General features: G+C 67.2%; 51 protein-coding genes (2 of these 51 running past the window's edge). 30 read left to right on the top strand and 21 right to left on the bottom strand.

Annotated features, from left to right (window positions below; all coding sequences use genetic code 11):
• Positions 1 to 521: the 3' portion of a 50S ribosomal protein L1 gene (rplA, locus tag ACT3SZ_RS00825; RefSeq protein ID WP_444615939.1), read on the top strand. It extends 193 nt beyond the left edge of the window; 521 of the gene's 714 nt are visible here — the last part of the coding sequence; the start codon falls outside the window, past its left edge; the stop codon is at positions 519 to 521.
• 92 nt (positions 522 to 613) lie between these two features.
• Here the strand turns inward: rplA and ACT3SZ_RS00820 are convergent, their stop codons facing one another.
• Positions 614 to 1,585 carry an esterase/lipase family protein gene (locus ACT3SZ_RS00820; protein WP_444615937.1) on the bottom strand — a complete coding sequence of 324 codons (972 nt, stop codon included), beginning with the start codon at positions 1,583 to 1,585 and terminating at the stop codon, positions 614 to 616.
• A gap of 370 nt (positions 1,586 to 1,955) precedes the next feature.
• Here ACT3SZ_RS00820 and rplJ point away from each other — a divergent pair, with 370 nt between their 5' ends.
• The 14 genes from rplJ to ACT3SZ_RS00750 all read left to right on the top strand — a co-directional run bounded on the left by rplJ (position 1,956) and on the right by ACT3SZ_RS00750 (position 21,988).
• Positions 1,956 to 2,474: a 50S ribosomal protein L10 gene (rplJ, locus tag ACT3SZ_RS00815; RefSeq protein WP_444615936.1), complete on the top strand. Its 519-nt coding sequence runs from the start codon at positions 1,956 to 1,958 to the stop codon at positions 2,472 to 2,474.
• A gap of 80 nt (positions 2,475 to 2,554) precedes the next feature.
• Positions 2,555 to 2,935, top strand: coding sequence for a 50S ribosomal protein L7/L12 (rplL, locus tag ACT3SZ_RS00810; protein ID WP_301443000.1), 381 nt, complete (start codon positions 2,555 to 2,557; stop codon positions 2,933 to 2,935).
• Between the two features lie 117 nt (positions 2,936 to 3,052).
• Entirely contained in the window at positions 3,053 to 4,042 is a 990-nt protein-coding gene (locus ACT3SZ_RS00805; RefSeq protein WP_444615934.1) for a DUF3068 domain-containing protein, read from the top strand.
• 423 nt (positions 4,043 to 4,465) lie between these two features.
• Positions 4,466 to 7,984 (top strand): DNA-directed RNA polymerase subunit beta, encoded by a 3,519-nt coding sequence (rpoB, locus tag ACT3SZ_RS00800; RefSeq protein ID WP_444615933.1) that lies wholly within the window; start codon positions 4,466 to 4,468, stop codon positions 7,982 to 7,984.
• 86 nt (positions 7,985 to 8,070) lie between these two features.
• Positions 8,071 to 12,042, top strand: coding sequence for a DNA-directed RNA polymerase subunit beta' (locus ACT3SZ_RS00795; RefSeq protein WP_444615931.1), 3,972 nt, complete (start codon positions 8,071 to 8,073; stop codon positions 12,040 to 12,042).
• A 528-nt stretch (positions 12,043 to 12,570) separates the two neighbouring features.
• Positions 12,571 to 12,942, top strand: a complete 372-nt coding sequence (gene rpsL, locus ACT3SZ_RS00790; protein WP_444614789.1) for a 30S ribosomal protein S12 — start codon at positions 12,571 to 12,573, stop codon at positions 12,940 to 12,942.
• A gap of 1 nt (position 12,943) precedes the next feature.
• Positions 12,944 to 13,414 (top strand): 30S ribosomal protein S7, encoded by a 471-nt coding sequence (rpsG, locus tag ACT3SZ_RS00785; RefSeq protein WP_444615930.1) that lies wholly within the window; start codon positions 12,944 to 12,946, stop codon positions 13,412 to 13,414.
• A gap of 114 nt (positions 13,415 to 13,528) precedes the next feature.
• The gene (fusA, locus tag ACT3SZ_RS00780) at positions 13,529 to 15,655 is read left to right on the top strand and encodes an elongation factor G (RefSeq protein ID WP_444615928.1); all 2,127 of its coding nucleotides are present in this window, start codon (positions 13,529 to 13,531) and stop codon (positions 15,653 to 15,655) included.
• A gap of 412 nt (positions 15,656 to 16,067) precedes the next feature.
• Positions 16,068 to 17,258: an elongation factor Tu gene (gene tuf, locus ACT3SZ_RS00775; RefSeq protein WP_444615926.1), complete on the top strand. Its 1,191-nt coding sequence runs from the start codon at positions 16,068 to 16,070 to the stop codon at positions 17,256 to 17,258.
• A gap of 568 nt (positions 17,259 to 17,826) precedes the next feature.
• Positions 17,827 to 18,495, top strand: coding sequence for an isochorismatase family protein (locus tag ACT3SZ_RS00770; protein ID WP_444615925.1), 669 nt, complete (start codon positions 17,827 to 17,829; stop codon positions 18,493 to 18,495).
• Positions 18,410 to 19,240 carry an SDR family oxidoreductase gene (locus tag ACT3SZ_RS00765; RefSeq protein WP_444615924.1) on the top strand — a complete coding sequence of 277 codons (831 nt, stop codon included), beginning with the start codon at positions 18,410 to 18,412 and terminating at the stop codon, positions 19,238 to 19,240. Before ACT3SZ_RS00770 ends, ACT3SZ_RS00765 begins: the two co-directional genes overlap by 86 nt.
• Positions 19,218 to 20,399 carry an isochorismate synthase gene (locus tag ACT3SZ_RS00760; RefSeq protein WP_444615922.1) on the top strand — a complete coding sequence of 394 codons (1,182 nt, stop codon included), beginning with the start codon at positions 19,218 to 19,220 and terminating at the stop codon, positions 20,397 to 20,399. Before ACT3SZ_RS00765 ends, ACT3SZ_RS00760 begins: the two co-directional genes overlap by 23 nt.
• 52 nt (positions 20,400 to 20,451) lie before the next feature.
• On the top strand, positions 20,452 to 21,498 hold the full coding sequence (locus tag ACT3SZ_RS00755) for an ABC transporter substrate-binding protein (protein WP_444615921.1): 1,047 nt from the start codon (positions 20,452 to 20,454) through the stop codon (positions 21,496 to 21,498).
• Positions 21,499 to 21,523: 25 nt separating this feature from the next.
• The gene (locus tag ACT3SZ_RS00750; RefSeq protein WP_444615920.1) at positions 21,524 to 21,988 is read left to right on the top strand and encodes a pyrimidine dimer DNA glycosylase/endonuclease V; all 465 of its coding nucleotides are present in this window, start codon (positions 21,524 to 21,526) and stop codon (positions 21,986 to 21,988) included.
• Here ACT3SZ_RS00750 and ACT3SZ_RS00745 read toward each other — a convergent pair.
• The 9 genes from ACT3SZ_RS00745 to ACT3SZ_RS00705 form a co-directional block, all read right to left on the bottom strand.
• Positions 21,969 to 22,835, bottom strand: a complete 867-nt coding sequence (locus ACT3SZ_RS00745) for an ABC transporter ATP-binding protein (RefSeq protein ID WP_444615918.1) — start codon at positions 22,833 to 22,835, stop codon at positions 21,969 to 21,971. The two genes, ACT3SZ_RS00750 and ACT3SZ_RS00745, sit on opposite strands and share 20 nt — an antisense overlap.
• Before the next feature lie 12 nt (positions 22,836 to 22,847).
• Complete coding sequence (locus ACT3SZ_RS00740; RefSeq protein ID WP_444615917.1) at positions 22,848 to 23,963, bottom strand: FecCD family ABC transporter permease; 1,116 nt, start codon at positions 23,961 to 23,963, stop codon at positions 22,848 to 22,850.
• Positions 23,960 to 25,054 carry a FecCD family ABC transporter permease gene (locus ACT3SZ_RS00735; RefSeq protein WP_444615916.1) on the bottom strand — a complete coding sequence of 365 codons (1,095 nt, stop codon included), beginning with the start codon at positions 25,052 to 25,054 and terminating at the stop codon, positions 23,960 to 23,962. Before ACT3SZ_RS00735 ends, ACT3SZ_RS00740 begins: the two co-directional genes overlap by 4 nt.
• Positions 25,055 to 25,240: 186 nt before the next feature.
• Positions 25,241 to 25,804: a hypothetical protein gene (locus ACT3SZ_RS00730; protein ID WP_444615914.1), complete on the bottom strand. Its 564-nt coding sequence runs from the start codon at positions 25,802 to 25,804 to the stop codon at positions 25,241 to 25,243.
• Positions 25,801 to 26,484, bottom strand: a complete 684-nt coding sequence (locus ACT3SZ_RS00725; RefSeq protein WP_444615912.1) for a hypothetical protein — start codon at positions 26,482 to 26,484, stop codon at positions 25,801 to 25,803. Before ACT3SZ_RS00725 ends, ACT3SZ_RS00730 begins: the two co-directional genes overlap by 4 nt.
• The gene (locus tag ACT3SZ_RS00720) at positions 26,481 to 27,602 is read right to left on the bottom strand and encodes an Asp23/Gls24 family envelope stress response protein (protein ID WP_444615911.1); all 1,122 of its coding nucleotides are present in this window, start codon (positions 27,600 to 27,602) and stop codon (positions 26,481 to 26,483) included. The genes ACT3SZ_RS00725 and ACT3SZ_RS00720 overlap by 4 nt, the downstream gene beginning before the upstream one ends.
• 6 nt (positions 27,603 to 27,608) lie before the next feature.
• A complete protein-coding gene (locus ACT3SZ_RS00715) occupies positions 27,609 to 27,797 on the bottom strand; it encodes a hypothetical protein (RefSeq protein ID WP_444615909.1) in 189 nt (62 codons plus the stop codon).
• A gap of 7 nt (positions 27,798 to 27,804) precedes the next feature.
• On the bottom strand, positions 27,805 to 28,269 hold the full coding sequence (locus tag ACT3SZ_RS00710; protein WP_444615907.1) for a hypothetical protein: 465 nt from the start codon (positions 28,267 to 28,269) through the stop codon (positions 27,805 to 27,807).
• A gap of 39 nt (positions 28,270 to 28,308) precedes the next feature.
• The gene (locus ACT3SZ_RS00705; RefSeq protein WP_444615906.1) at positions 28,309 to 28,794 is read right to left on the bottom strand and encodes an Asp23/Gls24 family envelope stress response protein; all 486 of its coding nucleotides are present in this window, start codon (positions 28,792 to 28,794) and stop codon (positions 28,309 to 28,311) included.
• Between the two features lie 739 nt (positions 28,795 to 29,533).
• Between ACT3SZ_RS00705 and rpsJ the strand changes: the two genes are divergently transcribed.
• The 11 genes from rpsJ to rpsQ are packed head-to-tail and all read left to right on the top strand — an operon-like array spanning position 29,534 to position 34,733.
• Positions 29,534 to 29,839 carry a 30S ribosomal protein S10 gene (gene rpsJ / locus ACT3SZ_RS00700; protein WP_010120790.1) on the top strand — a complete coding sequence of 102 codons (306 nt, stop codon included), beginning with the start codon at positions 29,534 to 29,536 and terminating at the stop codon, positions 29,837 to 29,839.
• A gap of 53 nt (positions 29,840 to 29,892) precedes the next feature.
• Positions 29,893 to 30,549 (top strand): 50S ribosomal protein L3, encoded by a 657-nt coding sequence (rplC, locus tag ACT3SZ_RS00695; protein ID WP_441583039.1) that lies wholly within the window; start codon positions 29,893 to 29,895, stop codon positions 30,547 to 30,549.
• Positions 30,546 to 31,211 (top strand): 50S ribosomal protein L4, encoded by a 666-nt coding sequence (rplD, locus tag ACT3SZ_RS00690; protein WP_441583040.1) that lies wholly within the window; start codon positions 30,546 to 30,548, stop codon positions 31,209 to 31,211. Before rplC ends, rplD begins: the two co-directional genes overlap by 4 nt.
• Positions 31,208 to 31,513, top strand: a complete 306-nt coding sequence (gene rplW, locus ACT3SZ_RS00685; protein ID WP_444614782.1) for a 50S ribosomal protein L23 — start codon at positions 31,208 to 31,210, stop codon at positions 31,511 to 31,513. Before rplD ends, rplW begins: the two co-directional genes overlap by 4 nt.
• 38 nt (positions 31,514 to 31,551) lie before the next feature.
• Complete coding sequence (gene rplB / locus ACT3SZ_RS00680) at positions 31,552 to 32,394, top strand: 50S ribosomal protein L2 (RefSeq protein WP_444614781.1); 843 nt, start codon at positions 31,552 to 31,554, stop codon at positions 32,392 to 32,394.
• Positions 32,395 to 32,409: 15 nt separating this feature from the next.
• Positions 32,410 to 32,688 carry a 30S ribosomal protein S19 gene (gene rpsS, locus ACT3SZ_RS00675; RefSeq protein WP_301520879.1) on the top strand — a complete coding sequence of 93 codons (279 nt, stop codon included), beginning with the start codon at positions 32,410 to 32,412 and terminating at the stop codon, positions 32,686 to 32,688.
• 2 nt (positions 32,689 to 32,690) lie between these two features.
• Positions 32,691 to 33,056: a 50S ribosomal protein L22 gene (rplV, locus tag ACT3SZ_RS00670; protein WP_038546287.1), complete on the top strand. Its 366-nt coding sequence runs from the start codon at positions 32,691 to 32,693 to the stop codon at positions 33,054 to 33,056.
• On the top strand, positions 33,056 to 33,799 hold the full coding sequence (gene rpsC, locus ACT3SZ_RS00665) for a 30S ribosomal protein S3 (RefSeq protein ID WP_038546290.1): 744 nt from the start codon (positions 33,056 to 33,058) through the stop codon (positions 33,797 to 33,799). Before rplV ends, rpsC begins: the two co-directional genes overlap by 1 nt.
• Before the next feature lie 3 nt (positions 33,800 to 33,802).
• Positions 33,803 to 34,219 carry a 50S ribosomal protein L16 gene (gene rplP / locus ACT3SZ_RS00660; RefSeq protein ID WP_441582748.1) on the top strand — a complete coding sequence of 139 codons (417 nt, stop codon included), beginning with the start codon at positions 33,803 to 33,805 and terminating at the stop codon, positions 34,217 to 34,219.
• Complete coding sequence (rpmC, locus tag ACT3SZ_RS00655; RefSeq protein ID WP_441582747.1) at positions 34,219 to 34,452, top strand: 50S ribosomal protein L29; 234 nt, start codon at positions 34,219 to 34,221, stop codon at positions 34,450 to 34,452. Before rplP ends, rpmC begins: the two co-directional genes overlap by 1 nt.
• Entirely contained in the window at positions 34,452 to 34,733 is a 282-nt protein-coding gene (rpsQ, locus tag ACT3SZ_RS00650) for a 30S ribosomal protein S17 (protein WP_444615904.1), read from the top strand. The genes rpmC and rpsQ overlap by 1 nt, the downstream gene beginning before the upstream one ends.
• A gap of 223 nt (positions 34,734 to 34,956) precedes the next feature.
• On the opposite strand, the gene ACT3SZ_RS00645 is transcribed toward rpsQ, so the two are convergent.
• Positions 34,957 to 36,570, bottom strand: coding sequence for a (2,3-dihydroxybenzoyl)adenylate synthase (locus ACT3SZ_RS00645; protein WP_444615903.1), 1,614 nt, complete (start codon positions 36,568 to 36,570; stop codon positions 34,957 to 34,959).
• Entirely contained in the window at positions 36,567 to 43,331 is a 6,765-nt protein-coding gene (locus ACT3SZ_RS00640; protein WP_444615902.1) for a condensation domain-containing protein, read from the bottom strand. The genes ACT3SZ_RS00645 and ACT3SZ_RS00640 overlap by 4 nt, the downstream gene beginning before the upstream one ends.
• A gap of 130 nt (positions 43,332 to 43,461) precedes the next feature.
• Between ACT3SZ_RS00640 and ACT3SZ_RS00635 the strand changes: the two genes are divergently transcribed.
• On the top strand, positions 43,462 to 43,728 hold the full coding sequence (locus tag ACT3SZ_RS00635; RefSeq protein ID WP_444615901.1) for a phosphopantetheine-binding protein: 267 nt from the start codon (positions 43,462 to 43,464) through the stop codon (positions 43,726 to 43,728).
• Positions 43,729 to 43,746: 18 nt separating this feature from the next.
• Here ACT3SZ_RS00635 and ACT3SZ_RS00630 read toward each other — a convergent pair whose 3' ends face one another.
• Positions 43,747 to 45,468, bottom strand: a complete 1,722-nt coding sequence (locus ACT3SZ_RS00630) for an amino acid adenylation domain-containing protein (protein ID WP_444615899.1) — start codon at positions 45,466 to 45,468, stop codon at positions 43,747 to 43,749.
• The gene (locus ACT3SZ_RS00625) at positions 45,465 to 46,829 is read right to left on the bottom strand and encodes a SidA/IucD/PvdA family monooxygenase (protein WP_444615898.1); all 1,365 of its coding nucleotides are present in this window, start codon (positions 46,827 to 46,829) and stop codon (positions 45,465 to 45,467) included. Before ACT3SZ_RS00625 ends, ACT3SZ_RS00630 begins: the two co-directional genes overlap by 4 nt.
• Positions 46,830 to 46,973: 144 nt before the next feature.
• On the opposite strand from ACT3SZ_RS00625, the gene ACT3SZ_RS00620 reads away from it, so the two are divergent.
• Together ACT3SZ_RS00620 and ACT3SZ_RS00615 are read left to right on the top strand one after the other, a co-directional pair.
• Positions 46,974 to 47,723: a GNAT family N-acetyltransferase gene (locus ACT3SZ_RS00620; protein ID WP_444615897.1), complete on the top strand. Its 750-nt coding sequence runs from the start codon at positions 46,974 to 46,976 to the stop codon at positions 47,721 to 47,723.
• Between the two features lie 135 nt (positions 47,724 to 47,858).
• The gene (locus ACT3SZ_RS00615; protein ID WP_444615895.1) at positions 47,859 to 48,575 is read left to right on the top strand and encodes a hypothetical protein; all 717 of its coding nucleotides are present in this window, start codon (positions 47,859 to 47,861) and stop codon (positions 48,573 to 48,575) included.
• 56 nt (positions 48,576 to 48,631) lie between these two features.
• Here ACT3SZ_RS00615 and ACT3SZ_RS00610 read toward each other — a convergent pair whose 3' ends face one another.
• Genes ACT3SZ_RS00610 through ACT3SZ_RS00595 form a run of 4 tightly spaced genes read right to left on the bottom strand, consistent with a single transcriptional unit; the run spans position 48,632 to position 52,704 of the window.
• Positions 48,632 to 49,942 carry a hypothetical protein gene (locus tag ACT3SZ_RS00610; RefSeq protein WP_444615894.1) on the bottom strand — a complete coding sequence of 437 codons (1,311 nt, stop codon included), beginning with the start codon at positions 49,940 to 49,942 and terminating at the stop codon, positions 48,632 to 48,634.
• 27 nt (positions 49,943 to 49,969) lie between these two features.
• Positions 49,970 to 51,052 (bottom strand): acyl-CoA dehydrogenase family protein, encoded by a 1,083-nt coding sequence (locus tag ACT3SZ_RS00605; protein WP_444615893.1) that lies wholly within the window; start codon positions 51,050 to 51,052, stop codon positions 49,970 to 49,972.
• A complete protein-coding gene (gene sfnG / locus ACT3SZ_RS00600) occupies positions 51,039 to 52,133 on the bottom strand; it encodes a dimethylsulfone monooxygenase SfnG (RefSeq protein ID WP_444615892.1) in 1,095 nt (364 codons plus the stop codon). Before sfnG ends, ACT3SZ_RS00605 begins: the two co-directional genes overlap by 14 nt.
• 37 nt (positions 52,134 to 52,170) lie before the next feature.
• Positions 52,171 to 52,704 carry a flavin reductase family protein gene (locus ACT3SZ_RS00595; protein WP_444615891.1) on the bottom strand — a complete coding sequence of 178 codons (534 nt, stop codon included), beginning with the start codon at positions 52,702 to 52,704 and terminating at the stop codon, positions 52,171 to 52,173.
• 132 nt (positions 52,705 to 52,836) lie between these two features.
• Here ACT3SZ_RS00595 and ACT3SZ_RS00590 point away from each other — a divergent pair, with 132 nt between their 5' ends.
• Complete coding sequence (locus ACT3SZ_RS00590; protein WP_444615889.1) at positions 52,837 to 54,285, top strand: ATP-binding protein; 1,449 nt, start codon at positions 52,837 to 52,839, stop codon at positions 54,283 to 54,285.
• Positions 54,286 to 54,461: 176 nt separating this feature from the next.
• Here the strand turns inward: ACT3SZ_RS00590 and ACT3SZ_RS00585 are convergent, their stop codons facing one another.
• The 3 genes in view from ACT3SZ_RS00585 to ACT3SZ_RS00575 are tightly spaced (each overlapping or abutting the next) and all read right to left on the bottom strand, a layout consistent with a single transcriptional unit that may run on beyond the window.
• Positions 54,462 to 55,706 carry an acyl-CoA dehydrogenase gene (locus ACT3SZ_RS00585; protein ID WP_444615887.1) on the bottom strand — a complete coding sequence of 415 codons (1,245 nt, stop codon included), beginning with the start codon at positions 55,704 to 55,706 and terminating at the stop codon, positions 54,462 to 54,464.
• Positions 55,703 to 57,160, bottom strand: coding sequence for an LLM class flavin-dependent oxidoreductase (locus ACT3SZ_RS00580; RefSeq protein ID WP_444615885.1), 1,458 nt, complete (start codon positions 57,158 to 57,160; stop codon positions 55,703 to 55,705). The genes ACT3SZ_RS00585 and ACT3SZ_RS00580 overlap by 4 nt, the downstream gene beginning before the upstream one ends.
• Positions 57,157 to 57,671: the end of a monooxygenase gene (locus tag ACT3SZ_RS00575; protein WP_444615883.1), read on the bottom strand. It continues 829 nt past the right edge of the window; 515 of the gene's 1,344 nt are visible here — the last part of the coding sequence; its start codon lies off the right edge, out of view; the stop codon is at positions 57,157 to 57,159. Before ACT3SZ_RS00575 ends, ACT3SZ_RS00580 begins: the two co-directional genes overlap by 4 nt.

Here is a 57,671-nt window from a genome sequence, read left to right as displayed (position 1 = left end):
TGCCCAACGGCACGGGTAAGAACGTCCGCGTCATCGTCTTCGCCGAGGGCCCCAACGCCACCGCCGCCGAAGAGGCCGGTGCCGAGGCCGTCGGAACCGCCGAGCTCATCGAGCGCATCCAGGGTGGTTGGACCGACTTCGACGCCGCGATCGCTACCCCGGACCAGATGGCCAAGGTCGGCCGCGTTGCTCGCGTCCTGGGCCCGCGTGGTCTGATGCCGAACCCGAAGACCGGCACCGTGACCACCGATGTGGCCAAGGCTGTTGCCGAGATCAAGGGCGGTAAGATCTCCTTCCGCGTCGACAAGGCCGCGAACCTGCACGCCATGATCGGCAAGGCCTCCTTCGACGAGAAGGCTCTCGCCGAGAACTACGGCGCGCTGGTCGAGGAGCTCCTCCGCGTGAAGCCGTCCGCCGCCAAGGGCCGCTACATCAAGAAGGCTTCCCTGGCGACCACGAACAGCCCGGGCATCCAGGTTGATCCGACCGTCGTGAAGAACTTCACCGGCGAAGAGGTCTAGTTTCCTCTTTCGTCCCGCGTCGGACGCCGCCCCGTCCTCCCCGTTCCCCGGGGAGGACGGGGCGTTTTCGTGCGTCTACGCAGTGCGACCGCTCAGTACCCTCGCTGGCGCAACTGCCCGAGGACGGGCAGGACGCGGGCGACGACGTGCGGGTGGGCGCGGCGGTAGGCGCCGTCCTCCCCGCCGTCGCTGTCCGACAGACGCTCGAGAACGAGGTCGAAAGTGCGCGGTGAGTAGCAGATGGAGAGGTGGTCGCTCCAGTCGCCGGAGTTGCCGTCGGACTGGACACAATGGTTGCGCACGCTTGCGCCCTCGCCGGGTGTGAGGAACTGGGTACGCCACGGGGTCACGACCTCGTCGTAGCGGGTCCCGATCATCGTGTAGTCGATTCCGGGGACGGTGTGGCCGTCGCGGTTGATGTGGTTGATGACATCGGAGTCCACGATCTGGTCCTCGGCACATCCGCCGAGGATGCTGCGCACGATCCGGGAGACATCGATCCGGCCGCGCAGGGCCTCGCGGAGCTTTACGGTGAGCGTGGCGAGGCCCATCATCGTGGTGCCGTTGCCGGCGCCGGCGAGTCCAATGATGTTGCGGATCTTGGGTTCTCCACCGGCGAACCGGCCCTCGTGCTCGGTTGCGAGCATCCGAGCCTGTGCGGAGCCCTGTGAATGTCCGATCACGTCCACCTTCTCGGCACCGGTGGCGTCCAGGACCCGGTCGATGAAGGCCCCGATGTCCTCGGTGGCGTTGAGCAGGGGACCGCTGGCGAAACAGCAGGCTCGGCGGCCCAGGAGGCTCTCGTGGTCGTTGCCGTAGTTGAGCGCGAAGACGCGATAGCCGCGCGCGATGAGTTTCGGGGCGATATACGACCAGGTGCCGTAGGAGTTCATCCACGTGCCGTGGAGTAGGACGATCGGTATCGGGTGTTCCTCGGGCATCGGTGTCTCCCAATCGTTCACCCCGCCGGGGAGGGGTTCGGGTTGCCCCCACGACCGGAGAAAGGCGGAGAGGAAGAACCGGTGGTCGGGGACGCCGGCAGGAGCGGAGGCAAGGGAAGTCATGTTCACGAAACTACCTCCCGCGGCGGCTCAGGGCGGGGATTTTGCGGTTCATGTGTGTCGGTCTATAGTGATGCGAGAAGTTTGATCGCGGGTACGCCCGCGAACGTTCAAGTTTCACCGGAGACCGTCGGTCGACGTCTCACCCGGGCAGCACCGGGAGAGTCGGACGAAGGACCATCACCGTCAAGGCGATGGCGACCCACGCAGGGAAACACGGAACACGCCGAGCATCGGCGGGCCCATCGGGTTCGCGAGAATCGCTCCAAGCGCCCCGTGCCCTGTGGCACGGGGCGTCACTGTTTGTCACGGAGGGTCGTTCAGGACACCGTCTGGTCGCACCACCGACAGACATCAGGAAGGAGGCGAGAGTATGGCAAACGCAAAGAACACCGCATCGGTCGCGGAGCTCACCGCACGTTTCGAGAACGCCAGTGCCACCGTGCTTACCGAGTACCGTGGCCTGACCGTCGCTCAGACGACGGAGCTGCGCAAGGCCCTGGGTTCCGAGGTCACCTACTCCGTCGCCAAGAACACCATGATCAAGCTGGCTGCTAAGCAGGCCGGCGTCGAGATCGCTGATGAACTGCTCACCGGACCTACTGCCGTCGCCTTCATCCAGGGCGAGGCAGTTGACGCCGCCAAGGCGTTCAAGAAGTTCGGTGCGGATCACAGCGCCCTCGTGATCAAGGGCGGCAACATGGACGGCAATCCGCTGTCCGCTGCCCAGGTTGAGGCAATCGCCGAGCTGGACAACCGCGAGACCACCCTGGCCAAGCTGGCCGGCGCCCTGCAGGGCTCCCTCAGCAAGGCTGCTGGGCTGTTCAACGCCCCGGCTTCCCAGGTTGCACGGCTCACCGCCGCGCTCCAGGAGAAGAAGGAAGCTGCCTGATCTTTCAGGCTGCTTAACCCCCATACGTAACAAAACCTGTTCCCGGCCGCGTCCGGTCGGGACAAAGAAAGGAAGCCGACATGGCTAAGTTCACCAACGACGAACTGCTCGAGGCCTTCAAGGAGATGACTCTGATCGAGCTCTCTGAGTTCGTCAAGCTCTTCGAGGACACCTTCGACGTCACCGCTGCCGCCCCGGTCGCCGCTGCTGCCGCTCCGGCCGCTGCTGCTGCCGAGGAGGAGGAGAAGGACGAGTTCGACGTCGTTCTCGAGGATGCCGGCGCCAAGAAGATCGGCGTGATCAAGGTTGTCCGCGAGCTCGTCTCCGGCCTGGGCCTGAAGGAGGCCAAGGAGCTCGTCGAGGGCGCACCGAAGGCTCTGCTCGAGGGTGCATCCAAGGATGACGCCGAGGCTGCCAAGACCAAGCTCGAAGAGGCCGGCGCCAAGGTTTCCCTCAAGTAGGAGAAACTCGGCTTACGCCGCTTTCGCACCACCCCCGTCAGGGACGTCCACGCGACGTTCCCGGCGGGGGTTGTGTCGTATGTACTCCCGGACACGTCGACCACTACGATGGTCCGCATGCTTCCGAGATCTCGTGTCACCGCAGTCCTCGTCCTGGGACTGGGGTGTCTCCTCCTTGTCCTCGGCATCGCGCTGCCGGTTCTCGTACCGCCGGAGCGTCCCGTGCCCCTGGAACTCAGCGAGTCGCAGCTGACGCTGCACGACGACGAAGCGCGCGTCGGTACGTCCTACCTGGGTAACGGTGACGAGGCGGTCACCGCGCCGGTGACCAAGACCTACGCGGTGTCATTGGGGGAGCCGGCGGACGACGACGCGGCGGCGGCGACCGTCGGTGTGACCGCCGTGCGCGACGATATGGAGGGCGGCGACGCCCTGTTGGACGCCGAGGTCTGGAGCTACCGCGTCGACCGCATGACCGGTGCGTCGCTGGGGGACGCGAAGGTCGCGGACACGCCGGGGACGCCCGCGGTGGCGAGCGAGGTCACCGGCCAATGGCTGGCTTTCCCGCGTAATACCGAGCAGGAGGAGTACCCGGTCTTCGACAATCTGCTGCGCCGCGAGGTGCCCGCGCAGTTCGTCCAGACCGAGGACGTCGACGGCTCGGAGGTCTACGTCTTCCGGCAGGACTTCGACGCCGAGCCGGTGCGTCAGGCGAATCCGGGCTACTACCGGTCGACGTCGACCACGGCGGACGGGGCGTCCTCCTCGCTGTACCGCAACGGCTACAAGGAGTACCGCGTGGAGCCAGGGAGCGGCATGATCGTCTCCGTCACCGAGGACATCCAGGACGTCTACGTGCCGGACGCACCGACGCAGGACGGCGAGGACGCGACTCCTGAGCTGCTGAGTTCCTTCAATGGCGCGACGCCGGACGCCGAGCGCGACGACCTGCTGCGACAGGCGGCGGAGTTGGGGGAGGACCGTCCCACGCGCGGTTGGGGTATTGTGCTGACCGTCACGGGTGCTATCGTGGCACTCGGTTCGGCGGTGGTGGCCTTGCGGCCACAGCGTGCCCAGCGGTCTGGGACGTCAAAGTCGTCGGAGTAGCCGGGTCGTCGTCGAGGATGGCCGAGAGGTTGCACGGTTCACGGGTGGGTGAACCGGGTGTGTCGCAGGGGTGGACATACGCCTACGGGTGATATACGATCGATCGTTGCGCTGGATTGACGTCTGGTGATGTTGCGACAATAGCAGTACACGACCTTGATGAGTGAAGGCATGGAGGGGATCGACATGGTCACGGCACGGCGGAACGCCAGGGTGCCAGACCGCGCCGGTCCGGTCCGGACCGGTGACTTGACAAGGTCCATCAACTGTTTCCGGACCAAGGTTCGCAACTGACCCGGTCACCGCCAATCCCCACAGAACCCCACAGATTTCCACAGACCACCGCAGACCGTACGCTCATAGCAACCGTGTCGGCCACCGCCCCAGGATCCGTCCCCTCGGAACCAGGCGACCGGCAGGCACGTGAGGTGCTGGAAGGACCCCATCTTGGCAGTCTCCCGCCTGACCAGTTCCACCCCGGGAATTCCCGGAGCTTCGCAACGTCACTCGTTCGCGAAGATCGACGCCCCGATCGAGGTTCCCGGTCTTCTCGACATCCAGAGGGACTCTTTCGCCTGGCTCGTCGGCACGCCGCAGTGGCGCGCCCGTAAGCAGGCTGAGGCCGGGGAGGGCGTTCGCATCACCTCCGGTCTCGAGGACATCCTCGAAGAGCTGTCCCCTGTCGAGGACTACTCCGAGAACATGTCCCTGGTCCTGTCCGAGCCGCGCTTCGACGACGTGAAGAACACCGTCGACGAGTGCAAGGACAAGGACATCAACTACTCGGCTCCGCTGTACGTCACCGCGGAGTTCACCAACGCGACCTCTGGTGAGATCAAGAGCCAGACCGTCTTCATCGGCGATTTCCCGATGATGACGGACAAGGGCACCTTCATCATCAACGGCACCGAGCGTGTCGTGGTCTCGCAGCTCGTCCGTTCCCCGGGCGTGTACTTCGACGAGTCCATCGACCCCGGTACCGAGCGTCCGCTGCACTCCGTGAAGGTCATCCCTTCGCGCGGCGCATGGCTGGAGTTCGACGTCGACAAGCGCGACACCATCGGTGTGCGCATCGACCGTAAGCGTCGCCAGCCGGTCACCGTGCTGCTGAAGGCCCTGGGTCTCAGCGCCGAGGAGATCACGGAGCGCTTCGGCTTCTCCGAGATCATGATGTCCACCCTCGAGAAGGATGGCGTCGCCAACACCGACGAGGCTCTGCTGGAGATCTACCGCAAGCAGCGTCCCGGCGAGTCGCCCACGCGCGACTCCGCTCAGGCTCTGCTGGAGAACAGCTTCTTCAACTCCCGTCGCTACGACCTGGCGAAGGTGGGCCGGTACAAGGTCAACCGCAAGCTGGGTCTGGGCACCGGTGGCGAGGGCCCCATGACCCTCACCGAGCAGGACATCCTGACCACCATCGAGTACCTGGTGCGTCTGCACTCCGGCGAGCGCGACATGACGTCCCCGGACTCCATGGAGATCCCGCTGGGCACCGACGACATCGACCACTTCGGTAACCGTCGTGTGCGTACCGTCGGCGAGCTGATCCAGAACCAGATCCGCGTGGGCCTGTCGCGCATGGAGCGTGTCGTGCGCGAGCGCATGACCACGCAGGACGCGGAGTCGATCACCCCGACCTCGCTGATCAACGTGCGTCCGGTCTCTGCCGCGATCCGTGAGTTCTTCGGCACCTCCCAGATGTCGCAGTTCATGGACCAGAACAACTCCCTGTCGGGTCTGACGAATAAGCGTCGTCTCTCCGCACTGGGCCCCGGTGGTCTGTCGCGTGAGCGCGCCGGCCTCGAGGTGCGAGACGTGCACCCGTCCCACTACGGTCGTATGTGCCCGATTGAGACCCCTGAGGGTCCGAACATCGGTCTGATCGGTTCGCTGGCGTCCTACGCCCGGGTGAACCCGTTCGGCTTCATCGAGACTCCTTACCGTCGTGTGGAGAACGGTCAGATCACCGACGTGGTCGACTACCTCACCGCCGATGAGGAAGACCGCCACATCATCGCCCAGGCGAACACGTCCTACAACGCGGACAAGCAGTTCGTCGAGGAGCAGATCGAGGTTCGTCTGCGTGGCGGCGACGTGGAGGTCGTCCCGGCCAACAAGGTCGACTACATGGACGTCTCGCCGCGTCAGATGGTCTCCGTGGCGACCGCCATGATTCCGTTCCTGGAGCACGACGACGCCAACCGTGCCCTGATGGGTGCGAACATGCAGCGTCAGGCCGTGCCGCTCCTGCGCGCCGAGGCCCCCTTCGTGGGCACCGGTATGGAGCAGCGCGCCGCCTACGATGCCGGCGACGTCATCGTCTCCCCGAAGGCCGGAGCCGTGGAGTTCGTCTCCGCCGACTACGTCACCATCATGGATGACGACGGCGTGCGCGACACCTACATGCTGCGCAAGTTCGAGCGCACCAACCAGGGCACCTGCTACAACCAGAAGCCGCTCGTCAGCCAGGGCGACCGCGTCGAGGCCGGCCAGGCCATCGCCGACGGCCCCGGTACCGACAACGGTGAGATGGCGCTGGGCCGCAACCTGCTCGTGGCCATCATGCCGTGGGAGGGCCACAACTACGAGGACGCCATCATCCTCAACCAGCGCATGGTTGAGCAGGACATCCTCACCTCGATCCACATCGAGGAGCACGAGATCGATGCCCGCGACACCAAGCTCGGGCCGGAGGAGATCACCCGCGACATCCCCAACGTGGGTGACGACGTGCTCGCCGACCTGGACGAGCGCGGCATCGTGCGCATCGGTGCGGACGTCCGCGACGGCGACATCCTCGTCGGTAAGGTCACGCCCAAGGGCGAGACCGAGCTGACCCCGGAGGAGCGCCTGCTGCGCGCCATCTTCGGTGAGAAGGCCCGCGAGGTTCGCGACACCTCCATGAAGGTGCCCCACGGCGAGACCGGCAAGGTCATCGGCGTGCGCGTGTTCTCCCGCGAGGACGACGACGACCTGTCGCCCGGCGTCAACGAGATGGTTCGCGTGTACGTCGCCCAGAAGCGCAAGATCCAGGACGGCGACAAGCTCGCCGGCCGCCACGGCAACAAGGGTGTCGTCGGTAAGATCCTGCCCGCCGAGGACATGCCGTTCCTGCCGGACGGCACCCCGGTCGACATCATGCTGAACACCCACGGTGTTCCCCGTCGTATGAACATCGGTCAGGTTCTGGAGACCCACCTTGGCTGGCTGGCGAAGAACGGCTGGGCCGTGGACGTCGACTCCGAGGACGAGACGATCAAGGCCATGATGGAGACCCTCCCTGAGGATCTCTACGACGTGCCCGCCGACTCGCTCACCGCCACCCCGGTGTTCGACGGTGCGTCCAACGAGGAGCTCTCCGGCCTGATGAAGTCGGTGCGTCCGAACCGTGACGGCATCCGCCTGACGGACGGCGACGGCAAGGCCGAGCTCATCGACGGACGCTCCGGCGAGCCGTTCCCGTACCCGGTCTCCGTGGGCTACATGTACATGCTCAAGCTGCACCACCTCGTGGACGAGAAGATCCACGCGCGTTCCACCGGTCCGTACTCCATGATCACCCAGCAGCCGCTCGGTGGTAAGGCGCAGTTCGGTGGCCAGCGCTTCGGTGAGATGGAGGTGTGGGCCATGCAGGCATACGGCGCGGCCTACACCCTGCAGGAACTGCTGACCATCAAGTCGGATGACGTCGTGGGCCGTGTGAAGGTGTACGAGGCCATCGTCAAGGGCGAGAACATCCCGGACCCGGGCATCCCGGAGTCCTTCAAGGTTCTGCTCAAGGAGCTGCAGTCGCTGTGCCTCAACGTCGAGGTGCTCGCGGCCGATGGTTCCCCGATGGAGCTCAGCTCCACGGACGACGATGAGCTGGATCACGCCAACGCCGCCCTGGGCATTAACCTGTCCCGCGATGAGCGTCCGGACGCCGACAGCGACGTGGGCTAGCCCCCACCACCAGACAACGACCTTTTTTCACTGCACCACCCGTACTACCGCCCTCCGTATGAAGACGGAGGGGAAAGGGAGTCCACGTGCTGGACGTCAACTTTTTTGACGAACTGCGTATCGGTCTCGCGACCGCCGACGACATTCGTCGTTGGTCCCACGGCGAGGTCAAGAAGCCGGAGACCATCAACTACCGCACCCTGAAGCCCGAGAAGGACGGTCTGTTCTGCGAGCGGATCTTCGGGCCGACCCGTGACTGGGAGTGTGCCTGCGGCAAGTACAAGCGAGTCCGTTACAAGGGCATCATCTGTGAGCGCTGTGGCGTTGAGGTGACGAAGTCCAAGGTGCGCCGTGAGCGCATGGGCCACGTCGAGCTTGCCGCCCCGGTTACCCACATCTGGTACTTCAAGGGCGTGCCCTCTCGTCTGGGCTACCTGCTGGACCTGGCGCCGAAGGATCTCGAGAAGATCATCTACTTCGCCGCGAACATCATCACCTCGGTGGATGCCGAAGGTCGTCACAACGACCAGACCACCCTCGAGGCTGAGATGCTGGTGGAGAAGAAGGAGGTCGAGAACGAGCGCGACTCCGACCTCGCCGAGCGTTCCGAGAAGCTCGAGGCCGACCTGGCCGAGCTCGAGGCTGCCGGCGCTAAGGCCGACGCCAAGCGCAAGGTTCAGACCTCCGCCGAGCGCGAGATGCGCCACATCCGTGAGCGCGCCGAGCGCGAGGTCGAGCGTCTCGACGAGATCTGGAACACCTTCGTCAAGCTCGCCCCGAAGCAGATGATCGTGGACGAGGGCATCTACACCGAGCTCGTTGACCGCTACGAGGACTACTTCACCGGCGGCATGGGCGCGGAGTCCATCCAGAGCCTCATCCGCTCCTTCGACCTCGAGGCTGAGGCCGACAAGCTGCGCGAGATCATTCGCGACGGCAAGGGCCAGAAGAAGCTGCGCGCCCTCAAGCGCCTGAAGGTCGTCGCCGCGTTCCTGCGTTCCGGCAACGATCCGGCCGGCATGGTTCTGGACGCTGTCCCGGTGATCCCGCCGGAGCTGCGCCCGATGGTGCAGCTCGACGGTGGCCGCTTCGCGACCTCCGACCTCAACGACCTCTACCGTCGTGTGATCAACCGCAACAACCGCCTCAAGCGCATGCTCGACCTCGGCGCCCCCGAGATCATCGTGAACAACGAGAAGCGCATGCTGCAGGAGTCCGTTGACGCGCTCTTCGACAACGGTCGTCGTGGCCGCCCGGTCACGGGCCCCGGCAACCGTCCGCTGAAGTCGCTCTCCGATCTGCTCAAGGGCAAGCAGGGCCGCTTCCGTCAGAACCTGCTCGGTAAGCGTGTCGACTACTCCGGTCGTTCGGTGATTATCGTCGGTCCGCAGCTGAAGCTGCACCAGTGTGGTCTGCCCAAGCAGATGGCCCTGGAGCTCTTCAAGCCCTTCGTGATGAAGCGCCTGGTCGAGAAGTCTTACGCGCAGAACATCAAGTCCGCCAAGCGGATGGTGGAGCGCCAGCGCCCCGAGGTGTGGGACGTGCTCGAGGACGCCATCGCCGAGCACCCGGTGATGCTGAACCGTGCGCCTACCCTGCACCGCCTGGGTATCCAGGCCTTCGAGCCGGTGCTCGTCGAGGGTAAGGCCATCCAGCTGCACCCGCTGGCCTGTGAGGCCTTCAACGCCGACTTCGATGGTGACCAGATGGCTGTGCACCTGCCGCTGTCGGACGAGGCCCAGGCCGAGGCCCGCATCCTGATGCTCGCCTCGAACAACATCCTGTCCCCGGCGTCCGGTAAGCCCCTGGCTATGCCGCGTCTGGACATGGTCACCGGTCTGTACTTCCTGACGCTGCAGAAGTCCGTGGACGAGATCGGCGGCCAGGGTGCCTACACCCCGGCCGACGAGAACGGTCCCGAGCGCGGCGTGTACTCCACCCTCGCCGAGGCCATCATGGCCCGCGACCGTGGTGTGCTGGGTCTGCAGGCTCCGATCAAGGTCCGTATCGACCACCTGCGTCCGCCGGCGGACGTCGAGGCCGAGCGGTTCCCCGACGGCTGGCAGAAGGGGGAGGTGTGGCTCGCCCACACCACCCTCGGCCGCGTGCTCTTCAACGACTTGCTGCCGTGGAACTACCCCTTCGTCGACGATGTCATGGCTAAGAAGCCGCAGGCCGCGGTCATTAACGACCTCGCCGCGAAGTACCCGATGATCACGGTCGCGCAGACCGTGGACAAGCTCAAGGACGCCGGTTTCTACTGGGCGACCCGTTCCGGTGTGACCATCACCATGCACGACGTGCTGGTCCTGCCGAACAAGAAGGAGATCCTCGACCGTTACGAGGAGCGTGCCCGCGTCATCGAGAAGAAGATGGCACGCGGCAAGATCAACGGAACGGAGCGGTACAACTCCCTGGTCGACCTGTGGAAGGAAGCCACCGACTTCGTCGGTGAGTCCGTCGAGCAGCTCTACCCGGACGACAACCCGATCCCGATGATCGTGAAGTCCGGCGCGGCCGGCAATATGCGTCAGATCTGGACGCTGGCCGGTATGAAGGGCATGGTCACGAACTCGCGTGGTGACTACATCACGCGTCCGATCAAGACCTCCTTCCGTGAAGGCCTGTCGGTGCTGGAGTACTTCAACAACTCCCACGGTTCGCGTAAGGGCCTGGCCGATACCGCGCTGCGTACCGCCGACTCGGGTTACCTGACCCGTCGTCTGGTGGATGTCGCGCAGGACGTCATCGTCCGCGAGGATGACTGCACCACGACCAAGGGTGTCACCATCCCGCTGGCCGAAGCTGTGCCGGACGCCGAGGGCAACCCGACCGGGAAGTTCCGTCGTGCGGAGTTCGTCGAGACCGCGGCCACCGGCCGTTTCCTCGCCGCCGACGCCGTGGACCCCGAGGGCAACGTCGTCATCCCGGCCGGCCAGGACCTCGGCGACCCCGAGATCCAGCAGCTCGTTGACGCCGGCGTCGCCACGCTGAAGGTCCGCTCCGTGATGACCTGTGACACCGCCACCGGTGTCTGCGCGACCTGCTACGGCCGGTCCATGGCGACCGGTAAGAAGGTCGACATCGGCGAGGCCGTCGGCATTGTCGCCGCCCAGTCGATTGGTGAGCCGGGTACCCAGCTGACCATGCGTACGTTCCACCAGGGTGGTGTCGGTGGAGACATCACCGGCGGTCTGCCCCGTGTGCAGGAGCTCTTCGAGGCTCGTGTGCCGAAGGCCAAGGCGCCCATCGCGTCCGTCGACGGCAAGGTGCGTATCGAGGACGACGACAACTTCTACACGCTGACCATCATCCCGGCCGATGGCTCGGACGAGGTCGTGTACGAGAAGCTGTCCAAGCGTCAGGGGCTCGCGGTCATCAAGGTTGGTGACTTCGAGCGTCAGATCAAGCAGGGCGACACCGTGTCCCGTGGCCAGCAGCTGCTCAAGGGTTCTGCTGACCCGCACGAGGTGCTCCGCGTGATGGGTCGCCGTGGCGTCCAGCAGCACCTGATCAACGAGGTCCAGAAGGTCTACCGCGATCAGGGTGTGGCCATCCACGACAAGCACATCGAGATCATCGTGCGCCAGATGCTGCGCCGCGTGACGGTCATCGACTCCGGTTCGACCGAGTACCTGCCCGGTTCCCTCGTCGACCACGCCGATGCCGTGTCTGCCTCGAAGGCTGCGGTTCAGACCGGTGGACGTCCGGTCGAGGTGCGTGCCGAGATCATGGGTATCACCAAGGCCTCGCTCGCCACCGACTCCTGGCTGTCGGCCGCCTCCTTCCAGGAGACGACCCGTGTGCTGACGGACGCTGCGATCAACAAGCGCTCCGACAAGCTCATCGGCCTCAAGGAGAACGTGATCATCGGTAAGCTGATCCCGGCCGGTACCGGTATCTCCAAGTACCGCAACATCGCGGTCGAGCCGACCGAGGAAGCCCGCGCTGCCGCCTACCAGCTGCCGTCCACCTTCGGTGACGGTTTCTACGGTGACGACTCGTACGGTGAGTTCACCGGCGCTGCCGTCCCGCTGGACGACATCGACCTGAACTGACGGTTCTCGCCGCCGGACATCCGGCGGCACTGACCGTGTAGCAGTCACAAGCCCGGCCCCGACTGGGGGCCGGGCTTGAGTCGTGTCTGGGGGAGGGGGTGGGGTGCGGTTTGGTCGCTATACGGGTGTATTACTACGACGGCCAAGCGCGGTGAACTGAAAGGGCAGTTCGGCCCCTTGGGCCCGTGCCCGGGGACGATATCTGGTACCTCCGTATCATTGCGGCCTCGTGGGACCCCGGAGTCGGCGGGGGTTGGAATTTGGTGGTATGCGGCGTCTCGGGTAGTGTCAGGCCACAGTCCCAGTTATCAGGACGCGTCTGCCGGTTCTTCCGGTTGGATATGAACTTCTACCCCGTAGGCCAGCGAGAGCGGCTGAGGGGTTTCGGCACGTTCAAAACAAAGACGCGACTGACACAGCAGGGAAATGATCTCGAAGAAGGTCTCGTCCGACCACGAGGGTCCACCGGCATCAGTACCGGGAGAGCCCGGGGTTCCGGCAGGACACGAACAAGCAGAAAGTCGGTTTATGCCTACTATCCAGCAGCTGGTCCGTAAGGGCCGCCACGACAAGTCTGTCAAGACTGCCACGGCTGCGCTGAAGGGCTCGCCCCAGCGTCGTGGCGTGTGCACCCGCGTGTACACCACCACCCCGAAGAAGCCGAACTCGGCTCTTCGTAAGGTCGCCCGTGTGCGACTGACCTCCGGCATCGAGGTCTCCGCCTACATCCCCGGTGAGGGCCACAACCTCCAGGAGCACTCCATGGTGCTCGTTCGTGGTGGTCGTGTGAAGGACCTCCCGGGTGTCCGTTACAAGATCGTCCGCGGCTCCCTCGATACCCAGGGTGTCAAGGACCGCAAGCAGGCCCGTTCCCGCTACGGCGCCAAGAAGGAGAAGTAGAATGCCGCGTAAAGGTCCCGCACCCGCACGTCCCGTCGTCGAAGATCCGGTATACGACGACGTCATCGTCTCCCAGCTCGTGAACAAGGTTCTGCTGGACGGCAAGAAGTCCACCGCCGAGCGCATCGTCTACGGTGCCCTCGAGGCCTGCCGCGACAAGACCGGTACCGACCCGGTCCTGACGCTGAAGAAGGCCCTCGACAACGTGAAGCCGGCCCTCGAGGTCCGCTCCCGTCGTGTCGGTGGCGCCACCTACCAGGTCCCGGTCGAGGTCCGTCCCGGTCGCTCCACCACCCTGGCCCTGCGTTGGCTGGTCACCTTCACCCGTCAGCGTCGTGAGAACACCATGACCGAGCGTCTCGCGAACGAGATCCTGGACGCCTCCAACGGTCTCGGTGCCTCCGTCAAGCGTCGCGAGGACACCCACAAGATGGCCGAGGCCAACCGCGCCTTCGCCCACTACCGCTGGTGATCTGAGAGGGGCCACCCCCAGGGTGGTCCCTCCCGGCCGGCGTGGAACCTGCGTGGTCGCCCGGTCGATGGCACAATCATCTACGACATTCCAACAACACCGAGGGAATAGACTGTGGCACAAGAAGTGCAGAAGGACCTGAAGAAGGTCCGCAACATCGGCATCATGGCGCACATCGATGCTGGTAAGACCACGACGACCGAGCGCATCCTCTACTACACCGGCATCAACCGCAAGGTTGGAGAGACCCACGACGGTGCATCCACCACCGACTGGATGGAGCAGGAGAAGGAGCGTGGCATCACGATCACCTCCGCCGCCGTCACCTGTTTCTGGGATGAGAACCAGGTCAACATCATCGATACGCCCGGCCACGTCGACTTCACCGTCGAGGTCGAGCGCTCCCTGCGCGTCCTCGACGGCGCCGTTGCCGTCTTCGACGGCAAGGAGGGCGTTGAGCCCCAGTCGGAGCAGGTCTGGCGTCAGGCCGACAAGTACGACGTCCCCCGCATCTGCTTCGTCAACAAGATGGACAAGCTGGGCGCGGACTTCTACTTCACCGTTCAGACCATCATCGACCGTCTCGGTGCCAAGCCGTTGGTCATGCAGCTCCCGATCGGCGCCGAGGACGACTTCGACGGCGTCATCGACCTGCTGACCATGAAGGCCATCACCTGGCGCGGCCGCGTCGAGGTTGGCGCTGAGCCGACCTACGAGGAGATCCCCGCCGAGCTCGCCGACAAGGCTGCCGAGTACCGCGAGAAGCTCCTTGAGTCCGTCGCTGAGTCCGACGAAGCCCTCATGGAGAAGTACTTCGCGGGCGAGGAGCTCTCCCTCGAGGAGATCAAGGCTGCCATCCGCAAGCTGACGATCAACTCCGAGATCTACCCCGTGCTCTGTGGTACCGCGTACCACAACAAGGGCATCCAGCCGGTGCTGGACGCGGTCATCGACTACCTCCCGTCCCCGCTGGACGTCGAGAACATCCAGGGCCACAAGCCGGGCCACGATGACGTCGAGATGTCTCGCAAGCCCAATGACGACGAGCCCTTCTCCGCTCTCGCCTTCAAGATCGCCGCTCACCCGTTCTTCGGCAAGCTCACCTTCGTGCGCGTCTACTCGGGCAACGTCGAGCCGGGCCAGCAGGTCCTGAACGCCGTCACCGGTAAGAAGGAGCGCGTTGGCAAGCTCTTCCAGATGCACGCCAACAAGGAGAACCCGGTCGACAAGGCTCACGCCGGTAACATCTACGCGATGATCGGTCTCAAGGAGACCACCACCGGTGATACCCTCTGCGACCTCAATGATCCGATCCTCCTGGAGTCCATGGACTTCCCGGACCCGGTCATCAAGGTCTCCATCGAGCCGAAGACCAAGTCGGACCAGGAGAAGCTGGGTGTCGCCATCCAGCGCCTGACCGAAGAGGACCCGACCTTCACGGTTAACCTCGACGACGAGACCGGCCAGACCATCATCGGTGGTATGGGCGAGCTGCACCTCGACGTCTTCGTTGACCGCATGAAGCGCGAGTTCAAGGTCGAGGCCAACGTGGGTGCCCCGCAGGTCGCGTACCGCGAGACCATCCGCAAGCCCGTCGAGAAGATCGAGTTCACCCACAAGAAGCAGACCGGTGGTTCCGGTCAGTTCGCTAAGGTGATCATCGCTCTCGAGCCGTACAACCCGGATCCCGAGGAGCTGGAGGAGGGCGAGGACGCGAACTACAAGTTCGTCAACGCCGTCACCGGTGGCCGCATCCCCCGTGAGTACATCCCCTCGGTGGACGCCGGCATCCAGGACGCCATGCAGTACGGCTTCCTGGCGGGCTTCCCGCTGGTCGACATCAAGGCCACCCTGATCGACGGTCAGTACCACGACGTCGACTCCTCGGAGATGGCGTTCAAGATCGCCGGTTCCCAGGCCCTGAAGGAAGGCGTCGCCAAGGCGAAGCCGGTCCTGCTCGAGCCGCTGATGGCTGTCGAGGTCACCACCCCTGAGGAGTTCATGGGTGAGGTCATCGGCGACATCAACTCCCGTCGTGGCCAGGTCTCGGCCATGGAGGATCGCTCCGGCGCCAAGGTCGTCAAGGGCAAGGTCCCGCTGTCCGAGATGTTCGGCTACGTCGGCGACCTGCGGTCCAAGACCCAGGGTCGTGCGAACTACACCATGATCTTCGACTCCTACGGTGAGGTTCCCTCCTCCGTGGCGACCGAGATCATCGCGGAGCGCACGGGCAACGCCTAGTTTTCCGCAGCAGTCTTCGGCCTCGGCCGAAGATTGCGACCTCGTCCTCCCCGAGGAGTCCAACGCCGGCTATGTGCTGGTCACGCCGGACGTCCACGGGGGAGGGTAGGGGTCAGCACCCGGTATCCTCGTAACCTGCCGTCACCACGCGGTTTTCGCTGCGGCGCAGGTTGCAGTAGGATGCAGAGTGCTGGCCGTTACCCAGCACCTGCGTGTAGGCAGGAAGCCCTTTCAGTCCCGCCGTTCCGGTGCGGGGATGTTACGGCCGCCAACGCGCTGTACGATGCTGTAATCGGCACAATGAAAGACCCGGTGTTCCGGCTGCTGCACCAGCAGTGGACCCGGTACCGGAGTACATAATCCCCGTGGCTGCGAAAGTCGTAGTCACCGAAGAGTCCAGGAGGACACCACAGTGGCGAAGGCTAAGTTCGAGCGTACTAAGCCGCACGTTAACATCGGCACCATCGGTCACGTCGACCACGGCAAGACCACGACGACTGCCGCTATCACGAAGGTTCTGGCTGACACCTACCCGGAGCTCAACCAGGCCTTCGCATTCGACGCCATCGACAAGGCGCCGGAGGAGCGTGAGCGTGGCATCACGATCAACATCTCCCACGTGGAGTACCAGACCGAGAAGCGCCACTACGCACACGTGGATGCGCCGGGTCACGCCGACTACATCAAGAACATGATCACCGGTGCTGCTCAGATGGACGGTGCGATTCTCGTCGTCGCCGCCACTGACGGCCCGATGCCGCAGACCCGCGAGCACGTTCTGCTGGCTCGCCAGGTTGGCGTTCCCTACATCCTCGTTGCGCTGAACAAGTGCGACATGGTTGACGATGAGGACCTCATCGAGCTCGTCGAGATGGAGGTCCGTGAGCTCCTGGGCGAGCAGGACTACGACGAAGAGGCCCCGATCGTCCAGATCTCCGCTCTGAAGGCGCTTGAGGGCGACCCGAAGTGGACCCAGGCTATCGTCGACCTCATGCAGGCTTGCGACGATTCCATCCCGGATCCGGAGCGCGAGACCGACAAGCCGTTCCTGATGCCCGTCGAGGACATCTTCACGATCACCGGCCGCGGCACCGTGGTTACCGGTCGTGTCGAGCGTGGCGAGCTGAAGCTCAACGACGAGATCGAGATCATCGGCATCCGCGAGAAGTCCACCAAGACCACGGTGACTTCCATCGAGATGTTCAACAAGCTGCTGGATTCGGCTGAGGCCGGCGACAACGCCGCTCTGCTGCTCCGCGGTCTGAAGCGCGAGGACGTCGAGCGCGGCCAGGTTATCGCCAAGCCCGGCGCATACACCCCGCACACCGAGTTCGAGGGCTCCGTCTACATCCTGTCCAAGGATGAGGGCGGCCGCCACACCCCGTTCTTCGACAACTACCGCCCGCAGTTCTACTTCCGCACCACCGACGTCACCGGCGTCGTGAAGCTGCCGGAGGGCACCGAGATGGTCATGCCCGGCGACAACGTCGACATGAACGTCACGCTGATCCAGCCGGTCGCCATGGACGAGGGCCTGCGGTTCGCCATCCGTGAGGGTGGCCGCACCGTCGGCGCCGGCCGTGTCACCAAGATCACCAAGTAGTCTGATCTGATCTGACAGGGTCCGTCCCCGCGCTTCGGCGCGATGGACGATTCTAAGGACTGCCTCCTCCCGTGTCCGCACGGTTGGGGGCAGTCCTTTTTGCATGCCCGGGCGTCCTCCGTGGTCCTCCCCTCGGCCGTAGGGGAGGGGCCATGCAGCGCGATCACCCCTCCAGGTAGGCAAATGGGCCGAAAGGCTGCTTGGAAGGGTGGTTAATTCACTGGGCGCCCCAGCCATGTAGCGCGATCACCCCTCCAGGTAGGCAAATAGGCCGAAAGGCTGCCTGGGAGGGTGATTATTCCACGCGAGACTAGGCCCGCCGCTGCGCCCCACCCACCTGCCAATATCCTGGCAACGCGCGACCGCCACCTCCAAGGGTGAACGCCATTGTCCCGAGTTGCGCTGCAAAGATGCTACTCAGGTGTCCGGTAGGGGACAGTAGGGGCCATTCTTCGCGCTTGTGACAAATGACATAGATAGGTCTGCCATGCGTGAAGCAAGGGTAGGGTACGCTGTTGCCGCCATTGCTTATAGCGGTATACCCTCACACACCCACTAGGAGGACATCGTGCTTCCCGCGATTGCACCTTACCCGCTGCCCGCCGCCGATTCCCTGCCACGCAACCGTGCAGACTGGCAGCTGGATGCCCCTCACGCAGCTCTGCTCATCCATGACATGCAGGAGTATTTCATCGACGCCTTTGGCTCGGATTCGCCGATGGTCGCCACGGTCATCGAGAATATCCGCGCACTCCGGGAGGCTGCGGATGCCGCGGGCGTCCCGGTGTTCTACACCGCGCAGCCGCCGAACCAGGATCCGTCTGACCGCGGGCTGCTCGGTGACTTCTGGGGCCCCGGCCTCACCAACGACGGACGCCAGGCGATTGTCAACGACCTCGCCCCTCGCGACGGCGACACGGTGCTCACCAAGTGGCGCTATGATGCCTTCTCCCGCTCGGACTTCGAGGAGATCCTCGCCGGTGACGGCCGCGACCAGCTCATCATCGTCGGTGTGTACGCGCACATCGGTTGCCTGACCACGGCAACGTCGGCGTTTATGCGAGACGTCAAGCCCTTCCTCATCGCCGACGCGATGGCGGACTTTACCCCGGAGGATCACTCGCACACCCTGGACTTCGCTGCCTCGAGGTGTGGTCTTGTCACGGATACCGCCTCGGCCGTCGGCCAATTGGCACAGTTCGCACGTCCCGCCGCACCGGTCGGGGCGCGTGGTTAATGTGTCCCATGTTTTTGTCACGGGCGCGGCGGGCGGCATCGGCAGCGCCGTCGTGACCCAACTTCTAGAGGCCGGTCACACGGTCTCTGCGGCGGACGTCTCCCATGACCCCGGTATCACCGAGGTCGACATGGCGCTGCCGGGCAATCTCCATCACGTGGGGTTGGACGTCACCGACTCCCACCAGGTCGCAAAGATTGTCGAGGACGTGTGGTCCTCCGTTGGCCCGGTCGATGCCCTCGTCAATGGTGCCGGTGTGATCGCCGGGGGGCCGGGCGCGGATGCCAGCGACGAGGACTGGGATCGCCAGTTCGCCGTCAACGCCTTCGGTGTCTTCGCCCTGTGCCGCGCAGTCGGCCCGCGGATGGCAGAGCGCGGTGGCGGTTCGATCGTCACGATCGGTTCGAACGCCGGCTCCGTGCCGCGTTCCAGGATGGCCGCCTATGCCGCGTCCAAGGCTGCCGCCAGTAGTGTGACCAGGTCCTTTGGGCTGGAGCTGGGGCCCCGAAATGTGCGGTGTAACGTTGTCTGCCCAGGCACCACCCGCACGTCGATGATCGACGGTCTTGGCTCGGAAGAGTCGTTGGTCGCCGGTCAGCCGGAGATCTTCAAGTCGGGTATCCCGCTGGGGCGTATAGCGGATCCGTCCGATATCGCCTCAGTCGTCGTCTTTCTCACCGGTGACGGTTCCCGTCACATGACTCTCCAGGAGGTGGTCGTTGATGGTGGTGCCAGCCAGCGTTGACCCGCGTACCGATGACATGTTGTTCGAGTTCTCCACGCCGGAGTACCGGTTGTCTGCCCGTGGCGTGAAGCAGGTCGTTGACCCCGGCCTCTGGAACGGCGATAGCGTCGCCGATGCCGTCGAGTCCCTGCTCGTGCATCTGGGCAACGAGGGCCCCGTGGTTGGCTGCATCCCCTTCGACACCGGACGCCCCGCCGTCCTCTACGTGCCGGAGGAAGTCACCTGGCGGGAGGGGTCCGTGGGTGGTGTGGCGCAGGACGCACCGACGCAGGACGCTGCGACGTCCTCAAGCGTCGCCGCGGCGCCGCTGTCGCTGCCGGATTCGCCCGGCTATCGCCGCGCGGTCGCCAGCGCCGTGGAACGGATCGAGGCCGACGAGCTCAAGAAGGTCGTGCTCGCCAGGACAGCATCATTGGAGGCGGAGCAGGACTTCGACCTCGACCGCCTGGTCGCCGATCTCGGTGCGTCGAACCCGCATGCCTATATCTACCGCGCCGCCCTCGGGGAGGCGCAGGGATCGCTGGTGGGGGCGAGCCCTGAGCTCGTCCTGCGTAGTCGGCGCGGTGCGGTCACGAGTTTCCCGTTGGCTGGTTCGGTGCCGCGGGATCGTCAGCACCCCGAGCGCGATCGGGACCTGACCCGCAACCTCCTGACCTCGCCGAAGGACCGTGCCGAGCACGGTCATGTGGTCCACCAGGTGGGGGAGGTATTCCACCGTCATGCGAACAACGTGGTGGTGCCGGAGGCGCCGAGCGTGGTGTCCACCCCGGTGATCCTGCATCTGGGCAGTCGGATCACCGGCCGGTTGCCGGGGGTTGGTTCTCCGGCGGCGGTGATGAAGATGCTGTACGACCTGCACCCCACGCCTGCGGTGTGCGGCTGGCCCACGGCCACCGCCCGAGAGGTCATCGGAGAGCTGGAGGACTTTGACCGCGGTATGTACTCCGGTCTGGTGGGTTGGGTGGACGCCAATGGCAACGCCGAGTGGGCGTTGTCCTTGCGCGGCGGGGTGGTGGACGGACCGAGGGCCCAGCTCTTCGCCGGGGCCGGCATCGTCGCCGGTTCCGTGCCGGAGGAAGAGCATGAGGAGACGGCGACGAAGTTCGCCACCTTCGCCCGCGTCCTGCAGAACCAGCAGCGCCGCGCCGTCAGTGTCTAGGTAAAAGTAGGAAAGCCTGGCCTAAAGTGTGCGACTGTGTCATGATCCCCTCATGACGTTGTTCTCGCACCCCTCAGCCATCACTTCCACTAGCCACGCCCGCCGCCGCGCGGCGTCCGGCGTCCTCGCCGCAGCCCTGCTTCTCGCGGTGCCCGCATGCAGTTCCGGCGGGGAGGACGGCTCCGGCTCTAACTCCGGCTCAGCCACGGACGTGGCAGACGGGGAATTCCGCACGGTGACGGATTCCGAGGGCAATGAGGTGGAGGTCCCGGCGAACCCGCAGACCATCGTCACCCTGCACTTCGCCGCCGTGCAGGCACTCCTCGACCTGGGGACGGAACCCGCCGGCCAGAACGGCGAGGCCACGAGGTCCCTGCTCACCGAGGAGCAGTTCGAGCGCATGAAGGACGTCACGGACATCGGCCGGGATGGTCAGGCGGACCTCGAGGCCATCGCGGCGCTGGAACCCGACCTGATCCTCGTGCCGAATATGGTGGACGAGGAGATGGTGGAGAAACTACGGGAGCTCGCTCCGTCCTACATCTACACCCACTCCGGACCCGACCGGGCGAACTGGTCCGGCCGGGTGGCGCAGATCGCGGACGCGATCAATCGCACCGACCGCTACGAGGAGCTCGAAGAGGAACTGCGCGCCCGTCAGGAGGACGTCGCCGACACCTATGGTGATGAGCTGGCCGACCGGCGGGTGGCTTTCTTCGCCTCCTACAACGACCAGGAGATCACCGCGATGGGCTCCGGCAGCATGGCCGGCGAGATCATCACGCCGGCGGGTGCCCGCTTCGCTGACGGCATCGACGACGCCACCCGCGACGCCGACGGCTGGGAGCAGGCGATGTCTGCGGAGAATCTCAGTTCGGTGCTCGGCGATGCGGACGTGGTCTTCTACGGGACAGGATTCGACGGAGCGACGACCGACTCCCTGGACACCCTGATGGAGTCGACCGCCTTCCGTGACCTCGAGGCCTCGCGACAGGGGGAGGTCTACCCGCTGGGCAAGGGGACCATCGCGGGATTCACCGATGCCTTTGACGTGCTCGACAATCTCGAGGCCGCGGTCGAGGACGCCTCCGCCAACTGACCTGTGAGGCGTATGCTGGCCGGTCATGCGACTGTGGAGCCTTCACCCCTCGACCCTCGACCGTGCTGCACTCGTCGCCTGCTGGCGTGAGGCGTTGCTGGCCCAGAAGGTGCTGGAAGGCGGGACGAAGGGCTACACCGCCCACCCGCAGCTCCGTCGGTTTCGTGCGCAGGACGCTCCGACGGAGGCGATCGCCGCCTACCTGTGGGCGGTGCGCGAGGAGGCCACGGCCCGGGGATATAGCTTCGACGGCACCCGAATCCACGGAACGGCGACGCCGGACGACCTCCCACCGATCACCGTCACTACCGGGCAGCTCGCCTACGAACTGGAGCACCTGCGTCGCAAGGTGACCGAGCGTGCGCCAGAGTGGCTGGACAACCTGCCGGACGCGAGCCTCCCGGACGACAAGATCCCCGCCCACCCGCTGCTGCAGGTTGTGGCGGGGGATGTCGAGGACTGGGAGGTGGTCAGCGACCCCCGGCGGTAGCGTTCTCGTGCTCCGGGTTCACCGCGGAGACTACGTTCTTCTCCGCCCGCGGATCCAGGGGCACGATATTCGGCGTGCCCGTCACCGGGTCGGGGACCACCAGGGCGCGCAGTCCGAAGACCTCCTCGACGAGCTCCGGGGTCATCACGTCCTGCGGGGCGCCGGTCGTGATGATCTTCCCGTCGCGCATCACGATGAGGTGCCCGGCGTAGCGGCAGGCTTGGTTGAGGTCGTGGAGCACGGTGACCACAGTCTTGCCCTCGTCGTGGAAGGTACGCAGCAGTTCCATCAGCTCGTACTGGTGGGCGATATCCAGGAACGTCGTCGGCTCGTCGAGCAGCATGATCGGCGTTTGCTGAGCCAGCAACATCGCTACCCACACGCGCTGACGCTGCCCGCCGGACAACTCGGAGACGAGACGGCCGGACAGCACATCGGTGCGGGTGGCCTCCAGGGCCTCCTTCACCGCCTTCTCGTCCTCACGCGACCACTGGTGGAACAGCGACTGGTAGGGGGCGCGACCGCGGGCGACGAGGTCGGCGACGCGGATGCCCTCCGGTGCCAGCGAGGTCTGCGGGAGCAGGCCGAGCTGCCGGGCGACGTCCTTCGCACCGTAGGACGAGATCTTCTTGTCGTCGAGCAGCACCTCACCCTTCGTGGGGGAGAGCACGCGGGCGAGTGCGCGGAGCAGGGTCGACTTTCCGCAACCGTTGGGACCGATGATGGCGGTGAACGACTCATGCGGGATGTCCACCGAAAGGTCGGTGGAGATGATTCGCTGGTCGTAGCCGATGGTGGTGTCGACGGCCTTGAGGCGGGTCGAGGGGCCGTGCTGTGAGTCAGTCATTCGAAGTTCCCGTTAGTTGGTCTGTTTCGGTGCGCCGTACTGTTTACGGGCTTCGCGGACGAGCAGCCCGATCATGTACACGCCACCCACGCTCACGGTCAGCAGACCGACGGGGATGGAGCGGTAGAACTGGGCGATCACCAGCGAGAGGAAGTGCGCGAAGGTGAGTAGTGCGGCGCCCACCGCGGCGGCACCGAGCACGGTGACGCCTGGGGTGCCGGCGATGCGTCGGGCGAGCTGCGGGGCGACCAGGGCGATGAAGCCGATCGGCCCGGCTGCCGCGGTGACCAGAGCGGTCGTGGCGACACCGGTGACCATCAGGGCCAGTCGGGTGCGCTCCACGTTCACGCCCTGAGTGGTGGCGGCGTCGTCCCCGAGCTCCATCTGCTTGAGCGCCGGGGCCAGCAAGGCGATCAGGACAATGACCAGGATGCCGATCGCCAGGACGGGCAGCAGGGACTGCCAGGTGACGCGGTTGATCGAGCCGGCGGACCAGAAGCCGACCATCATGGCGTCCTCCACATCGGCGCGGGTGATCAGGTAGGCGTTCAGCGAGCCGAGGGTGGCGGAGACGCCGATGCCCACGATGATCAGCCGGAAGCTCTGTACCGTCTTGTTCCTCCTGGCCAGCAGGAAGACCACGAAGGCGGTAAGCACGCCGCCGATGATCGCGGCGATAGCAATGTTCCAGTAGGCGGTGGAGCCAATGACCAACATGGTCAGCGTCACGGCGGTATAGGAGCCCGCGTCGAAGCCGATGATGTCCGGTGAACCCAGCGGGTTGCGGGTCATCGACTGGAAGACCGCGCCTCCGATGCCGAGTAGCGCGCCGAAGAACACCGCGGAAATGGCCACTGGCATACGCCACTCCACCACCACGATGCGGTGGAAGCGCTCACCGTTGCCGATGATGGCGTTGAACACCTCCATCGGGTTGAGCGGGTACTGGCCGATACCGATGGACACCAGGGCGAGCAGTGCGGCCGAGCCAATGAACAGGCAGGCCACGACGCCCGAGCGGATGTGGAAGCGGTGGTCGGTGAACGGGGTCCGTACGGTGCGGGTGGCGTAGCCGAAGTCGATGGTGCTGTCGGCATCTTTCGGCGCGTTCTTAAGGGGAGTCTTCACAGTCCGCTCGCATTCTTCCGTCGGACCAGGGCGATGAGCACCGGAGCACCGATGACGGCGGTGAGAATGCCGACCTCGATCTCACCGGGGCGGGCGATGACGCGGCCCAGGGTGTCGGCCAGCATCACCATGATTGGCCCGCCGAGCAGACAGTAGAAGAAGATCCAGCGTTGGTCCGGCCCCACGATCCAGCGCACCACGTGGGGCACCATCAGCCCGACGAAGCCGATGCCACCGGTCAGTGCGGTGGCCCCGCCGGCGAGCACGGTGACGGCGAGGATGGTGACGACTCGGGCCCGGACGACCTTCGTGCCCAGGGAGGCGGCGAGGTCATCGCCCAGGGCGATGGAGTTCAGGTCGGTGGATACCAGCACAGCCAGGACGAACCCGAGCAGCAGGAAGGGGATCACGGCCTGTGCGTCGCCAAGGGAGGTGCGTGCCACGGAGCCGAGGTTCCAGTTACGGATGGCCTCGAAGGTGTCGGGGTCAATGAGCTGCAGGAAGCTGGTCACACCGCCGAACACGGCGGCCAGGGCCACACCCGCCAGAACGAGGGTCGCGGGGTTCGCCCCACGCGAGCCCCCGGCCACGCCGATGACGTAGACGAGCACGGTGGTGGCCGCGGCGCCGAGGAAGGCGAACCAGATGTACTGGGTGATACCGGCGATGCCGAAGATGCCGACACCGACGGTGACGGCCAGGCCCGCGCCGGCGTTCACGCCGAGGATGCCGGCGTCCGCCAGCGGGTTTCGGGTGAGCGCCTGGATGAGTGCGCCGGACAGGGCGAAGGCGGCTCCGGTGAGGATGCCGATGATGGTCCGGGGGAAGCGTTGGTCCCACACGATGTAGGACGCCTCGTTCTCTCCGCGGTTCCAGATCGCCTCCCACACATCGGCGTAGGGGATCGGGTTGGCGCCGTGGGCGAGGCTGGCGATGAAGGCCAGGAACAGGATGACGAGCAGGACGACCAGCCCGATGGCCCGTTTCGCGTACAACCCGGTGGTCGCGGAGGACGCTACGGCCTTGTCCTTCCCGTTCTCGTCGGCATCATCGGGGGGCGGGGCCTGCGAGGTGTCCAGGGTGTGTGTCATTAGTGCGTGAGCGGTCCCGGGACAGCCGGGAACCCCGTTCTTCCTTCTCGTAGTCGGCGTGGAGCGGACCACGTATAAGGGTTCGCTTGCCCCGGGGACACTATCAGTAGGCTAACCTCACTGTCAAGAGACGGAAAATCCCCTGACCTGCGGTCTAGCGTGTCTGTGAGCAGGTCCTTTGGACTCCTACCGGGGTCGGGCAGGTTGCTCTACCTGCAGCAGGAATCGGGGGAGGATCTCCTGGCCGGGCAGGGCAGCCGTGATCTCCTGGGCCGCACGGGTGCAGTCGGCACCGAGATCGGCGACGTCTGCCTCGGCGGGGATCCGTAGCCGGATCTCGATGATGTCGGTGCTGCGGTCGGTGGTGGCCCGGTAGGACGCCGAGCGCACGTCGTCGCGCTTCTCGAAGGATTGGGCGACGGCGGAGGCGATGTCTCCCGGGGACGTGCGGATCGTGCCGGTGGGTGCGGACGTCGGCGAGGCGCTCCGGCTGAGCCGGCGCCGCTGGATGTTCACGCCGATAAGGAACAGGCCCACCAGGCCGGTGACCACGGCGGCGATGACCAGGATGGCGGTGTAGTTGTCCTGCTCGGTCAGCCCGGACCAGAAATTACGGTCCACGACGTCGCCGATGGCCTCGGCGGGGCCGAACTCGAATTGCAGTCCGATTGCCCAGAAGGCGAGCCCGCCGAAGAGAAGGAACAGCAGGAAGGTCACGAGCCGGTCGAAGGTTGCTCTGCCACGGTTCACTTGTGCTCACCTCCAGCCGAGACGCTCACGTCGACTGTCGGGTTCGACACCAGGTGCTCGGCAAGTTCGGTGACCTGGGTGGCCACGCTGTCCCGAATGGCTCCGGCGGAGTCCGGGGTCACCGCGGTTTCCACGGTCACGGAGATCTTCTTTCGGGTCGCCACGCTCCGGGCCGTGAGTACCCCAGGTACCCGACGTGCGGCGGCGGTGGACAACCGAGCCACGTCCACGGGTCGGGCGAACAATGCCGTGTCGTCGGCGAAGGAGAGGTGTGTCCGACTGCGGGGTCGCAGCGTGACGATGAGGAAGATGAGAGCGACGATGGCGCAGCCGATGCCGGCCCAGAACATCCAGGGCTCGTGGTGGACCTCGGCGAACCAGTCGAACACCGGTGGCAGGAGCTGCCTCCCACCGACGGTGTCGGTGACGATGAGGATGTCACGGACAATGACAGCGGTGGCACCGATCAGGACGAGCCCGAGCAGGACGGTCCAGCCGCGCGCGTGCGGCGCGGCCTTGGGTTCCGGCGTCGCAGGCGGCGCAGGACGCGACGCGTCCTTCCCCTTCTTCTCGTCGTTCCGGGAGCTCTCATCCAGCGTGGCGAGGTCGACGGCGAACCGGCCGGAGGGCTCCGGACGGTAGTGCTCGGGATGCTGTGGTGCGTTGTGCGTGGTCGTCACCGCGGGCTCCTCTCGTCAAATGTGGACGTGTCTTCCGCGGACGTTCTCCGCCAGCGGCGGGAGGTGTCGACGGTGACAGGGATGGTGCGACGGCGCCGCACGGTGGGGAAGACGGTCACCGGCAGTCCTTGGGGTGTCGGCACTGCCCGGGTGGCTAGCCCGCGGGGGGTGGGAATGTCGCGCAGGCGCGGTCCCGCCGGCGTGGGGACGTCCCGCAGGAGGGGAAGTCCCTTGGCTGGCGGGGGCACGACGACGTCGGCGTGGTCGACAAGTACCGGTTCCATCGGACGCGGACGGGCCGCGTCGTACGGCGCACGCGGGTGACGCACCGGTTCGGTGGGCGGGGTGACCGGGTGGGCGACCTCCGGCGGCGCGGGGAGGTGGACCGGGGTGAGCTGTACGGGGGTCGGCGTGGTGGGCCGACGCACCGGGCTACGGGTCGGGGCGGAGACGTGCCGTGGTGCTGGTGGCAGGTTCAGGATGACCTGGGTGATGTTCACCGACTCCGGCGCCGTCGGATGCTCGACCTCTACCTCCTCCAAAGCGGTGGGGGAGAGAACGTCGGTCACCGATCGCTCGACGGTGGGAGAGGTGACGTCCAGCCGGTCCGTGGTCACACGGGTGAGTTCGGGGGTTCGAGGTGCGCGCACCAGCTCGTCGAGGGTGACCCCGGAGCTGTCGCTGGATTCTTCTTCGCCGGAGCCTGGCACGACCGCGGCGACATCCACATTGACTGCCAGTACGGGTACCCCGGTGCTGTGCTCGATCCATTCACCGACGGTCTCGCGGGTCACCTGGGCCACGGCCACGGTGGGCGCGGGCCAGGCGGTGGCGATCTGGACGTCGGCGACAGCCGCGCGTCCGCCAGGATCCATCTGCACCGAAACCCGGGGCAGTCGCCGACCGGTGAACTGGCCGATCCCGGAGGAGTGGCGCAGCACACCGGGCACGGACAGTGCTGCCCGCGTGGCGATCTTCTCCAGGACCTTCAACTCAATGGATGTATGCGTGCGCTGCTCGCGGTAGGCCTCGCTGCGCGGGAGGTCGCCGGCGGTCGCCGCGTCCGGCACCTCACCCTCGAGGGATGTGGTGCCCGACTGTGTGGTCTGGGTAGACACGGGGGATCAGCCCCGTCCCCGGCCATTGGTGTTGAAGGCGCGGCGGAGGTCGATCAGGCCCTCCAGGTGGGCGCCGACGAGGCCGCCGACCCCGCACAGGACGAGTACCACCAGGAAACCGACCACGCCGTGCCACAGGGCACCGACGGCCAGCAGGAATCCCAGCAGCACCCCGATGATTGTCGCGTACTTCATGATGTCCTCATTCTCTGTCTGACTTGTCGTCTGAGCCGGTCTCGGTGAACCTCCGGGAACCGGGGAAACTGGAGGGCAGCCGGGACCGGACGGTCCGATCGGCGTCCCTGACGAACTTCCCGGCGGCACGCATCACGCGTCGGGTCTTCGGGGAGTGGGCGATGACGGAGCCGCGGGCGCGCAGATCCTCGGTGCGCCGCAGTACTTCGTCGGACGTCCGCTCGGCGAAGTCGGTCGCCTGGCGCGCGACGTCGTCGGGAATGAAACCGGGGAGCTTGACGCTCTCGACGCTCCGGCGCAGCGAGGTGCGTCGTTCCCACTGGGCGTCGAGATCGCGCAGTGCGGCGATGAGTTGGTCATCGGTGCCACCGCGGTCCGGGTGGTGCTCGCGGATGACCTGGCGACGCAGCCGCACGTACTCCGGATCCTTCCGGAAGTCCGGATAGGGTCCGGATGCTCCGGGACTAGTCATGATTGCTCCAAGATCTCCGGTATCGGTGGACGATGGGGGTTACTGGACGCGCGGGGCCTGCTCGGGCTCGGCGTCCTCTTCCTCATTGTCCTCGGGAAGGTGGACATCGTGGACGACGACATTGACCTCGGTGACCTGCAGCCCGGTCATCTCCTCGACGGAGAGGATGATGTTGCGCCGGATCGCCTCAGCCAGTTCGTGGATGGCAACGCCGTACTCGGCGACAATGGCGATGTCGACGGCGGCCTGGCGGTCGCCGACTTCCACGGAGATGCCCTGCTGGACGTTGACGCGACCGCCCGGGATGCGCTCGCGGATGGCGCCGATCGTGCGCGAGGCACCGCCGCCCAGGCCGTGGACACCGGAAACCTCACGGGCTGCCATGCCCGCGATCTTCGACACGACGACGTCGGCGACGGACGTCCGGCCGTGGTCGGTGAACAGATCCGAGTCGGTGTTCTCGCCGTCCTGCACCGCCGGGACCGAGCTGCTTCCGGAGTTCTTCTGGGAGTCGTTGTCACTCATGGGGTGGCCTCACTGTTCTTGAAGAGTCTGAAATGGTGTCTCTCACGGGGCGTGCCGACGTCGGTGTCGGTACTGGCGCCCAGAATACTCATTTTTGCGGGGTGTGACGGCCGGGCAACAGCTCGTCGTGTAGCGCCCCCTCCCGGAGGCCCCCGGCGAGCACCGGGGCCTGCGGGAAGGCGGGATTTGAAGGAAGTGCTCCGGCATGGTTAAATAGCGGACGTTGCTTTGACATTGCGTCTGAGCGTCTTCGCTTTATACCTCGTCATCAGGCCGGATCGGAACCGGTGGTGGGGAAGCCTGAGACGTGAGACGGCGCAGATGGTGAAGTGAGCATGAACCATCATCGACGGATCACCTTCGCCTGGGCACTGCCCGGACGGGGTCGGACTGTCGTGCGGTAACCCAGGTGGACCGGGCCGACACGCCCGACCGCGGGGGCCGGAGGTGGGGCATGGCAAATAAACAGCGGCAGTAAGTGAAGATCCCGGCCACCACGTTGGAGGGGCTCTTCCTCACATAGATTTCGGCGGCCACCAGGGTGCACACCCTCGTGGCTGACCGGACGGTCACCGTGTTTGCCATCGTCTTTCCACGACGGCACCCAGGGAAACCGTGAGACCAACCGAAATCATGACTGGCGTCTGTGCCAGGCCCACGGCCGGACAGCGTTGACATTGAAAAGAAGTTCCCTCGGACCCGGGCTCCGGGCGAGGGGGACACGAGGAAGAGGACTAGCGTGGCGGGACAGAAGATCCGCATCAGGCTCAAGGCCTACGATCACGAGGCAATCGACGCTTCTGCCAAGAAGATTGTCGAGACGGTCACCCGTACCGGTGCTCGTGTGGTCGGCCCTGTGCCTCTGCCCACTGAGAAGAACGTGTACTGCGTCATCCGCTCGCCGCACAAGTACAAGGACTCGCGCGAGCACTTCGAGATGCGCACCCACAAGCGCCTGATCGACATTCTCGACCCGACGCCGAAGACCGTTGACGCCCTGATGCGCATCGATCTGCCGGCGAGCGTCGACGTCAACATCCAGTGATCTCGTCAGAGAACCTGGACTTGAGTCTGAACTGAGGCAGCGGAGACTGAATTATGAGTGAAAACGAGATCAAGGGCATCCTGGGCAAGAAGCTCGGCATGACTCAGATCTTCGACGAGGACAACCGGGTCGTTCCGGTCACCGTCGTCGAGGCTGGGCCGTGCGTCGTCACCCAGGTGCGCACTAAGGACATCGACGGCTACGACGCCGTCCAGATCGCTTACGGCGACATTGACCCGCGTAAGGTCAACAAGCCGCAGGCTGGTCACTTCAAGAAGGCCGGTGTGACCCCGCGCCGCCACTCCACGGAGATCCGCGTCGACGACGCGTCCTCCTACGAGGTCGGCCAGGACATCACCGCAGAACTGTTCGGCGACGTCACCTTCGTTGACGTCACCGGCACCTCCAAGGGCAAGGGCTACGCCGGCGCTATGAAGCGTCACGGCTTCGCCGGTCAGGGCGCCTCCCACGGTAACCAGGCCGCTCACCGCCGCGTCGGTGGCATCGGCGCCTGCGCCACCCCGGGTCGTGTCTTCAAGGGCACCCGGATGGCAGGCCGTATGGGCAACGAGCGCGTCACCCTGCAGAACCTGAAGGTTGCAAAGCTGGACGTCGAGTCCAACCTGCTCCTCATCAAGGGTGCCATCCCCGGAGTTAACGGCGGCATCGTGACCGTCAAGACCGCAGTGAAGGGCGGTGCACACGCATGAGCAATCTGACTCTTAACGTCCAGACCGCCGACGGTGCCACCAATGGCTCGGTCGAGCTGCCCGCGTCCATCTTCGACGTGGAGCCGTCCGTTCCGCTGATGCACCAGGTCGTCGTGGCCCAGCTGGCCGCGAAGCGCCAGGGCACCCACGCCACCAAGACCCGCGGCGAGGTTCGCGGCGGTGGCCGTAAGCCCTTCCGCCAGAAGGGAACCGGTCGCGCCCGTCAGGGTTCGATCCGCGCCCCGCACTACACCGGTGGTGGCACGGTCCACGGCCCGCAGCCGCGTGACTACGACCAGCGGACCCCCAAGAAGATGAAGGCTGCCGCCCTGCGCGGTGCCCTCACCGACCGCGTCCGCAACGAGCGCATCCACCTGGTGGACGAGCTCGTCGCTGGCCAGACCCCGTCGACCAAGGCCGCGCGGACGTTCATCGAGCGTCTCACCGACCGGAAGTCCGTCCTGGTCGTTCTCGGCCGCGAGGACGTCACGGCGTGGAAGTCGGCCAACAACCTGCCGAACGTCCACACCCTGGCCTTCGATCAGCTCAACACCTACGACGTGCTGAACGCAGACGACATCGTGTTCTCCGTCGAGGCGCTCAACGGCTTCATCGCCGTGGCTGACACCGCCAAGGCCGCCGCCAAGGAGGAGGCAAAGTGAGCACCATCGCCGACCCCCGGGACATCATCGTCGCACCCGTCGTCTCCGAGAAGTCCTACGGACTCATGGAGCAGAACGTCTACACGTTCCTGGTGAACCCGGACTCCAACAAGACCCAGATCAAGATTGCCGTCGAGCAGATCTTCGGTGTGAAGGTCGCCAGCGTCAACACCCTGAACCGCGCGGGCAAGCGGAAGCGCTCCCGCACCGGTTACGGTCAGCGCAAGGCCACCAAGCGCGCCATGGTGACCCTGGTCGCCGGCAGCGATCCCATCGACATCTTCGGTGGTGCGACCGCGTAGCGGCCGTGCACACCGACAGGTAAAGAGAGAGCAGAAGTATGGCTATTCGCAAGTACAAGCCGACTACGCCGGGTCGCCGCCAGAGCTCCGTTTCCGAATTCGACGAGATCACTCGTTCGACCCCGGAGAAGTCTCTGCTGCGCCCGCTGTCGAAGACCGGCGGCCGCAACGTCCACGGCCACATCACCACCCGTCACAAGGGTGGCGGCCACAAGCGTCGCTACCGTGTCATCGACTTCCGTCGTAATGACAAGGACGGCATCACCGCCAAGGTCGCGCACATCGAGTACGACCCGAACCGCACCGCAAACATCGCGCTGCTGAACTACGCCGACGGCGAGAAGCGGTACATCATCGCTCCCCGTGGTCTGACGCAGGGCACCGTGATCGAGTCCGGTTCGACGGCCGACATCAAGGCCGGCAACAACCTGCCCCTGCGCAACATCCCCACCGGTACGACCATCCACGCTGTGGAGCTCAAGCCCGGTGGCGGTGCCAAGATGGCCCGCTCCGCCGGTGCCTCGGTGCAGCTGCTGGGTAAGGAAGGCAAGTACGCCATCCTGCGTATGCCGTCCTCCGAGATCCGTCGCGTCGACATCCGTTGCCGCGCCACCGTCGGTCAGGTCGGCAACGTCGACCAGATCAACATCCGGTGGGGCAAGGCCGGCCGTATGCGCTGGAAGGGCGTCCGCCCGACCGTCCGTGGTGTCGTGATGAACCCGGTCGACCACCCGCACGGTGGTGGTGAGGGTAAGACCTCCGGTGGTCGCCACCCGGTCTCCCCGTGGGGCCAGCCTGAGGGCCGTACCCGCAAGCCCAATCGTCCGAGCGACAAGCTGATCGTCCGCCGTCGCCGCAGCAACAAGAACAAGAAGCGCTAAAGGAGGTAGTTGAGAATGCCACGCAGCCTCAAGAAGGGCCCGTTCGTCGACGAACACCTCCTCGCGAAGGTGGACGTTCAGAACGACGCCGGTACCAAGAAGGTCATCAAGACCTGGTCCCGTCGGTCGACCATCCTTCCCGATTTCATCGGTCACACTTTCGCCGTCCACGACGGTCGGAAGCACGTCCCGGTGTTCGTCGATGATTCGATGGTTGGTCACAAGCTGGGCGAGTTCGCCCCGACCAAGACCTTCAAGGGTCACATCAAGGATGACAAGAAGGGTCGGCGATAGATATGTCTGACACCGCTGTCAACAACGCACGCGCAACCGCCAAGTTCGTTCGGGTCACCCCGATGAAGGCACGCCGCGTCATCGACACCATCCGCGGCAAGTCCGTGGAAGACGCCCTGGCACTGCTGCGCTTCGCGCCGCAGTCGGCTTCCGAGCCGATCGCCAAGGTTGTTGCTTCCGCCGCGGCCAACGCCGAGAACAACTTCGGCCTGGATCCCCGTACGCTCGTCGTCTCCGAGGCTTTCGCCGACGAGGGTCCGACGCTCAAGCGGTTCCAGCCGCGCGCTCAGGGTCGGGCCTTCCAGATCCGCAAGCGCACCAGCCACATCACCGTGGTTGTCGAGAGCCAGAAGGGAAGTGCTCAGTAGTGGGCCAGAAGATCCAACCCCACGGCCTCCGGCTGGGTATCACTTCCGAGTGGCGCTCCCGCTGGTACGCCGACAAGCAGTACGCTGACTACCTCGCCGAGGACATCAAGATCCGCGAGTTCCTGTCGAAGGGCCTCGACCGCGCCGGCATCGCCGACGTCGTCATCGAGCGCACCCGCGACCGGGTCCGTGTGGACATCCACACCGCTCGTCCGGGCATCGTCATCGGCCGCCGCGGCTCCGAGGCCGACCGCATCCGCGGTCAGCTGGAGAAGCTCACCGGCAAGCAGGTGCAGCTCAACATCCTCGAGGTCAAGAACATCGACGCGAACGCTCAGCTGGTGGCTCAGTCCATCGCCGAGCAGCTGAGCAACCGCGTGGCATTCCGCCGCGCGATGCGCAAGGCTATCCAGTCCGCGATGCGTCAGCCCGAGGTCAAGGGAATCAAGGTCGTGTGCTCGGGTCGTCTCGGCGGCGCCGAGATGGGCCGCACCGAGCGTTACCACGAAGGTCGCGTTCCGCTGCACACCCTGCGCGCCGAGATCGACTACGGCACCTACGAGGCCCACACCACCTTCGGACGCATCGGCGTCAAGGTGTGGATCTACAAGGGTGACGTCGTCGGCGGTCGCCGGGAGTCCCTGCAGAACGCACGCGACGAGCGTCCGCGCCGCAACAACCGCGAGCGTCCGCGCCGCGGTGGTGCCCGGCGCCAGCGCGCAGAGCAGAAGCAGGAGGGTTAACCCGTGCTTATCCCCAAGCGCACGAAGTACCGTCGCCAGCACCGTCCGCACCGTTCCGGTGTGTCCAAGGGCGGTAACCGGGTGACGTTCGGCGAATACGGCCTGCAGGCCCTGGAGCCGACCTACATCACCAACCGTCAGATCGAAGCTGCCCGTATCGCCATCAACCGCCACGTCAAGCGTGGTGGCAAGGTGTGGATCAACATCTTCCCGGACCGTCCCCTGACCCAGAAGCCGCTCGGCGTGCGTATGGGTTCCGGTAAGGGCCCCGTGGAGAAGTGGGTGGCAAACGTCAAGCCCGGCCGCATTCTCTTCGAGATGGATTACCCCAACGAGGAGATCGCCCTCGAGGCGCTCCGTCGTGCCGGCAACAAGCTGCCCTGCAAGGTGCGCATCGTGAAGAAGGAGGATCAGTTCTGATGGCTACCGGAACCCCGGCTCACGAATTCCGCGAGCTCAACAATGAAGAACTGACCACCCGTCTCACGGAGGCGAAGGAAGAGCTGTTCAACCTGCGCTTCCAGTCCGCCACCGGTCAGCTGTCCAACAACCGTCGACTGGGCACCGTGAAGCGCGACATCGCCCGGATCTACACCGTCCTGCGCGAGCGCGAGCTCGGCCTGTCCACCGTCCCCGGTGGTGAGGACGCATAATGAGCGAGGCTACTGTGAGCAACGAGAACACCAAGGGCGCACGTAAGGTCCGCACCGGATACGTCGTATCCGACAAGATGAGCAAGACCATCGTGGTCGAGCTCGAGGATCGTAAGAAGCACGCCCTTTACGGCAAGATCATGCGCGCGAACTCCAAGGTGAAGGCGCATGATGAGAACGAGAACGCCGGCATCGGCGACCTCGTCCGCATCGAGGAGACCCGGCCGCTGTCCAAGGACAAGCACTTCCGTCTCCTGGAGATCGTCGAGAAGGCCAAGTAGTCCCCTCCCAGGGATCACCCTCTTCTTGACGCGTTAAACCCCCGCACCCCGGATCACTCCGGGTGGCGGGGGTTTCGTGCGTGCGGGGGCTGGTGCGTTCGGTTTTCGCCCGACCCCGCGTCGCGTACAGGATCGGGGCTTCTCGTGCCGAGTGAGGAACGAATCGGGCACGCGGCGCGGGGTTCTGCTCCAGCGCGAAGGGTTCTACCGTGCCAGAAGATGCCTACCCAACCTGCTGGGCCTTCTTACTCACCTTGCCCACACCGGTGACGGGGAACTCGTCGACCACGTCGATGACATCCGGCACCGCGAAGCTCGCCAACCCTTGTTCCCGCACGTACCTCTTGAGTGCACCGGCCTTCAGCGGCTCCGTGGCGTCCGAGCGGGGGATCACCAGCGCCCGGATCTTCTCGCCGAGCACCTCGTCCGGCACTCCGACGACCGAGACGTCGTGCACACCGGGGTGGGTGAGCAGGACATTCTCGACGGCCTCCGGGGCAATTTTCTCGCCTCCGCGGTTGATCTGGTCCTTGGCGCGCCCGACCACGGTCAGTGTGCCATCGACGAAGACCACGATGTCGCCGGTGCGGTAGTAGCCCTCTTCGGTGAAGGAACGGGCGTTGACCTCGGGGGCACGGTGATACTGGCGGATCGTGTACGGCCCGCGGGTCAGCAGGTTGCCGGGCGTGCCGGCGGGCACCTCCCGGTCCTCGTCGTCGACGACGAGGATCTCGTCGTACGGACTCATCGGACGGCCCTGGGTCGCCACGATCTCTTCGATGTCGGCGTCCAGCGGGGTGTAGTTGACCAGCCCCTCGGCCATGCCGAAGACCTGCTGGAGGTTCCAGCCGAGCTCGGGGCGCACCCGCCGTGCGGCGGCCTCGGAGAGTTTCGCCCCGCCGACCCAGACGGTGCGCACACTAGTGATGTCGTGATTGGCGCGATCCGGGTAGTTGAGCAAGCTGATCAGTGCCGGGGGCACGAGCGCCAGGTGGGTCACGTGGTGACGTTCGATCAGGGGCAGCACTTCGGTGGGCAGGGGACCGTCGGCGAAGATGATGGTCGCGCCGACCTGTACGGCCCCGAGGATGCCGGGGGAACTCATGGTGAAGTTGTGCGATGCGGGCAGGGCGACGAGCAGGACGTCGCCGCCGCGCAGGTCGCAGACGTCGATGGACGCGCGCACGGAGTAGAGGTAGTCGTCGTGGGTGCGCGGGATCTGCTTGGGTACGCCGGTGGTCCCGCCGGAGAGCTGCAGGAACGCCAGGGCTTCCGGGGACGCCGGCGTCAGCGGGGCGGCGCTCGCAGCGTCCTCCGTAGCGTCCTCCGCAGCAATCCAAGGCTCCGCGGCGCGCTCGTCGACGAGCACGGTGACGACGGTGCGTCCGTCGTCGAGCGGTCGGGCCAGGTCGTCCTGCACGCGGGTGAGGTGCTTGTTGGGACGCGACGTGCCCACGTAGTGGTTGGCGGGGGCGTGGGTGGCGAAGTGGCGGACTTCGGAGGATCCGTGGGCCGGCAGGGCGAAGACGGGGACGGCGCCCAGGCGCCACAGCGCGAAGATGGTCTCCAGGTAGGCCACGCTATTGGGTAGCTGGACGACCACTCCATCGCCGTGGCCGACGCCGGCGGCGGCGAGCACGCTGGCGGCGCGGGCTACGCCGTCGTCCAGTTCGGACCAGGTCAGTGACCGTGTGGCGTCGACGGCGGCGATGGCGTCCGGTCGGGCCTCTACGGTGCGGCGGAAGAGGGCCCAGTGGGTGTCGCCGGTCCACGCACCGAGTGCGCGGTAGTGGGCTGCGGCCTCGGCGGTGAAGCCGTTGGCGAGGGTGTCGTTCATACCAGTGTCTCCTTTTCGACGGTCTGATCGGCAGTAAGCGCGGCAGCGATGGCGGGGGCGATGGCGTCCCATCCGTCGTCGGTGACGAGTCCGGCGTGGGTGGTGTCTAGGGGCAGGACGTCCGGCTCGTGGGCTAGCGCGTCGCGCCAGGCGGGCGCGGGGTCCCAGACGATGTCGGGCCGGCCCTCGGCCAGTAGTTCGTCGGCCCGCGTGGCGACGATGACCTGCGTCGTCCCGGTGAATTCGCCCAGGTCAACCGGGGCGGCCGTGCGCAGCAGCCGGTCGCAGTAGGTGAGGTTGGCCAGCAGGGTGGCGGTGTCGTCGGTCGCGAGGTTGCTCTCGATGCCGCTCCCCGTCAGCGCGCGCAGTTGGTCGTCGCTGTAGTTGGACGCTGCGGGGGCGTCGGGCAAGGCCGGTCCCGCGCCGGACGGGTAGGCGTCGAGCACACCGAGGTAGACGACCTCCTCGCCGCGGCGCAGCAGTTCGGCGACCATTGCCTGGGCGACGACCCCGCCGAAGGAGTAGCCCAGCACCCGGTACGGCCCGTGGGCCTGGACCGACTGCACCGTGTCGACGTAGCCGGCGGCGAGTGCGGCGATGTCCGCGACCTCGGGGTGCGGGTCGGGTAGGTGCAGCCCGGTCACCGGGACGTCGTGGCTGGCCAGCCTGGTGGCCAGACCGCGGAAGGGCAGCGCCGATCCGCCGGCGGGGTGCACGCAGAACAATGGGTCACCATTGCCAGTCGTCAGGGACAGGACGTTGGACGCTGCGGCGTCGTCTGAGTCGGACGTCCCGGCAAGCCGTGCGGCCAGCGCCGCCGGCGAGCCGGTTTCCACGATGTCCTGGATGGTCACCGTCGCCAGCGCGCCGGTGCCGTCGCGACGCAGACGCCCGAGCAGCCGCATGGCCAGCAGGGAGTGTCCGCCGATGTCGAAGAAGTTGTCGTGGACGTCCACGGTGTCCACTCCCAGCAGGTCGGCCATGAGCGTGGCCGCTGTCTCGGCGATGGCAGAGTCTGCAGCACCGGACGCACCGGACGCACCGGACGCGCTAGACACGCCGGACGCCTCGGCGTCGTGCTCGGTCTCGGCCGCGACGGACGGGCCGGTGGTACGCGCGACCCAGGCGGCGGGCAGGGCGTCGAGCACCTCGCCCACGGTGTGCTGCGCGCCGTCGGTCAGCATGCCCAACACCGTCCGAAGCGTCTGCGCTGCCTGCTCGACGAAGGCCTCGTCGACCAGATCCGCGCGGTGCGCGAGCACCACACGCGGGACGTCACCGGGCGGCACCACCAGCGACAACGGGAAATCCGTCATCCCGTCGGCGTGCACCGCGGCGACGGTCACCCGGTCCTGAGCGTCCGGCGCGCCCTGAGCGTCCGGCGCGTCCTGCAATGCCGGGAAGTTGTCGTAGACCACCAAGGTGTCGAACAACGAGCCCACGCCGGCGAGTTGTTCGATGTGTACCAGCGGGGTCGAGGCGTGGGCGGTCATCTCGGCCTGACCGCGGCCGAGGCTGGTGAGCAGCGCGCCGAGCCGGTCCGTCCGATGAAGCGCGACGCGTGCGGGCAGGGTGTTGATGAACAAGCCGACGGTGTGCTCGATACCGTCGAGTTCGGCCGGTCGGCCGGATACGGTCGTGCCGAAGACCACGTCGTCGCGTCCGGACAGCGCCGCCAAGGTGAGGGACCAGGCTGCCTGCAGCAGCGTATTGGGTGTCACGCCGGCCTGCCGGGCCGTGCCGGTGAAGTTCTCAGTGAATGCGTCGGACGCTCCGGCGATCTCCTGCACCTGCTCGCGCGGAGCCGCGGCGCTGGTCCCGGGCGCGGGGGCCAGCTCGCGCACGAGGGTGCCGCGGTCGAGGCCGTCGAGGTGGGCGCGCCAGGCGTCGTCGGCGTCGCGCGGGTCCTGACCGGCGAGCCAGTCGAGGTAGGTGGCGTAGGACGCGGCGCGTGGGAGTGGCTCGTCGTGGTAGATCGCCAGCAGGTCGCGCAGCATCACCGGGGTTGACCACCCGTCGGTGAGCAGGTGGTGGTTGCCCAGCACGAGGCGCGCGGTGGGGGAGCCGTCCGCGCCATCCGGCAGCAGGACCAGCGTCGCGGTCACCAGCGGCCCGCGGGCGGTGTCCACCCGGCGGTGCGCGGTGGTGGCCAGCAGGTCATCGGCGGCGCGCAGCGCGTCCTCGCGGGCGAACCCGCGCAGGTCAACGGTGCGCCAGGGCAGATCGACACCACGCGGGACGACCTGTACCGGGCTGTGGTGGGTGCTGGTGTCGAACCGGGCGCGCAGCTGGTCGTGACGGTGCAGTACGCCAGCGAAGGCGCGGTGCAGACGCTCGGGGTCGACCGTGCCGCGCAGGTCGACGCCGGCGGCGAGCACGTAGCCATCACCGCCGTTGACGGCGTGGTAGAGCAGCCCCTCCTGCAGCGTGGAAAGCGGCCGGACGTCCGACAGCGGGCCATGCTCCTGTTCCCACCCGTCGATCGTGTCCTGGCTGACCCCGCCATGCCTCGCGAGGGTGAGGTCGCTGGGGGACGCACCGCCGTCGGACGTGCGGGCGTGGATGGCCAGGTCGGTGAAGGCGCGGGACGCCCGGTCGGCCAGCTCGGCGTCTCCGGCGAGCACGGTGTCGGTGTCGCCGACGATCAGCAGCGGTGCATGCGCACTGTGTCCGACCGGAATCATGTGGGTGTCTCCGCAGGTCACGGTGATGGCGGCGGGAACTGTCGATGCTGTGTCGCCGCGGTGTTCTTTGGCATGCAGCAGCGCTGACCGTGGTGTTGCCTGCTCGTGGTCGGGCAGGGCAGGCAGGGCGGGGACGCGACGCACGGTGCTCAGCGCCCCGATCACCCCGGTGGTGTCGGACGTCTCATCGGACGCACGGCTCAGCACGTCGACGGGCCCACCGGTGGCCAGCAGCGCCGCGGCGACGGCCACGTCCAACGGCCGTGCCCGGTAAGACTCGGCGAGCCGGTCGAAGACGCCCGGGGCGTCCGACAGGGTGGTGCGGTGGCAGGTCACCGGGCTCACAGGAGTCACGGGACTCTTCAGGTCCGGGGCGACCGCTGCGGCGCGCCACGAGCTCGTCGGCGCGGCGAGCGCACGTCCGGATAGCGCGGCGGCGAGGTCGCCCAGTAGGACGCCGACAGATGCCTGGTCGATCACTGCAGCGTCGACGGCGATCCGCAGCGAAGTCCCGCCGCCGGCTGGTGGGGCGATCCGCCACACAACCCCGGAGGCTGGTGATACCGACTCGGCGAGTTGCTCACCGTCAAGGCCCGCCGGGGCGATGACTGCCTCGGCGGGCACCTGGGCCACGCGCGGCACGATGAAGCGCGGTGCCCCGGCGATGGACGTGTCGAGCACGGCGCGCAGCGCGCCGTGGGTGGTCATCATCGTGGCGACCGCAGTGCGCAGTCGGTCGGCGAGTTCGGTGGCCGGCAGGTGTGCGACGTCGAGGTGCCCGAATAGAACCGCTCGGGTTCCGGTGACTAGCCCGGTGGGTACGGCGCCGGTGTCATAGCGTAGGCCGGCTTCGGTCGTCGTGCTGTCGCTTCGAGACTCCTGCCGGACGCTTCGGCCCGAAAGTGCTCCGGCCGGCCCTGCAACGCGTCCAGCACCAGCTCCGATATCACCCAGTTCGACCCCGCCGAGCAGGTCCTTCGCCTGGACTACCAGGCCGCGTTGCCGCAGCTGTCCGGCGACGGTGAGCGCGCCGATGCTGTCGCCGCCGAGGCTGATGAAGTCCCGGTCGAGGTCGATGCTGGTATCGGGGACGTCGAGCGTCTCGGCAACGACCTCGACGAGGAGATGCTCGGCGTCGGTACAGGCAGGACGCCCCGGCGTCCCCGCGCCTTCAGCAGTATCGGCGCCGGCGGCGTCCTGAAGGGCGCGCCGGTCGACCTTGCCGCCGACGGTCAGCGGCAGCCGGTCGTGCACCAGCACCCGGGTGGGCACCAGGTGGCCGGGGACCGTGGCCGCCATGTCGGCACGCACCGACGCGGGCGTGGTCGAGCCCTCGGCGGTGATGTGGGCGATGAGTTTCAGCGCGCCGGGCTGCCCGAAGGTGCCGACGGCCGCGCCGGTGACCTGCGGCAGGGCCAACAGGGCGGCCTCGACCTCGCCGGGCTCTACGCGGTGGCCGCGGATCTCCAACTGGTTGTCGACGCGGCCGAGGAAGTGGTGTGCACCGCCGGCGTCCGGCACCCATCGCACCAGGTCACCGGTGCGGTAGCGTCGTTCGCCGTCCACCGTGTCGAAGGCGGCGGCGGACTGCTCCGGCAGGCCCCGGTAGCCCAGTGCGACCTGCGGGCCGGCGAGGAAGAGTTCGCCGGTCTCGTGGTCGGGGACGACTTCGCCGTCGGTGTCGAGGATCTGCGCGGTCATGCCGGGCACGGGGCGTCCGATGGTCACCGGGCCGTCGGTGACGCGGGCGGACAGCGCGTCCACGGTGGTCTCGGTGGGGCCGTAGACATTCCACGCCTGGAAATCGCGGGTGCGCGCCAGCGCGGCGAGCCGGTCCCACAGTGACTGCGGTACGGCTTCGCCGCCGAGGATGACCGTGGAGACCTCGGCGTCGTCGAGCGCACCGGAGTCGATGAGGGCACCGGCGAGTGAGGGGGTGGCGTCGAGCACGTCGATGCTGTCGTTGGTCAGGGCGGCGCGCATCGAGGCGGGGTCACCGACGGTATCGGTGGTGTAGAGGTGCACGGTCGCTCCGGTAAAGATCCAGGACAACTGGTCGATCGCGGCGTCGAAGGAGAAGGACGCGGTGTGGGCGATGTGCATATGCTCCGAGCGCGCACGCGTCCAGGCGTCGGGGTAGAGCCCGGTGCGGTGCCCGGCGAGCAGCGCTTCCACCGCGGTGCGGGTGACCTGCACACCTTTCGGTGTGCCGGTCGTGCCGGAGGTATAGAGCAGGTACGCCAGGTCGGGTGTGACGTCGCCGGCCGCACAGCCAGTGGGACGCACGCCGGACTCGTCGATCACGGCGACGGCCCCGGAGTCGGCGAGGATCGCCTCGCGCCGGGCCTGCGGATGCTCGCGGTCGAGCACGACCACGGCCCGGTGGGCCCGCCACACCGCGAGCAGGGCGACGGCCAGGTCCACGCTCTTGGGCAGGTCCACGGCGACAACGCCGAACTCCCCGTTATCCCCGGTGACCTGCGCGATCTCCTCGGCGAGTGCGGTGATACGGCCGTGGAGGGACGCGGCGTCGAGGGCGCTGTGCGCGTCGACGAGGCGTCCTTCACCGGACGCCAGGGCGTCGATGAGGTCGTTGAGGGGCAGGACGCTCCGGGCGTCCGGCATCGGGTCACCGGCGCGCTGCCGTGCGGCGGCGTCGGTGAACTCGCGGCTGCGCAGCCGGACGTCCTGCAGTGGGCCTTCTGCGGTGAGTAGCGCGCGGATGTCCTCGAGACGCTGGCGGGCGGTGTCGGCGTTTACGCTGTCTGGGTCGGTCTCGAAGGCGAGGTCGACGCCGCCATCGGCGGCCGGGGTGACCACGAGCACCAGGTCTTCCGGTGGACCGCCGGCGACATTGCGCAGCACGCCGGTGGTTCCGTGGAAGTCGAGGGTGAAGTCGAAGGTCTTCAGGTTCAGGCCCACCCCGTGCAGCACCGCTGGGCTGCCGAGGTCGCGGGAGAGTTCGCTGCCGGGGTAGCGCTGGTGGGTGCGCAGGGCGTCCAGACCGGTGCGCACGGTCGCGGCCAGATCGGTGACGCTTCCGGTCGGGTCGACCGGCAGGCGCAGCGGGAGCATATTGACCAGCATCGCCGGGGTCCGACGCAGCGGTCCGGAGGTGCGCGCCATCAGCGGCATCGCGATGAGTGCCTCGCAGCTGCTCTTGGGTGCAGCGGAGGCGTGGCCGAGTTTGCGCAGCCAGGCGGCGTAGGCGGCGGTGACCAGGTCGGACCAGGCCAGGCCGAGGTCCTCGGCGCGGGCCTTCAGCGTCTCGACCTCGGACGCCGGCAGACGCAGGGTGGTGGTGATGCTGGCGGTGCCGGCACCGTGGACGAGGTCCTCGCGTCCGGCGGTGGCAGGGGTGGGCGTCATGGTGTCGGCCCAGAAGTCGCGGTCGGCGCGGTAGTCCTCGCCGGCCCGGTAGGCGGTGTCGGCGGCGACGACCTCGGCGATCGGGGCGAACTTGGTGCGTCGGGCGGGACGTCCTCCGGCCAGTGCGGTGTAGTGGGCGGCGGTGCGCCTGGTCAGCAGGGCGGCACTGTAGCCGTCGACGATGATGTGGTGGTACAGCTGTATGCACCACACCTCATTGGTGCTGGTCTCGCCTGTTTCTCCTGTTTCTCCTGTTTCTCCGAGGTCGAGGATGAGATAGCGGAACAGCGGCCCCTCGGTCATGGTGCGCCAGCGTTCCGCGCAGGCGGTCTTCTCCGCGTCGATCACCGCGGTGGCGGTGAGTCGGGGGTCCGGGGCGTCGGAGAGGTCCAAGATTTCGGGCATCACCGCGGCGGTGTCGTCGACATACTGGCGGGGGTCATCATCGGTGTCGGTGAAGCGCAGCCGCAGGGTCTCGGCCTCGTCGACGGTGAGCCGGACGGCCTCGGCGAGGAGGCTGGTGTCGATGCGTCCGGCATCAGCTTCTGGTCTCAGTTCCAGCACCTCGCCGACCACGTAGTAGGGGGAGGTGGGGTCGAGCTGCTGGGCGTTCCAGATCCCGTGCTGCGCGGCGGTGAGCGGGAGGAGGCCGGCGGCGGAGTTGGCAGCGGAGCCAGGGATGGAACCGGGGGACGACGGGTGGGGCACCGGTGGTCCTTTCAGGATAGGAAGTTGGAGAGGCTTACTTCACTTCACGGGGCGGTGGTAGAGTCTGCGCGTCACCGAAGCGGTGACGGCGAACTCCCAAAACGAACGACGAAGAATCACGAGGTGCAGGATGGCTGAAGACAAGGTCGACGACCGGGTTGAGGACAAGGTTGAGGCGACGATGGGCCGCCTGCTCGCCCGTGTGGCGGAACTGCTGAACATCGAGGTGTCCCAGATCGACACCGACGAGGAGCTCATGGATCAGGGGCTGGACTCGGTGCGTCTGGTGGAGATCGTGACCTTCTTGCGCCGGGAAGGGTTCGAGGCCGACTTCGCCGACCTCGCCGAGGACAGCTCGGTGGACGCCTGGCGCGAACTGCTCACCGACCAGGTCTAGGGCAGGTCTAGACCAGCTCTAGCGCCCGTCGGCGAGTCGGCGCAGCGCGGCGCGGTCCAGTTTCCCGTTGGGGCTGACCGGCAGGTCGTCGAGGACGGTGATCCGGGTCGGCACCATGTACTCGGGCACGTGCTGCGCCAACTGCGCTGCCAGGTCAGCGCCCGGCTCAGCGGCCGGATCAGCGCCCGTGCCGGCTCCGTCGAGCACAACGAAGGCCAGCAGGGTGTCCGCCCCGCCCCGGTTCACGGCCACCGCGGCAGCCTGACGCACGCGATCGAGTTCCCGCAATCGCGACTCGACCTCGCCGAGTTCCACACGGTTGCCGCGGATCTTCACCTGGTCGCCGATACGGCCCAGGAACTGCAGCATGCGGGTGCCGTCGACCTCGGTCCAGGAGACCACGTCGCCGGTGCGGTACATCCGCCCACCGTCGACCTGCGGCTGAAGCGACTCCACGAACACCTGCGAGCTCAGCTCGGCGCGTCCGAAGTAACCGCCGCCGACCTGCGGTCCGGAGATGCACAGTTCGCCGGGACGCGACCAGTCAGCCGCGTTGCTCCCGCCGGGGTCGACCTCGACACCGTCCTCGTCGATGACGTATACGCCCACATTGTCCTCCGGCAGGCCGAGCAGGCTGGCCCGGTCGTCGAAGTCGGTGGCGGCCACGAGCTCGTCGGTGTACTCCACCCACGTCACGTCCATCGCCGCCTCGGTCGGGCCGTAGAGCCCGTGGACGCGGCAGCCGATGCCGTCACGGGCACGACGCACCACGTCCGCCGGCACCGCCTCACCGCCGAGCAGCAGGTGACGGATATTCGACAGCGACGACAGGGGCGTGCCGAAGTCGTCGAGCACGTCGAGGAGCACCCGCATCAACGACGGCACCATCGACAGCACGGTGACCTCGTGCACGGAGATCATCTGCACCATTGTGTCCACATCGCCGGGCCACCACTCGGGCCCGGGCACGACGACGGTGCCGCCGGTGGCCAGCGGTCCGAGCAGTTCGGCCACGCCAACGTCGAAACCGACGGGTGCTTTCTGCAGCATCCGGATCGGGGTACCGGCACCAGCTCCAGCGCCCATGACCCGCCTCATCCACTGGAAGTGCGCGGCCACGCCAATGTGCGTATTCAGCGCACCTTTGGGCGTACCAGTCGTCCCGGAGGTGTAGATCAGGTAGCAGTGGTCGTTGGGGGACACCGGCCGCGACTGCTCGGAAGCCTCGAAGGACGCACCGGTGTCGCGCAGGAAGTGGCGTCCTAACGCGGAGTCGTCGGTGACGGTCCCACCCGGCAGTGTGACGTCCTGCGTGCCGTCCTGCCGGGGCAGCGACGCCCCGCCGAGGGCGAAGGCGGCGGCCGGGGCGCAGTCCTCGAGGATGAAGGCGACGCGTTCGTGCGGGTAGGACGCGTCGACGGGGACGTAGACCGCGCCGGCGCGGATCACGCCGGCGGCGACGACGGGCAGCCACCCGCAGCGGTGGGCGAGCACCACGACCCGGTCGCCGGTGCCGATACCCTTGGCGCGCAGGAAGCGGGCCACGGCGCTGGACCTACGGTCCAGCTCGGCGTAGCTCAGCGTCCCGCCGTCGCCTATGACTGCAGGGGCGTCGCCGCCGGCGGTGAGGGTGTTGTGCAGCAGTGCGTCCAGCGTGGACGGCTCGATGGGGGCGGCGGGGCCGAAGCGCAGGTCGCCGGCGCGACCGGTGTACGGGCGCACGGTATCGGGTGCGGTCACAGGATGGTCCTTTCGGGACGGGAGGGGGCGAAGCGCAGGGACTCCGGGTCCGGGGCACAACCTGCGCCGAGGCCGGCGAGTACGCGGTCGGAGAGTTCGCCGAGGCAGCTGAGGTTGGCCAGACCGGGGCCCTGGCACCAGCCAGAGACCGTGGGCAGGAAGAGGGTGGGGTCCATACCGGTCAGGGACAGGTCGGCACCGATGCGGTCCATCACGCCGGACGGGGTGACTGCCCCGCCGCAAGCACCGATGAGCCGGGCGACGACCTGGTCGTTCATCATGCGGGTGAACCACAACGGTGAGTTGCCGCGGGCGTCGACGACGAGGTCGACGACCTCGGTACGGTCACCGATCTGCACCTCGGCCATACCATTGCCGCCGTCCCTGCCGTGCACGGCGGTGACGCGGCCGCGGACGTGGCTGACCCGGTCCTCGGCCATGAGTTTCTCCTGCACCTGGGCAGAGAACACGCCGCGGTCGCAGCGGTTGATCACGTCGGTGCGGTCGGTTTCGTCCAACCCCGACCACAGGCGCGGGTTGGTGTAGAGCTCATTTTCGAAGGAGCCCTCGGCGCGGGTGAAGATCGTGGGAGTGGGGGAGACGACGGCGATGTCGACCACGTCGTGGCCGATGAGTTCCTCCACCACGCTGGCCGCGGTCTCCCCGCCGCCGATCACCGCTACCCGCGAGGCCGGGGGCAGCTGGGCCGAGGACACCGCCTGCCAGAACCCGGCGACGGAGTACACCGTCGGCAGTGGGGCGATACGACGGTCGGAGCGTCCGGGGCCGGTGAGCATCAGGGCGTCGGCCTCTAGGCGGGAGATCGTGCCGTCGATGCGGTCGACCGATAGTGACCAGCCGGACGCGCCGGACGCGCCACTGCCGGTGCCGTCGCCGTCGCGCAGCCCCAGGCGGGTGACCTGCCCATTGACCAGGGTCATATGGGAGCGGGCGGCGACCCAGCGCAGGTAGTCGGCCCACAGGTAGTGCCGCGGGTTGGGGTGGCCGTGGTCGACCCACCAGGCGTAGCGGTCGGTGGCGATGAGGAAACTCGTCCAGCTCACGTCGAGCAGGGCGCGGTCGACGGCGCGGTTTGCGTCCTGTCCCGTGTCCTGTCCTGTCTGTTCTCCGGCGATGCGGGTGCGGTAGGGGAAGCCGACGTCCTTGGTGGGGGACGTGCCGAGCTGGTGGCGTCCGTCCGTCCACCCGCCGCCGGCGCGCCAGTTGCCACCCACCCCCTGGTGGTCGACGACGGTGATCGTCGGTGCCGGCAGGCCGAGGCTGCGCAGGGCGTGCGCCTTGGCCTGGACGGCGACCGCCTTGGGCCCGGCGCCGAGGATGATGAGTGAAGGGTTCGACACTGTGAGGGGTGCTCCTGTCGTTGGACGACGATGGATGTCAGACTGTTCTGGTGGCACGCTACTCTGTCACGGCAGCCCTTATCAAAGGGTAGGAATCCCTAAGTATCATATCTGCGGCATGACCAGCAGGAGAAGGCAGGAACTGTGACCGAGAAGAACCTCACTGATGATCGAGACACAGGAACGGACCTCAGCGTGCTGCACCGGCTGCGCACCGACCTCCCCGACAGCGAGTACCTGGACGCACCCCCGCAGATCCCGGTCGAGTACCGCGCCGGGTCCGGGGTGGGTGGTTCGGGAGCGGGCGGTACGGGAGATACCGACGGCATCACCCTGCGCGTGGCCGACCCGGCCACGGACGCGCAGATGGTCGCGGAGTGGATGAACCGCCCGCACCTCGTGGAGACCTGGGACCAGGCTTGGCCGGCGCAGCAGTGGGCAGCGGACTGGACGGCGAAACTCTCCACCACCTACGCCGTGCCGCTGATCCTGTCCTACGAGGGGCCGGACGGTCCGACTGACGTCGGCTACATGGAGATCTACCGTCCGCGCCGCGACGAGATCGGCATGGCCTATGCCTCCGAACCCCACGACCTGGGCTTCCACGTTGCTATCGGGGAACCGACGCTGACGGGCAAGGGCATTTTCGGCCCCTTCGTTGGCGCGTTCGCCGACCGGCTGCTGCAGTCCGATCCGGAGTGCCGGCTGGTGATGGCCGAGCCGGACGTCTCCAACCACCGGGTGCACCGGGTGATGAGCCGCGGCGGCGGGGTGGACGCCGGGCAGTGGCAGCAGCGCGCGGACCGTCGGGTGCGCCTGTTCTTCTGGCCCGGTGCCGGCGTGGGCCCGCGGTCGCGCCTGCTCGGCGACCCGCAGGACGGCGACTTGGTGTGACTCCCGCAGTAGATGAGCATTCTGTCGTTCAGCCCGACGATGCACCATTGGCACGAACAAAGCCCCGCGGTGCCTAACTGACCTGAGTCAGACAGAGGACGGTTGCCGCGGGGCGATGCACCTATAGTAGCAGATATGACCGGTGATGAGTCCTCGCTCGATGCCGCGCAAGCGGCGCGGTGGCTGAGCGCGCCACGATACCGCCGCTACCTTGATGTGGCGAGCGGAGACCATGCCCTAGCGATGGAAACCTACTTATGGAACTCGCGGGTAGCGGCCGCCGGGATCGTGGACGTCGGGCACCTGGAAGTCGCGCTGCGCAACGCCTACGACCGCGAACTCACACGACGATTTCCGGACTGGGCCATTGACCCGCAAGCGCCGCTGTTCCATCTGGAACAGGGCGTTCAACGAGCCCGCGACCAGCAGCGCCGCCGCAATCAGACGAGCCTGGCCCGGATCGCCGATGCCAAGCGAGGCCTGAGTTCAGCACCGACGCACGCCGAAGTCGTGGCCGCTCTGACGTTCGGGTTCTGGTCGAACCTGACCGTGGGCGAGCGGACGCCGACGCTGTGGAACCCGATGCTGCACCGGGCGTTTCCCAAGGGAACCAGGCGAGCGAGGGTGCATGACCTCGTGGCACGCGTGGTGAAGTTCCGCAATAGGCTGGCACACAATGAGCCGGTGTTCTCCACCCGCACCGGCCTGGAAGAACGTTTGGTCGAGGTTCAGGAATTATTCGAGTTGATCGACCCGGACGTCTACGCCTACGTCACCGGGCGCTCCACGCTCGATGCCGCGATCTCCTCGTGCCCGATATCGGGGCTGACGAGCGCGACCGGCCTGCGCTAAGCGCATCGTAGAGCGTTCCTTCCTGCCCGTGTGTGAGGGAGATGATCAACCGATGATCAACCGATGATCAGCCGGCCGGTCACGCCGCTGCCGACCCGCCCGGAGCGTCCACCGGTGGCCTTCGGGTCGGTGACTCCGGGCAGGCGCACCAGCGTGGTGCCGCCGGGGTGGGTGGCCTGCAGTCGTTTGACGATCTCGAAACCGTTGACCTCGGGAAGAAGCGAGAGGTTCACCGTCCGGTCGGCGGCGACCGCCCCGTGGCCGAAGAGGTTGATCGAGGTCGCAGGCATAGACTCAGCGGCTTCCATGACTCCGGCCTCGATGAGCCGTGCCAGCGCGGACAGGCTGATCAGCGCCTGCTCCAGGTGCGGCCACACCAGTTCGCCGCCGGCACCGCCGCGTTCGTCGACCACCGTCACCCGCGCCAGACGCTGGGTCCCCAGGATCACGTGCGGCACCCCGTCCACCGGACGCACCGGCCCGGACACCGACACCTTCGCCGCGCTGACCTCCACCGTCGCCGCCGGTACAGGATCGGACGCTGCGTCGGACGCTGCGCTGGTCGCGGCGCCGCCGCGTAGCGCGTCGCGTACGTGCGTCAGCGTGGCCAGCACGGCCGGACCACCCGTGAGCAGCGCCGCAGCGTCCAATCCGTCCAACCCGTCCACGCCGCCAGGCGCGGCGACCACGTACTGCCGGTCGAGCCGTCCGACGGTGCGTCCGACCCCAGGGCTCAGCGGCGAGGTGCGCCCGCGGGCGCGCAACGCCACCGCAGCGTCCGGCAATCCGGCGGACGCGCGGGCCAGCAGGACCGCGGCGAGCATGATCTCGTCGTGGCTGACCCCAAGTTGGGCGGGGAGTAGTTCGAGCAGGGCGTCGGCGTCGCTGACGTCGATGGTCTTGTACGTTGACGGCCCGCCCCCGTCGAACGGTGCCGGCGGGTCCATCTGTGCCTGCGGGCCCCAGTCGCCGGCCGGGGCGACCGCGTGACCGGAGAGTAAGGACCGGGCGTCGGCCACGAGGGTGGACCACGACTCCGCGTCGACGACCCCGCGGTAGACGCACAACAGCAGCCGCGTCGGCGACAACAGACTGACCCGCCACACCCGCCCGGATGCCGGGCCGAGGGATGCAGCGAGCGCGCCGGGCCCGGTGCCGTCCTCGGCGATGACATCGCCGGGGGCGAAAGAGGCCTGCTCAGGCACGGTGCACGTGCCGTCCGGCGTGATGACCGCGCGCAGCGCGCCGTGAGTGTCCATCAGCCCGGCGACGAGGAAACGCAGGTCGGCGTCCTCTATATCCCCGGCGGCGTCGAGCGTCGTCCAGTAGACGGCGGAGGGCGGTACCGGCGGGACGCTGAAAGTCATGCCCCGCAGGTTACCGGGCGCACCCGCTCACAGCTGAGGCCCGGGTACGGGGTCCTCGCCGGTGAGCGCGGCGCGTCCGAGGACGACGAGTTTGTCGCGGCGTCGTTCATGCAGGGTGTGGGTCCGCAGGTCGCGCCAGTGCCGCGCCAGATCCCCGCCGGGACCGGTCACCCCGCGGGTGCCGGTGAGTTCGAAGAGGCGGGACGCCAGGTCGACGGTGAGTTCCCCCGTCGTCGCTTTCGCCGCGGCGACCGCGAGCGACGCGGCGGCGGAGGGACCGTCCTGTGCCCACACGGCGTTGACGGCGCGTCCGGCCTTTTCCAGGACGGCCTCGGCGGCGAACTGGGCGGCGACGAGGTCGCCGGCCAGGTGGGCGGTCACGGGGTCGGGACCGGCGGCTGGGGCGAAGGAGCCGTCGCGGCTGAGCGCGAGCGCAGCGTCCAACGCGGCACCGGAGATGCCGACGTCAATGGCGGTGTGCAGCAGTTGCGCGAAGGCACCGTAGGCGGCCGGGCCCGATTGCGTGTCGAAGGCGCGCACGGCGTCCGGCGGGACGGCGACGTTGTCGAGGACCACGGTGCCGGAGGCGGTGAACTCCTGGCCGAGCGGTGAGCGCTCGCCCCAGTCGTCCAACACGCGGATGCCGGCGGTGTCGGCTGGCAGGAAGACGACCAGGGATTGGCGGTCCTCGCCGGGGCGTCGGGCGGTGATGGCGAGCACGTCGGCGTAGGCGGAGCCGGTGCAGAATATCTTCTCGCCGGTGAGGCGTCCGTCCTGCAGGACGGTGGGTTCGCGTTCGGCCTGGGCGTTGGCGACCAGCGTGCCGTCGAGCAGGAGGTCGGCCCAGCGGCGTTCGGCGTGCGGGTGTGTGCCGGTGAACAGCCAGCGGGTGAAGACGAAATGGCTCTGCGGGATCTGCCCGAGCGAACCATCCCCGGTGGCGAGGATGCGCAGCACCTCCGCGATCACCGACGCCGGCAGCTCGGGCCCGCCGAGGCGGGCGGGCACCGTGGCGGCGAGCAGGCCGGACGCCCGGAGCCGCGCGACCGCGTCGGCGACGAGCGCCTGCTGCGTGCTTGTGCTGCGCGGCCCGCTGCTACGCGGGGACATCGGCAGGATGCGCGGCGCGCAACGGCTGGATGATCTCCGTGCCGAAACGCTCGACCTCCTCCTGGAAGTGCAGGTAACCGGTGAGTACGAGGTCCACGCCGATGCGGCGCAGCTCGTCGATGCGTTCCTCAATCTGCTCGCGGGTGCCGATCAGACCCGTGCGGAAACCGTCGTTGTACTGCACCAGGTCCTCCACGGTGGAGTTGGCCCACATGCCCTGGCCGTCGGCGGTGGACTGGCCGGCCTGCTTCACCGACTGGCGGAAGCCCTCCACGGCGGGACGGCTGGCGTTGTCGACGATGTGACGCAGCTTGTCGTGTGCCTGCTTCTCGGTGTCCTCCAGGATGACGAAGGCGTTGACTCCGATCTTCGTCTCGCGCCCGGCGGCGTCGGCGTGGCGGCGGACCTTGTCGATCTGGGCGGCGAGTTCGTCGACGGGGGCACCGTTGATGAAGTACCAGTCGGCGAAGCGTCCGCCATTGGCCTGCGCGGCGGTGGAGTTGCCGCCCTGGAAGAGTTCGGGGGCGACCTGTGGGCGCGGGCTGATGGCGTAGTCGTGCAGGCGGTAGAAGTCGCCCTGGAAGTCCGCCGGGGACTCGGTGAAGATCTTACGCAGGACCTGCAGGAACTCCGCGGAGCGGCGGTATCGTTCATCGTGCTCCAGCCAGGGTTCGCCGAACTTCTGGAATTCGTCCTTCAACCAGCCGGAAACGACGTTGAGCGCGAAGCGTCCGCCGTGGATCTCGCTGGCGGTGGTGGCGAGGTTGGCCAGCACCGCGGGCTGCCAGAAGCCGGGGTGGACCGCGGCGATGACCTTGAGCCGCTCGGTGGCCTCGAGCAGCGCCAGGGAGAAGCTGACGGACTCGTGCTGGGACTCCGCGCCATAGGAGCCGAGGTAGCGGACCTGGGTGAGGGCGTAATCGAAGCCGACCTGCTCGGCGGTGCGCGCGAGGGTGCGGTTGTAGTCGATGCCCCAGTCGGTGCGTTGTTCGACCTCGGAGACCACCAGGCCGCCGGAGACGTTCGGTGTCCAGTAGGCGAACTGGAGGTCCTGGGGTGCAGGTGTGGTGGCGGTGGACATGGGTGTGCCTCCTTATCTTTTCTCTTGTCGGGGTCGGTCAGAGTTCGCCGACGACGGTGACCTGGGAGCCGTGGAACACCAGCGGCACCTCGGAGGGGGCCTCCTCGCTGACGCGGTCGATCTGCAGGACGGCGGTGACGTGGTCGCCGGTGTCGTATTCATCGACGATGTGTCCGGTGAGGTGGACGACGGCGTCGTCGACGAGCACGGCGTCGCGGTCGGTGCTCCAGCCGACGCTGTCGAAGCGCTTGTCGACGGGGCCGGCGAGCTGTCGGACGTGGCCCTGGTGGGCGCGGGTGAGCACGGAGATGCCGAGGTGCTCGGCGTTGCGCAGCAGTGGCCAGGTCCGGGAACTCTTCTGCACGCTGACCGCCACGAGAGCCGGTTCCAGCGAAAGTCCCACGTAGGAGCCGACGATCAGGCCGACGGGGTGGCCGTCGATGACGGCGGCGACCGTGGTGATCGGTGTGGGGATCGACGCCCATGCACTGCGCAGTGCGGTGGGGTCGGCCGCTGGGGTGTGGGTGGTGGTGTGGGCGGTGTGGCTCTGGGAGCTAAGTGAAGACGTCACGGTGGTTCTCCTGACGGGGGATGGTGTTGGGACGGTGCACGGGGTGGTCTCAACGTGCGACACCTCCGAGTAGACCATGTGGTCTGTTTTGGGGCCATGATTCCGCAAAGGGGTGAATGAAAGGTCTGTGGCGTGACGATCCCGCGCCACGTGCCGAATTCGACGCGAGCTCGGCACGGGAAGGCCGAATCCGGCACGCGGCGCGGGGTCCGTCTCGGCAGGGGTCCCGCCAAGGTCCCCAGCGCGCCCAGTCTCGACGATCCGCCGTGGTTCATCTCGACTATCCGCCGTGGTTTACGTCGACTATCCGCCGTGGATGCTATATTGGGCCAGGTGAACACCTATGCACCGAGAATTGTCGACGATGAGTTAGCGCGTGCCCTCAGGCTGTCGCCAGCAGTGGCAGTGACCGGTCTCCGTGCGTGTGGAAAGACCACCACGGCGTTGCAGCATGCCCGGTCTAGTGAAGTGCTCGACGAATCTCGGCAGGACGCGCTGGCGGCAGTGCGTCTGTCGCCGCAGATGGCATTGGATGGTGAGGAACCGAGACTTATCGACGAATGGCAGTTGGTACCGGAACTCTGGGGTGCGGTACGTCGTGGTGCGGATGAAGATCCTCGTCCCGGCCGCTTCATTCTGTCGGGTTCTGCATGGCCCGAAGATGATGCGCGCCGTCATCCCGGTGCCGGACGGATCGTCTCGGTACGCATGCGCACCATGAGTCTTCAGGAGTCCGGCGACTCCACAGGCGAGTTCTCGCTCAATGCGGCGTTCGCCGGTGAGTCGGTGGAGTGTGGCCCGTCGCCGATCACGCCCGAACAGGCGGCAGGCTTGATTGTCCGAGGCGGATTCCCCGCATGGATCCAGCACGCCCCGGATGATGCGCAGTATCTTGTCCGGAACTACCTCGATGCGTTGAGCATCCACGACTTCCCGCTTGTCGGCGGGACGAGGAGAGCACCGGAACGGTTCCGCAACTTTGTACAGGCCTATGCCTCGTTGACGGCGCACCCGTCGCCGTTGTCGACCGTGGGGAAGCGGCTGGGTGAGGAAGGTATCGACGTCGGGAAGGACTTCGCCGGGGTGTTCCATAACTTCGCCGAGCGCATGTTCATCGTCGAAGACCAGCCGGCATGGTCTCCGCAGCGCCGGTCACGTACCCGGTTGGTGGCCACGCCGAAAAGGCATCTGGTTGACCCGGCGCTGGCCGCTGCTGCCTTGGGTATGGGGCAGGAGGGGCTATTGCGGGACCCGGAGACGCTCGGCTTCCTCTTCGAGTCCCTGGTGGTCCGTGACCTGCGTATCTACGCACAACGCATGGACGCCACCGTGTTCCACTATCGGACGAAGGACGCGACAGCGGAAATGGATGCCGTGGTGGAGCGTCGCGACGGTTCGTGGATCGGGGTGGAGGTCAAGCTGGGGATCCGTGCAGCACAAGCGGCGTCTGAGCGTCTCCTCCAGATTGCGTCGACGATCGATCATCCTCCGGCGGCGTTGATCGTGGTCGTCCCCGGCGGTCCGGCGACTCGCCTGCCCAACGGAGTGTGGCTCGTGCCGGTGGGGTTGCTCGGCCCCTGAGGAGACAGGCCCCGTTCATCCCTCGCTGTTCACACCGCGCACCCCGGCAGAGACGGACCCCGCGCCACGTGCCGAATTCGACGCGCTCGTGCCGCGGGAAGGTCGAATCCGGCACGGCGCGCGGGGTACGTCTCTGCAGGGGTTCCCGCCGAGGTCCTCAGAGCGCCCAGTCTCGACTATTCGCCGTGGTTCACGCCGCGCACCCCGGCGCTCCAGGCGTAGGGCAGCGTGGTGCCGTCGCCGGTCAGGGCGTAGCGTCCGAGGGCCTGCTGCTTGTACACCGCCGGATTGTGCACGGCCAGGGTGCGCGCGTTGCGCCAGTGCCGGTCGAGGTTCAGCGTGTCGGACGCCAGGGACGCCCCGCCGGTCTCGAAGATCTCGTTCACCGCGTCCAGCACCAGCGGGATCAGCGACACCTGCGCCCGGGCCGCGGCGAGTTCGGCGGTGTCGATCTGTGCGTCGCTGCCGTTGAAGGCCGCCGCGACTGCTTCGGCGACGGCCAGTGTGGTGGCGCGGGCGGTGAACGCCGCGGCGTCCACCCGTCCCAGCACCGCCTGCACCAGCGGATCCTCGCGCGGGACGTCGGACGGTGCGTGGGTGTAGGTACGGTCGCGCACCAGGACGCGGTCGCGGGCGTCGTCGGCGGCGCGCCGGGCGATGCCCGCCAGCGCGGCGAGGTGGAACAACTGCAGGTAGGACGTATCGGGCGTCCTGCCGGCGGTGCCGTAGCCGCCCGGCGCGACGTCGTCGGCGGGCACGGCGACGTTGTCGAAGACGGTGGTGCCGGAGCCGGTGAGGCGTTGGCCGAAGCCGTCCCAGTCGTCGATCTGGTGCACGCCGGCGGCGGTGACGGGGACCGTGGCGGTGACCCGCTCGCCGTCCAGGTCTGCGGCGACCACGATCCGGTCGGCGAAGAGGCTGCCGGTGCTGTAGTACTTCGTGCCGTTGAGCAGGTAGTCGCCATCGTCCTGCCTGGTCAGCCTGGTCTGGTAGCGCTCGGCGGCGCCGATGCCGCGCTCGGAGATCGCATTGCCGAACAGGACGCCGTCCACCACGTCACTGAGGTTCTTCTCCGCGACAGAAGCATCAGGACCCTCTAGCGCGGCGAGGAACCCCTCCACGGAGAAGAAGTGCACCCGCAGCGCCTGGGTGAGGTTCGGGTCGGCGGCAGCGAGGTCGATGAGTAGGGCGAACGTCTGCGGCAGTGAGGCGCCGAAGCCGCCGCGGTCGACGGGCACGCGCAGCGTCCCGAAGCCGGAGTCGCGCAGGAGGCGGATGCCCTCGGTGGGCAGTTCGCGTCGGGCGTCGCGGTCGGCGGCACCCTCGGCGATGCGCTCGAAGGCGGGACGGAAGACCTCGGCGAGCTGCTCGTCGCTGGGAAGTGCGCTGTTAGCAGCAGGGGAGACAGGGGAGATGGTCATGATCGGACTCCTTCGGTGCGGGGGAGGTGGCGGATTCGCGCGGCGTGGGCGGGGTGGTTGTCGGGGACGCGGGCGCCGCGGCGAAAGAGGGTGTCGCGCAGGGTGGTGGGAGTGGTGGGGTGTTCGACGGGGTAGCGTCCGCGTTCCTGCAGGACGGGCACCACGTGCTCGATGACGTCGCGGAAGGTGCCCGGGGTGATGGCGTAGGCGAGGTTGAAGCCGTCCACCCCGGTGGTGGCGACCCAGTCCTCTAGCTCATCGGCGACGCTCTCCCCGGAGCCCACGACGACGGGGCCGAGCCCGCCGATGCCGCCGAACTCCGCGAGGTCGCGCACCGTCCAGCCGCCGTTACCGTCGCCGTCGGGACCGTCGGGACCGCCGCTCCCACTAGCCTGCTGGAACGCCGCGACCGCGGACTGGATCGCATTCGAGGAGGCCGCCGGGCCCAGGTCGGTCAGCGGTGCGTCCAACCCCACTTCGGCGAAGTCCACGCCCATCCACCCGGACATCAGCACCAGGGACCCTTCCGGGTCCACGTAGTTGCGGTATTCGGTGGCCTTCGCCTGCGCCAGCGCGTCGGTCTCGTCGGTGATCACGGTGAGCAGCGCGTAGATGACAACGTCCTGCCGGGAGCGTCCGGCGTCCTGCAGTTTGGCGGTGAGATTGTCGACCACCGCGGCGAGCGTCTCCTTCGTGGGCGCGGCGACGAACACGGCCTCGGCGTGGGTGGCGGCGAAGGCGCTACCCCGGGAGGACGCCCCGGCCTGGAAGATCACCGGCGTGCGCTGCGGCGATGGCGCGGAGACGTGCACACCCGGCACCGTGTAGTGCGCGCCGTGGTGGTTGATGGGGTGGACCTTGTGCGGATCGGTGTAGATGCCGGTCAGCGGGTCGGCGCGCACTGCGTCGTCCTCCCAGGAGCCCTCCCAGAGTGAGTAGAGCACCTCCAGGTACTCGTCGGCGTGGTCGTAGCGGGCATCGTGCTCGAAGGTGTCGAGTTGGCCGTGCGACTGCGTGTTCTGCGCCGCCGAGGGCAGGTAGCCGGTCACCACATTCCAGCCCAGGCGTCCGCCGGTGAGGTGGTCGAGGGTGCTGGCGCGCCGGGCGAAGGGCACGGGGTGCTCGAAGGCGGTGCCGGTGGTCAGCCCGAAGCCGAGGTGTTCGGTCACCGTCGCCATCGCGGCGACGAGCGGCAGCGGGTCGGTGACGGGCACCTGCGCGCCGGCGCGCAGCGCCGCGTCCGGCGACGCCCCGTAGAGGTCGTACACGCCGAGCACATCGGCGAGGAAAATGCCGTCGAACAGGCCGTCCTCCAGCGTGCGGGCCAGGTCGGTCCAGTAGCTCAGGTCGGTGTAGCGGTGCGATTCATCGTCCGGATGTCGCCACAGCCCCGGCGACTGGTGCACCACGCAACTCATGTCGAAGGCGTTGAACCGGATGCGCCCGCCGCTCATGCCGCGACCTCGCGGTAGGACGCTACGAGCGCGCGCACGTCACCGGCGGTGCGCAGGCGCAGCGCCGGTGCCGGGTCGGAGAACAGGCTGAACAGGGCGCTCGCCGCCGCCGGGTCGCCGGGGGCGGAGGTGAAGAATTCTTGGGCGACCTCGGCGTACTCCGGGTCTCCGAGGAAGAGCGAGGTCACCGCCACACCGGCCGCGGCGTGGTTCTCCCAATGAGTTTCGAAGAGGTCGGTGAGCAGGCTTTCGTCCCAGGCGTCGTTGTTGTTGAGGGCTGCGCGCAGTCCGTCGCGCAGGGCGGCGACCTGGTAGGTACCCAGCTGCGCGCCCTGCCCGGCGATGGGGTCCACGGCCACAGAGGTGTCGCCGAGGGTCGCCACGAGGTGGCCGCCGGACGTGCGGGCGGTGGGGCGACGCACCCGCGGCGTCACCGCGCCCTTCAGCCAGGAGTGCGGGTCGGAGTCCAGCGGACGCAGGGAGTCGAGGTCCCCGGCGACGTCCGGGAACA

It is taken from the genome of Corynebacterium sp. AOP40-9SA-29 (assembly GCF_052377405.1).
In the GTDB taxonomy this organism is placed as follows: Bacteria; Actinomycetota; Actinomycetes; order Mycobacteriales; family Mycobacteriaceae; genus Corynebacterium.
Note: the sequence above shows the minus strand (reverse complement) of the source record. Positions and strands in the feature narration are given on the sequence as shown.

Coding starts and splice junctions, on each gene's coding strand:
- ACT3SZ_RS00820 (WP_444615937.1), bottom strand. CDS start 1,585: ATGACTTCCCTTGCCTCCGCTCCTGCCGGCGTCCCCGACCACCGGTTC.
- rplJ (WP_444615936.1), top strand. CDS start 1,956: ATGGCAAACGCAAAGAACACCGCATCGGTCGCGGAGCTCACCGCACGT.
- rplL (WP_301443000.1), top strand. CDS start 2,555: ATGGCTAAGTTCACCAACGACGAACTGCTCGAGGCCTTCAAGGAGATG.
- ACT3SZ_RS00805 (WP_444615934.1), top strand. CDS start 3,053: ATGCTTCCGAGATCTCGTGTCACCGCAGTCCTCGTCCTGGGACTGGGG.
- rpsL (WP_444614789.1), top strand. CDS start 12,571: ATGCCTACTATCCAGCAGCTGGTCCGTAAGGGCCGCCACGACAAGTCT.
- rpsG (WP_444615930.1), top strand. CDS start 12,944: ATGCCGCGTAAAGGTCCCGCACCCGCACGTCCCGTCGTCGAAGATCCG.
- ACT3SZ_RS00760 (WP_444615922.1), top strand. CDS start 19,218: ATGGTGGTGCCAGCCAGCGTTGACCCGCGTACCGATGACATGTTGTTC.
- ACT3SZ_RS00755 (WP_444615921.1), top strand. CDS start 20,452: ATGACGTTGTTCTCGCACCCCTCAGCCATCACTTCCACTAGCCACGCC.
- ACT3SZ_RS00750 (WP_444615920.1), top strand. CDS start 21,524: ATGCGACTGTGGAGCCTTCACCCCTCGACCCTCGACCGTGCTGCACTC.
- ACT3SZ_RS00745 (WP_444615918.1), bottom strand. CDS start 22,835: ATGACTGACTCACAGCACGGCCCCTCGACCCGCCTCAAGGCCGTCGAC.
- ACT3SZ_RS00735 (WP_444615916.1), bottom strand. CDS start 25,054: ATGACACACACCCTGGACACCTCGCAGGCCCCGCCCCCCGATGATGCC.
- ACT3SZ_RS00715 (WP_444615909.1), bottom strand. CDS start 27,797: ATGAAGTACGCGACAATCATCGGGGTGCTGCTGGGATTCCTGCTGGCC.
- ACT3SZ_RS00710 (WP_444615907.1), bottom strand. CDS start 28,269: ATGACTAGTCCCGGAGCATCCGGACCCTATCCGGACTTCCGGAAGGAT.
- ACT3SZ_RS00705 (WP_444615906.1), bottom strand. CDS start 28,794: ATGAGTGACAACGACTCCCAGAAGAACTCCGGAAGCAGCTCGGTCCCG.
- rplC (WP_441583039.1), top strand. CDS start 29,893: ATGAGTGAAAACGAGATCAAGGGCATCCTGGGCAAGAAGCTCGGCATG.
- rplD (WP_441583040.1), top strand. CDS start 30,546: ATGAGCAATCTGACTCTTAACGTCCAGACCGCCGACGGTGCCACCAAT.
- rplB (WP_444614781.1), top strand. CDS start 31,552: ATGGCTATTCGCAAGTACAAGCCGACTACGCCGGGTCGCCGCCAGAGC.
- rpsS (WP_301520879.1), top strand. CDS start 32,410: ATGCCACGCAGCCTCAAGAAGGGCCCGTTCGTCGACGAACACCTCCTC.
- rplV (WP_038546287.1), top strand. CDS start 32,691: ATGTCTGACACCGCTGTCAACAACGCACGCGCAACCGCCAAGTTCGTT.
- rpmC (WP_441582747.1), top strand. CDS start 34,219: ATGGCTACCGGAACCCCGGCTCACGAATTCCGCGAGCTCAACAATGAA.
- rpsQ (WP_444615904.1), top strand. CDS start 34,452: ATGAGCGAGGCTACTGTGAGCAACGAGAACACCAAGGGCGCACGTAAG.
- ACT3SZ_RS00645 (WP_444615903.1), bottom strand. CDS start 36,570: ATGAACGACACCCTCGCCAACGGCTTCACCGCCGAGGCCGCAGCCCAC.
- ACT3SZ_RS00635 (WP_444615901.1), top strand. CDS start 43,462: ATGGCTGAAGACAAGGTCGACGACCGGGTTGAGGACAAGGTTGAGGCG.
- ACT3SZ_RS00615 (WP_444615895.1), top strand. CDS start 47,859: ATGACCGGTGATGAGTCCTCGCTCGATGCCGCGCAAGCGGCGCGGTGG.
- ACT3SZ_RS00610 (WP_444615894.1), bottom strand. CDS start 49,942: ATGACTTTCAGCGTCCCGCCGGTACCGCCCTCCGCCGTCTACTGGACG.
- ACT3SZ_RS00605 (WP_444615893.1), bottom strand. CDS start 51,052: ATGTCCCCGCGTAGCAGCGGGCCGCGCAGCACAAGCACGCAGCAGGCG.
- sfnG (WP_444615892.1), bottom strand. CDS start 52,133: ATGTCCACCGCCACCACACCTGCACCCCAGGACCTCCAGTTCGCCTAC.
- ACT3SZ_RS00585 (WP_444615887.1), bottom strand. CDS start 55,706: ATGACCATCTCCCCTGTCTCCCCTGCTGCTAACAGCGCACTTCCCAGC.
- ACT3SZ_RS00580 (WP_444615885.1), bottom strand. CDS start 57,160: ATGAGCGGCGGGCGCATCCGGTTCAACGCCTTCGACATGAGTTGCGTG.